The organism is Sphingobium sp. AS12 (assembly GCF_019097845.1).
Lineage (GTDB): Bacteria > Pseudomonadota > Alphaproteobacteria > Sphingomonadales > Sphingomonadaceae > Sphingobium.
On the sequence record NZ_JAHRGM010000093.1, the window covers coordinates 113,355 to 160,997 of the forward strand.

The 47,643-nt window shown below is 63.6% G+C and carries 42 protein-coding genes and 2 pseudogenes (1 of these 44 cut by a window edge); 7 read left to right on the forward strand and 37 right to left on the reverse strand.

What is annotated here, in order from left to right; translation table 11 throughout:
• The 6 genes from KRZ98_RS23655 to KRZ98_RS23680 form a co-directional block, all read right to left on the reverse strand.
• Positions 1-278 carry the start of a M20 aminoacylase family protein gene (locus KRZ98_RS23655; RefSeq protein ID WP_217675603.1) on the reverse strand. 868 nt of this gene lie to the left of the window's left edge, so 278 of the gene's 1,146 nt are visible here — the first part of the coding sequence; the start codon lies at positions 276-278; the stop codon falls past the left edge of the window.
• A gap of 90 nt (positions 279-368) precedes the next feature.
• A complete protein-coding gene (locus KRZ98_RS23660; RefSeq protein ID WP_037490126.1) occupies positions 369-863 on the reverse strand; it encodes an Lrp/AsnC family transcriptional regulator in 495 nt (164 codons plus the stop codon).
• A 20-nt stretch (positions 864-883) separates the two neighbouring features.
• On the reverse strand, positions 884-2,269 hold the full coding sequence (locus KRZ98_RS23665) for an aminotransferase class III-fold pyridoxal phosphate-dependent enzyme (protein ID WP_254798822.1): 1,386 nt from the start codon (positions 2,267-2,269) through the stop codon (positions 884-886).
• A gap of 141 nt (positions 2,270-2,410) precedes the next feature.
• Positions 2,411-3,481 (reverse strand): tartrate dehydrogenase, encoded by a 1,071-nt coding sequence (locus KRZ98_RS23670; protein WP_217675606.1) that lies wholly within the window; start codon positions 3,479-3,481, stop codon positions 2,411-2,413.
• A gap of 94 nt (positions 3,482-3,575) precedes the next feature.
• On the reverse strand, positions 3,576-5,039 hold the full coding sequence (locus KRZ98_RS23675) for an NAD-dependent succinate-semialdehyde dehydrogenase (RefSeq protein WP_217675607.1): 1,464 nt from the start codon (positions 5,037-5,039) through the stop codon (positions 3,576-3,578).
• Positions 5,036-5,893, reverse strand: coding sequence for a GNAT family N-acetyltransferase (locus tag KRZ98_RS23680; RefSeq protein ID WP_217675608.1), 858 nt, complete (start codon positions 5,891-5,893; stop codon positions 5,036-5,038). Before KRZ98_RS23680 ends, KRZ98_RS23675 begins: the two co-directional genes overlap by 4 nt.
• 188 nt (positions 5,894-6,081) lie before the next feature.
• Here KRZ98_RS23680 and KRZ98_RS23685 point away from each other — a divergent pair, with 188 nt between their 5' ends.
• Positions 6,082-7,572, forward strand: a complete 1,491-nt coding sequence (locus KRZ98_RS23685; protein WP_217675609.1) for an aldehyde dehydrogenase — start codon at positions 6,082-6,084, stop codon at positions 7,570-7,572.
• Here the strand turns inward: KRZ98_RS23685 and KRZ98_RS23690 are convergent, their stop codons facing one another.
• From KRZ98_RS23690 to KRZ98_RS23810, 25 genes are all read right to left on the reverse strand, one after another.
• On the reverse strand, positions 7,573-10,224 hold the full coding sequence (locus tag KRZ98_RS23690) for a carboxypeptidase regulatory-like domain-containing protein (RefSeq protein ID WP_217675610.1): 2,652 nt from the start codon (positions 10,222-10,224) through the stop codon (positions 7,573-7,575).
• 24 nt (positions 10,225-10,248) lie between these two features.
• Positions 10,249-11,067 carry a DUF916 domain-containing protein gene (locus tag KRZ98_RS23695; RefSeq protein ID WP_254798823.1) on the reverse strand — a complete coding sequence of 273 codons (819 nt, stop codon included), beginning with the start codon at positions 11,065-11,067 and terminating at the stop codon, positions 10,249-10,251.
• Positions 11,068-11,164: 97 nt separating this feature from the next.
• On the reverse strand, positions 11,165-11,632 hold the full coding sequence (locus tag KRZ98_RS23700; protein WP_217675611.1) for a DUF4402 domain-containing protein: 468 nt from the start codon (positions 11,630-11,632) through the stop codon (positions 11,165-11,167).
• A gap of 73 nt (positions 11,633-11,705) precedes the next feature.
• The gene (locus KRZ98_RS23705; RefSeq protein WP_006956594.1) at positions 11,706-12,212 is read right to left on the reverse strand and encodes a DUF4402 domain-containing protein; all 507 of its coding nucleotides are present in this window, start codon (positions 12,210-12,212) and stop codon (positions 11,706-11,708) included.
• A 135-nt stretch (positions 12,213-12,347) separates the two neighbouring features.
• Positions 12,348-12,776 (reverse strand): DUF4402 domain-containing protein, encoded by a 429-nt coding sequence (locus KRZ98_RS23710; RefSeq protein WP_254798824.1) that lies wholly within the window; start codon positions 12,774-12,776, stop codon positions 12,348-12,350.
• A gap of 139 nt (positions 12,777-12,915) precedes the next feature.
• The gene (locus KRZ98_RS24730) at positions 12,916-13,566 is read right to left on the reverse strand and encodes a response regulator (RefSeq protein ID WP_217675613.1); all 651 of its coding nucleotides are present in this window, start codon (positions 13,564-13,566) and stop codon (positions 12,916-12,918) included.
• A 144-nt stretch (positions 13,567-13,710) separates the two neighbouring features.
• A complete protein-coding gene (locus KRZ98_RS23720; protein WP_217675614.1) occupies positions 13,711-17,268 on the reverse strand; it encodes a CHASE domain-containing protein in 3,558 nt (1,185 codons plus the stop codon).
• A gap of 82 nt (positions 17,269-17,350) precedes the next feature.
• The gene (locus KRZ98_RS23725; RefSeq protein ID WP_217675615.1) at positions 17,351-18,487 is read right to left on the reverse strand and encodes an FAD-binding oxidoreductase; all 1,137 of its coding nucleotides are present in this window, start codon (positions 18,485-18,487) and stop codon (positions 17,351-17,353) included.
• On the reverse strand, positions 18,484-19,857 hold the full coding sequence (locus KRZ98_RS23730; protein WP_217675616.1) for an NAD(P)/FAD-dependent oxidoreductase: 1,374 nt from the start codon (positions 19,855-19,857) through the stop codon (positions 18,484-18,486). Before KRZ98_RS23730 ends, KRZ98_RS23725 begins: the two co-directional genes overlap by 4 nt.
• Positions 19,839-20,144, reverse strand: a complete 306-nt coding sequence (locus KRZ98_RS23735) for a (2Fe-2S)-binding protein (protein ID WP_217675617.1) — start codon at positions 20,142-20,144, stop codon at positions 19,839-19,841. The genes KRZ98_RS23730 and KRZ98_RS23735 overlap by 19 nt, the downstream gene beginning before the upstream one ends.
• Positions 20,141-21,949, reverse strand: coding sequence for an ABC transporter ATP-binding protein (locus KRZ98_RS23740; RefSeq protein ID WP_217675618.1), 1,809 nt, complete (start codon positions 21,947-21,949; stop codon positions 20,141-20,143). Before KRZ98_RS23740 ends, KRZ98_RS23735 begins: the two co-directional genes overlap by 4 nt.
• Complete coding sequence (locus tag KRZ98_RS23745; protein ID WP_217675619.1) at positions 21,946-22,779, reverse strand: ABC transporter permease; 834 nt, start codon at positions 22,777-22,779, stop codon at positions 21,946-21,948. The genes KRZ98_RS23740 and KRZ98_RS23745 overlap by 4 nt, the downstream gene beginning before the upstream one ends.
• Entirely contained in the window at positions 22,776-23,756 is a 981-nt protein-coding gene (locus tag KRZ98_RS23750; RefSeq protein WP_217675620.1) for an ABC transporter permease, read from the reverse strand. Before KRZ98_RS23750 ends, KRZ98_RS23745 begins: the two co-directional genes overlap by 4 nt.
• Complete coding sequence (locus KRZ98_RS23755) at positions 23,756-25,300, reverse strand: ABC transporter substrate-binding protein (protein ID WP_217675622.1); 1,545 nt, start codon at positions 25,298-25,300, stop codon at positions 23,756-23,758. Before KRZ98_RS23755 ends, KRZ98_RS23750 begins: the two co-directional genes overlap by 1 nt.
• The gene (locus KRZ98_RS23760; protein ID WP_217675623.1) at positions 25,297-26,583 is read right to left on the reverse strand and encodes an FAD-binding oxidoreductase; all 1,287 of its coding nucleotides are present in this window, start codon (positions 26,581-26,583) and stop codon (positions 25,297-25,299) included. Before KRZ98_RS23760 ends, KRZ98_RS23755 begins: the two co-directional genes overlap by 4 nt.
• Positions 26,584-26,590: 7 nt before the next feature.
• Positions 26,591-27,259, reverse strand: a complete 669-nt coding sequence (locus KRZ98_RS23765; RefSeq protein WP_217675624.1) for a haloacid dehalogenase type II — start codon at positions 27,257-27,259, stop codon at positions 26,591-26,593.
• A gap of 159 nt (positions 27,260-27,418) precedes the next feature.
• Positions 27,419-28,345, reverse strand: a complete 927-nt coding sequence (locus KRZ98_RS23770) for a glyoxylate/hydroxypyruvate reductase A (RefSeq protein ID WP_217675625.1) — start codon at positions 28,343-28,345, stop codon at positions 27,419-27,421.
• The gene (locus tag KRZ98_RS23775) at positions 28,342-29,388 is read right to left on the reverse strand and encodes a PepSY domain-containing protein (RefSeq protein ID WP_217675626.1); all 1,047 of its coding nucleotides are present in this window, start codon (positions 29,386-29,388) and stop codon (positions 28,342-28,344) included. The genes KRZ98_RS23770 and KRZ98_RS23775 overlap by 4 nt, the downstream gene beginning before the upstream one ends.
• Positions 29,389-29,486: 98 nt before the next feature.
• Positions 29,487-31,622, reverse strand: coding sequence for a TonB-dependent siderophore receptor (locus KRZ98_RS23780; RefSeq protein WP_217675627.1), 2,136 nt, complete (start codon positions 31,620-31,622; stop codon positions 29,487-29,489).
• A gap of 326 nt (positions 31,623-31,948) precedes the next feature.
• On the reverse strand, positions 31,949-33,163 hold the full coding sequence (locus KRZ98_RS23785) for a DUF1624 domain-containing protein (protein ID WP_081628173.1): 1,215 nt from the start codon (positions 33,161-33,163) through the stop codon (positions 31,949-31,951).
• A 23-nt stretch (positions 33,164-33,186) separates the two neighbouring features.
• A complete protein-coding gene (locus KRZ98_RS23790) occupies positions 33,187-33,786 on the reverse strand; it encodes a hypothetical protein (RefSeq protein ID WP_006968118.1) in 600 nt (199 codons plus the stop codon).
• Position 33,787: 1 nt separating this feature from the next.
• Positions 33,788-34,516, reverse strand: a complete 729-nt coding sequence (locus KRZ98_RS23795; RefSeq protein WP_006968117.1) for a HupE/UreJ family protein — start codon at positions 34,514-34,516, stop codon at positions 33,788-33,790.
• Positions 34,517-34,527: 11 nt separating this feature from the next.
• Entirely contained in the window at positions 34,528-34,908 is a 381-nt protein-coding gene (locus KRZ98_RS23800; protein WP_217675628.1) for a hypothetical protein, read from the reverse strand.
• Between the two features lie 26 nt (positions 34,909-34,934).
• Positions 34,935-35,660 (reverse strand): DUF4198 domain-containing protein, encoded by a 726-nt coding sequence (locus KRZ98_RS23805; protein WP_254798825.1) that lies wholly within the window; start codon positions 35,658-35,660, stop codon positions 34,935-34,937.
• A 185-nt stretch (positions 35,661-35,845) separates the two neighbouring features.
• The gene (locus tag KRZ98_RS23810) at positions 35,846-37,264 is read right to left on the reverse strand and encodes an aldehyde dehydrogenase family protein (RefSeq protein WP_006968111.1); all 1,419 of its coding nucleotides are present in this window, start codon (positions 37,262-37,264) and stop codon (positions 35,846-35,848) included.
• A gap of 124 nt (positions 37,265-37,388) precedes the next feature.
• Here KRZ98_RS23810 and KRZ98_RS23815 point away from each other — a divergent pair, with 124 nt between their 5' ends.
• Together KRZ98_RS23815 and KRZ98_RS23820 are read left to right on the forward strand one after the other, a co-directional pair.
• Positions 37,389-37,832 carry a MarR family winged helix-turn-helix transcriptional regulator gene (locus KRZ98_RS23815; protein ID WP_217675630.1) on the forward strand — a complete coding sequence of 148 codons (444 nt, stop codon included), beginning with the start codon at positions 37,389-37,391 and terminating at the stop codon, positions 37,830-37,832.
• 115 nt (positions 37,833-37,947) lie between these two features.
• Positions 37,948-40,086: pseudogene (locus KRZ98_RS23820) on the forward strand (acetate--CoA ligase family protein).
• 82 nt (positions 40,087-40,168) lie between these two features.
• Here the strand turns inward: KRZ98_RS23820 and KRZ98_RS23825 are convergent.
• Genes KRZ98_RS23825 through KRZ98_RS23835 form a run of 3 tightly spaced genes read right to left on the reverse strand, consistent with a single transcriptional unit; the run spans position 40,169 to position 41,819 of the window.
• Positions 40,169-40,669, reverse strand: coding sequence for a DUF3237 domain-containing protein (locus KRZ98_RS23825; protein WP_217675631.1), 501 nt, complete (start codon positions 40,667-40,669; stop codon positions 40,169-40,171).
• Positions 40,669-41,418 carry an SDR family oxidoreductase gene (locus tag KRZ98_RS23830; RefSeq protein WP_217675632.1) on the reverse strand — a complete coding sequence of 250 codons (750 nt, stop codon included), beginning with the start codon at positions 41,416-41,418 and terminating at the stop codon, positions 40,669-40,671. Before KRZ98_RS23830 ends, KRZ98_RS23825 begins: the two co-directional genes overlap by 1 nt.
• Before the next feature lie 11 nt (positions 41,419-41,429).
• The gene (locus tag KRZ98_RS23835) at positions 41,430-41,819 is read right to left on the reverse strand and encodes a nuclear transport factor 2 family protein (protein WP_217675633.1); all 390 of its coding nucleotides are present in this window, start codon (positions 41,817-41,819) and stop codon (positions 41,430-41,432) included.
• Between the two features lie 124 nt (positions 41,820-41,943).
• On the opposite strand from KRZ98_RS23835, the gene KRZ98_RS23840 reads away from it, so the two are divergent.
• Entirely contained in the window at positions 41,944-42,342 is a 399-nt protein-coding gene (locus tag KRZ98_RS23840; RefSeq protein ID WP_217675634.1) for a nuclear transport factor 2 family protein, read from the forward strand.
• Positions 42,343-42,461: 119 nt separating this feature from the next.
• Positions 42,462-43,043, forward strand: coding sequence for a MarR family winged helix-turn-helix transcriptional regulator (locus tag KRZ98_RS23845; protein ID WP_217675635.1), 582 nt, complete (start codon positions 42,462-42,464; stop codon positions 43,041-43,043).
• Between the two features lie 84 nt (positions 43,044-43,127).
• On the opposite strand, the gene KRZ98_RS23850 is transcribed toward KRZ98_RS23845, so the two are convergent.
• Positions 43,128-44,333, reverse strand: coding sequence for a multidrug effflux MFS transporter (locus KRZ98_RS23850; RefSeq protein ID WP_217675636.1), 1,206 nt, complete (start codon positions 44,331-44,333; stop codon positions 43,128-43,130).
• A 140-nt stretch (positions 44,334-44,473) separates the two neighbouring features.
• Between KRZ98_RS23850 and KRZ98_RS23855 the strand changes: the two genes are divergently transcribed.
• Positions 44,474-45,361, forward strand: coding sequence for an MFS transporter (locus tag KRZ98_RS23855; protein WP_254798826.1), 888 nt, complete (start codon positions 44,474-44,476; stop codon positions 45,359-45,361).
• Between the two features lie 241 nt (positions 45,362-45,602).
• Here the strand turns inward: KRZ98_RS23855 and KRZ98_RS23860 are convergent, their stop codons facing one another.
• The gene (locus tag KRZ98_RS23860) at positions 45,603-45,971 is read right to left on the reverse strand and encodes a single-stranded DNA-binding protein (RefSeq protein WP_217675637.1); all 369 of its coding nucleotides are present in this window, start codon (positions 45,969-45,971) and stop codon (positions 45,603-45,605) included.
• 357 nt (positions 45,972-46,328) lie between these two features.
• Between KRZ98_RS23860 and KRZ98_RS23865 the strand changes: the two genes are divergently transcribed.
• Positions 46,329-47,537: a type IIL restriction-modification enzyme MmeI gene (locus tag KRZ98_RS23865; protein WP_254798827.1), complete on the forward strand. Its 1,209-nt coding sequence runs from the start codon at positions 46,329-46,331 to the stop codon at positions 47,535-47,537.
• Here KRZ98_RS23865 and KRZ98_RS23870 read toward each other — a convergent pair.
• A pseudogene (locus tag KRZ98_RS23870) lies at positions 47,534-47,643 on the reverse strand (IS5/IS1182 family transposase); the annotation flags it as partial. The gene KRZ98_RS23865 and the pseudogene KRZ98_RS23870 sit on opposite strands and share 4 nt — an antisense overlap.

Genomic DNA, 47,643 nt, shown 5'->3' on the forward strand with positions numbered 1-47,643 from the left:
CCCGGCGTCTTGCTGGCCCAGGGCAGGTTGGTCTGCTCCTCGATCGGCAGGGCGTCCATGTCCGCGCGCAGCCCGATGCTGCGCCCCGACGCGCCGTTGCGCAACACGCCCACCACGCCCGTCCGCCCGATCCCCTCATGCACTTCCAGCCCCAGCGCGTGCAGCTGCTCGGCAATCCGCCCGGCGGTGCGATGCTCGCAAAAGCCCAGTTCCGGGTGCGCATGAATGTCGCGGCGGAACGCGATCAGCGGGTCAATCAGATCAGCAATATCGGTCATAAAATATCGTGTTCCCGCGCAGGCGGGAACCCGGTCCCGCCGTTTCGACTTGGTTCCCGCCTGCGCGGGAACCCACCTCGCCCCCAAATCCTAACGCTGCTCACCGAACAGATGCTGGATCGGATAATGATGTTTGATGAAGGGCGATTTGATCACGACATAGCTGAAATATTTTTCGATGCCGTAATCGCTTTCCAGCATCCCCTCGATGATCGACTGATAATGGCCGACGCCGCGCGTCACGAATTTCAGCAGATAGTCGTATCCGCCGCTGACCAGATGACATTCGACGATTTCGTCCAGCTTGCGGATGCGCGTCTCGAACCGGGAAAAGTCGCCCGACCGATGCTCGCTCAGCGTGACTTCGGTAAAGACGGTCAGAAATTCGCCCAGCTTGTGCAGGTTGATATGCGCGCCATAGCCGGTGATATAGCCCGCCTTCTCCAGCCGTTTCACGCGGGTGAGGCAGGGGCTGGGGGAAAGGCCGACCGCATCGGCCAGTTCGACATTGGTGATCCGGCCCGACTGCTGAAGCTGCGTCAGGATTTTCAGGTCGATCCTGTCCAGTCTGGGTCCGCCCAACATGTCCTTGCTCCCCCTTATATTTATCCCAGCGCCGCGCGAATATCGGCCTGTTCGAGCAAGCCGTCGAGTGTTTTTCGTATGCGCGCGAATATCTCGTCCATCTCCGCGTCCGATGCACAGAGCGCCGGGGCCAGGCCGATGATGTTGTCGGCAAAGGCGCGGAAAATGACGCCATTGGCATAGCCATCGGCAAACAGCCGGTCGGCGATTTTGAGCGCCGGGTCGAACCGCGCCTTGGTCCCCTTGTCCGCCACCAGTTCGATAGCCCCCAGCAACCCTCGCCCGCGCGTGTCGCCGACCATCGGATGGTCGGCAATGCCCGCCAGGCCCGCGTCGAACCGCGCGGCCACTTTCTGACCGTTCGCCAATATTCCGCCATCGGTATAGAGGCGCAACACTTCCAGCCCCACCGCCGCGCTCACCGGATGGCCCGAATAGGTCGCGCCATGGCCGATCACCACGTCGGCCGCCGCGCCATCGGCAATGCCCTGATACACTTTGTCCGACATCAGCACCGCGCCCATCGGCACATAACCGGCGGTCAGCCCCTTGGCGACGGTCATCAGGTCGGGCGTCACGCCCTCCGCTTCGCAGGCGAACATCGGCCCGGTACGGCCAAAGGCGGTGATGACCTCATCAGCGACCAGCAATATGTCCAGCTCATCGCACGCCTGCCGCATGGCCTTGAGCCAACCCACCGGCGGCACGATCACCCCGCCCGATCCCTGGATCGGCTCGCAGAAGAAGGCAGCGACATTGTCCGCGCCGAGGTCCGCGACCTTGTCCTTCAACTGCTGCACCGACCGGGCGATGATGGCGGCATCATCGCCTTCCAGATCGCTGCGATAGGGGTAGGGCGACGCGATATGATGCTGCCAGCGCAGCGGCAGGTCGAAATTGCGGTGGAAATTGGCAAGTGCGGTCAGTCCGGCGCCGCTGCTGCTCGATCCATGATAGCCCCGCTCCAGCGCGATGCACTGCTTTTTGGTCGGCTTACCGATCGCGTTGAAATAATGGGTGATATAGCGGATCGCGCTGTCCACCGCGTCCGACCCGCCCAGCGTGAAATAGACATGGTCCAGCCCCTCTGGCGACAGGGCGACCAGCCGCTCCGCCAGCCGCGCGGCAGGCTCGCAACCGAAATGGAAATAGCCCGTCGCATAGGGCAGGCGGCGCATCTGTTCCGCCGCCGCCTCGACAATGCTATCCTGCCCGTAACCCACATTGACGCACCACAGCCCGGCAAAGGCATCGAGCACCTCGCGCCCGTCCATGTCGGTCAGCCACATGCCCTTGCCGCTTTGCAGCATCGTTGCGCCGCGCGCTTCATGGGCGCGGAAGGATGTGACCGAATGGATCAAATGATCGCGGTCGATGTCTAGCAAGGATCGGTTGGATTGGTGCATCGTCGGGGTGCTCGCCATGGTGGTTATGGGATGCAGCCTATCCTTGTGCCGCAGCGGGAAAGTCTTAATCTGACCGGTTGCGGGCCTGTGTCTGGCCGTATTGGCGAAACGGCGCGGCATATTATGCTGCGCCGCTTGAGGTCAGGTCAAGGCGTCAGCAATCGCCTTGCCGCATTGCTCGGTGTTGGCTTTGCCTTTGAGGTCGCCGGTGCGCAGGCCGGGTTCCGCGAGCACGGTTTCGACCGCGCGCATGATCGCGGCAGCGGCGTCCGCCTCGCCCAGATGCTCCAGCATCATCGCCGCCGACCAGATTTGGCCGACCGGATTGGCGATGCCTTTGCCTGCAATGTCGGGCGCAGAGCCGTGGACCGGCTCGAACAGCGAAGGGTGGGTGCCGTCCGGGTTGATATTGCCCGATGGCGCCACGCCGATGGTCCCGGTGCAGGCCGGGCCAAGGTCCGACAAGATATCGCCGAACAGGTTGGACGCGACCACCACGTCGAACCGGTCGGGGTTCAGCACGAATTGTGCGGTCAAAATGTCGATATGATATTTGTCATGGGTGACGGTCGGGTAATTCTTGGCCATCTCCTCCACCCGCTCATCCCACCAGGGCATGGTGATGGCGATGCCGTTGGACTTGGTGGCGGAGGTGACATGCTTGCGTGTCCGCGTCGCGGCCAGATCGAACGCATAGCGCAACACCCGGTCAGTGCCGTGCCGGGTCATCACCGTTTCCTGGATCACGATCTCGCGATCGGTGCCGGGGAACATCTTGCCGCCGACCGAGCTATATTCGCCTTCTGTGTTCTCGCGCACGACCCAGAAATCGATATCGCCCGGCTCACGGCCCACGAGCGGGCAGGGGACGCCGGGCATCAGCCGGACGGGGCGCAGATTGACATATTGGTCATATTCGCGCCGGAACTGGAGCAGCGATCCCCACAGCGAGATATGATCCGGCACCGTATTGGGCCAGCCGACCGCGCCAAAGAAGATCGCATCGGGCTTGCCGATCTGGTCCTTCCAGTCGTCCGGCATCATCTGGCCATGTTTGGCATAGTAATCGCAGCAGGCGAAATCCTGCCACTTTTGCGCGATGGTGAAACCATAAAGGCTTGCCGCCCGCTCCAGCACGCGAATGCCTTCGGGCATGACTTCCTTGCCAATGCCGTCGCCGGGAATGACGGAGATATTGTAGTTGCGGGCCATAAATAACTCCCGTTTGGGCTGAGCCTGTCGAAGCCCTGTTCTGTCTTGAAGTGAAGTACGACCCGTCGACAGGCTCAGGGCGAACGGATGTGGGCTAAAGTTTCAGCCCGCCGATATGAAACGCCTTGGTCTCCAGATATTCCTCGATCCCCGCATGCGCGCCTTCGCGGCCCAGGCCCGACATCTTGACCCCGCCGAACGGCGCGACCTCCATGGCGATCGATCCGCTGTTGAGCGCGACCATGCCCGCCTCCAGCCGCTCCGCCACGCGGAAGGCGCGGTGCAGATTTTCGGTGTAGAAATAGCTGGCCAGGCCATAGCTGGTCGCATTGGCCAGCTCGATCGCCTCATCCTCATGGGTAAAGCGGAACAAGGGCGCGACCGGGCCGAACGTCTCTTCCTCCGCCAGCCGCATGTCCCGCGTCGCGCCTGTCAGCACCACCGGACGCGCAAAACGCTCCCCCGTTGCCCCTTCGGGTGCCTGCGCAAACAGGGTCGCGCCATGCGACAGCGCATCCTCGACATGCGCCTTCACCTTGTCGGCGGCGGAGACGTTGATCAGCGGCCCGATCGTGCTGCCCGGCATATCCCCCGGCGCGACGTTCAGCGCCGACACGGCCCTGGCCAGCTTTTCGGCAAACTGGTCGTACACGCCATCCTGCACCAATATCCGGTTGGCGCAGACGCAAGTTTGCCCGGCATTGCGGAACTTGCTGACCATCGTGCTGGCGACGGCCAGGTCGATGTCGGCGTCATCGAACACGATCAGCGGCGCATTGCCGCCCAGCTCCAAGCCCACGCGCTTGATCGTGTCGGCGCACTGCCGCATCAGTAAAGCGCCCACGCGGGTCGATCCGGTAAAGGACAGTTTGCGCACGACGGGGCTGGCGGTCAACGCCCCGCCGATCGCGGTGGGCAGGCCAGTGACGACGTTGAACACGCCCGCGGGGAAACCCGCTTCCTCGGCCAGCTTCGCCATGGCCAGCGCGCTATATGGCGTCAGTTCCGAAGGCTTGACCACCACCGGGCATCCCGCTGCCAGCGCAGGCGCGCATTTGCGCGTGATCATCGCAGCCGGGAAATTCCACGGCGTGATCGCGGCGGACACCCCGATCGGCTCCTTCATCACCAATATGCGGCGATTGGCTTCGGGGGCGGGAATCATGCCACCCTCGACGCGGCGGGCTTCCTCGGCAAACCATTTGATGAAGCTGGCGGCATAGCGGATTTCGCCCTCGGCCTCGGCGGTCGGCTTGCCCTGCTCGGCGGTCATGATCCGGCCCAGATCGACAAGATTGGCCAGCACCAGCGCGTGCCACCGTTCCAGCATGCCGGCGCGATCGCCTGCGGTCCGTGCCTTCCATGCCGGGAAAGCGGCCTCTGCCGCATCAATCGCCGCCTGGGTATCGGCCGCGCTGCAATCGGGCACCGTGCCGATGATCGCACCGGTCGCGGGATTGTCGACCGGCAGGCTCGCGCCGGATGCCGCGCCGACCCACGCGCCGCCAATATAGGCGCGCTCGACGAAAAGGGCGGGGTTGGAAAGGGAAAGGGTCATCCGAGCGCCTGTGTCGTGAGGGAAAAGATTTTGATCGAAGGGTCCGTTTGCGGCAACGGGCCACGCACCATGCGCATCACCCGGCCAACGCAGGGCAGGCCCAATTCGTCCAGCCAACTGCACAGGGCGCTTTCCTCCGGCACGTCGAGCCGACAGAAAATGCCGTTGTTCGACCCCAGCCAGTGCGAAATCAGTGCCTTCGCGCCCCCGGTATCGGGTGCCACGGTCGGCCCGACGACATAGCCGCGCCCGAACCGGCGAAACAGGGCAAAGCCCACCGGCTCATTGCTGCGCGTCAGCACCACGCCCTGCGCGCCGGGCACCAGCGCGTCGAGCAGCGCGTCGCGGTTCATGCCGCTCGCCCGCCGCGCCAGCGCATGAAGCGTCGGCATGTCCTTTGCGCCGAGTGGCCGCACCCGCTCGTCGGGGATGAGTTTGGCGACCGGCACGGCAAAGGCCGCGCCCTGATGCTGAAAGACCGGGCCGATGCTCTCAAACCCCAGCTTGCGATAGAGCGGCGCGCCTTCATCGGTGGCGTTGAGCAGGATCGTGCGATCACCCAGGTCCGCCATCACCTTTTCCATCAACCGGCGGCCCAGCCCCATGCCCTGCGCGGCGGGCGATACGATCACCATCCCCAGCGTCGCGGCATCCGTGCCGTACAGCCATGCCATGGCCGTGCCGATCACGTCGCCATCGCGCTCCGCCACATAGCCAAAACCAAGGCTGAGCAGCATGTCCCAATCCTCGATCCGGTGCGGCCATTTCTGTTCACTGGAAAGCGCGTGGGCAGCGGGCAGGTCATCCACGGTCATCGCCCGCAGGTCCACCATCGCCTCTATGCCTGTCGCCATGCGTCTTGCTCCTCGGCGGAAAAGGGTCGTCCGCCTGCCCTGATTAGGAATCACTTGGGGGCAACCTTAATCGGCGCCCTCAAGCATTGGCTGCTGCCTTCGCCCTGATTTTGGAAGATTATCGCGCAGACTTTCCCGCGCAACTGCAACACATGCCGCGCGCGATCCATATTCTGTTATCAGCCTGCATGAAGGAGAGCCGCGCAGTGGATGTTTTCAACCCCGATCTGATCGCCTTGCCACAGGGCAGCAATTTTATCGGCGGGCGGCGCGTTATCGGGCGTGGGCAGGCGATCCCCGTGCGGCGGCCATCGGACGGGCGGGTCTATGCCGATCTCGACAGTGTGGACGACGCGCAATTGGGTGAAGCCGTCGAGGACGCCCAGCGCGCCTATAAGAACAGCGGCTGGGCGCAGATCGATCCGCGCGGGCGGATGCGGGTGTTGCGCCGCTGGGCCGACCTCATTGAGGCGGACATGGAGACGCTTGCGCCGCTCGAAGCGCTCGGCTCCACCCGGATGATCCACGAAATCCGCGCCTGGGACGTCAGCTACACCGCTGAAACCGTCCGCTTCTTCGCTGAATGGGCGGACAAGATCGGCGGCGAAGTCGCGGCGACCACTCCGGACAAGCTGGGCCTTACCATCCACGAACCCTATGGCGTCGTCGCGGCGATTGCGCCCTGGAACCTGCCACTGGTGATGGCCGCCTGGAAAATCGCGCCTGCCATTGCGGCGGGCAACAGCATCGTGTTGAAGCCGTCGGAAATGACGCCGTTCAGCATCGTGCGTCTCGCCGAACTGGCGATCGAGGCCGGGCTGCCCGCGGGCATCTTCAACATCGTCCAGGGCGACGGGCGCAGCGTCGGCGATCCGCTGGTGCGGCGTCCTGAAGTCGCGAAAGTCACCTTCACCGGATCGACGGCTACGGGCGCAGCGATCATGACCGCCTGCGCCCAGACCGGGCCAAAGCCGGTGACGCTGGAACTGGGCGGCAAAAGCCCGCAGATCATCTTCGCCGACGCAGGGCTGGACAAGGCATCGGCCATCGTTGCCCGCGCGATCACGCTCAACGCCGGGCAAGTCTGCGTCGCGGGATCGCGCCTGCTGGTGCAGGAGGGTGTCGCCGATCAGGTGATCGACCGCATCATGACGGCCTTCGCCGCGCACAAGGCGGGACCGACCTGGGCCAGCGACAGCACGCTAGGCCCGATCATTTCCGAAGGCCAGCTCGACCGGATCGACGGCATCGTCCAGCGCGCTGTGGCCGATGGGGCAGAGGTGCTGACCGGCGGCAGCCGCGCCACCGCACCACAGGATGGCAGCTTTTTTCTGCCCACTTTGCTGCAAAATGCTGCGCAGCATAGCGAAGCGGTACAGGGCGAAATTTTCGGCCCCGTGCTGACCGTCCAGACCTTCGCCGACGAAATGGAGGCCTATGCGCTGGCCAATGACAGCGCCTATGGGCTGGCGGCGGGCGTCCACACCAGCGACCTGACCCGCGCCCTGCGCGCCACCCGTGCGCTGGAGGCCGGCACCGTCTGGGTCAACCGCTATGGCCGCAGCAATGATTTCATCCTGCCCACCGGCGGCTTCAAGCAATCGGGCATAGGCAAGGATCTGGGCCGTGAAGCCTATGTTGCCAATCTCAAGACCAAGGTGGCGCTGATCGAATTCTGATCAGCGCGCGGCCATCTGCGCCGCCGTACGCACGTCGATCACGCCCAGCCGCGCGATGCTGCGCGCCTGCCCCAGTTCGACGATCTGCTCGACATGGGCGTGGCGGCCCTGCGCCACTTTCAAACGGTAACGGCCATAACGGACCCGCTCGAAACTGAACATGCCGTCAAATTCGGTGCGGGCGCGATAGGCGGTTGCGCCGTCCATCGTCTGCAATTCCATCATCTCCCCCGCCAGCGCCCGCCCGTCCATCGCCAGCATCCCCTCTACCGCGGCGGAGGGCGACACGCCCAATTCCACCACTTCGCGCAACCCCGCGCGTGGGGTGACGAGGATGCCGGGATTGCTTGCTATGTCGAACGGATCGGACAGCGACGCTTCGTCCAGCGCAATCTTGACCGGAGTAGCGGGGCTTAGCCCGTCCAGTTCCGTGCCCTCGGCCGCCTCGTCGCGCAGGCGCGCTGGCAGCGGCATGTCGTTCACCAGCACGCCGACCGGATCAGGGAAGGGCGGCTCGCCCGCATCACGCCGCCCGTTGCCGTCCAGATCGTGAAAGGCCCGCACCAGCAGCGCGCCGCCGCGCGCCTGTGACGCTGAACGCACGCGCCCGAACCGCCCATCGCCACCCGGCCCGACGCTGAATGTCAGCCCCAGCCCGACGGCAAAGGCGCGGCGGCTGTCGCCTGACAGGTTCAGCGTCAACGCCGCCGGGCCGAAATCGCGCGCATAGGCCGCGTCGATCGCGAGCCTATCGTCACCTGCGGCATAATTGGCGGAAATCTGCACCATGTCGGCGGCACCCAGCGCCCGGTTCGCGGTCAGTTGCACCCCCATCAGCGCCGGATCGGGCGCCAGTCGCCAATGCACTTCGCCGCGCAAGCGTATCTTGCCTGCCCGCCCGCTCACCAGCAGTCCCGCCGTCGCACTGTCGCGCGCCGTTCCGGCGGTCGCCCTGAACCGGCTCCACCCGCCGACCAGGCTGGCTGACACGCTGCGCGTCGCTACGGACAGGCGACCATTTGCCTCCATCCCTTGTCCGCTGCGCTGCCGGGTCGATCGCAGGTCGAAATGAACCGGCAGGATCAGCCCCGCGGCATGAACCGGCCGGTCGATCGCAACCCCGATGGAGGATCGTAGCGCCGGATCGATCCGGTCGGACAGCAAGCCGCGATTGCGCACCGCCTCCACGGCAACGCTCGTCTTGAAGATATCGCCCACGACCGACGTGCGCATCGCCGCACCGCCGCCCTTGCGTCCGGCCCAGGATAGTTCCCCCAGCATTCCTGCCAGCCCGCCGCGCAGATTGAGATGCGCAAAATCCGCGCTGCCGCTTGAGGACGGCGCACGCATGACCGCCGCACCGACCGACGCCCCCCGGCCCAGCCCATGGTCCACCGCCATGGTGCCGCGCCATCCCGATGCCGGGGTCGGGCGGCTTGCCCCGAAGCGTAGCAGGTCGTGATTGCCCTGCACCAATGTCGTGGACCACCATGTTTCGCCCGGTCCCGGCGATTGCGCGGCGATATTATAGACCCGCCGCTCACGCCGCACTTGCCCCTGCGGGCCATATCGCACCACTTCCAGCACATTGACGCCATGGCGCAACGCAATGTCGCGAAAGGCATAGCGCCCCGCCGCATCGCCAGGTGTCACGCGCAGCAATTCGCCGTTGCGATAGAGTTCCGCGTCCCACCCCAGCGGCAACAGCCCGGTCAACGCCACCTTGTCAAATTCGCCGATAGCATCCAGCGGCCGGTTGGTCAGCGCCACGCCGCGCCCGCTGGCGGACCCGGCGACCAGCGGCACGGCAAAACTGTCGACATCCCCGATGGCCGCCTGCGTCGCGCCGACCGGACCCAGCAATTGCCCATCGGGATCGGCCCGGTACAGCCGCAACCGCAGGCTGTCGGGCATCCCGTGCGCGTCGGATGCCAGCCGCGCTTCGACCGACGCATAGGCCAGTTCGCCCGTCGCCAGCATTTCATAGCGCGTTGCCCGCGTCTGCGCGCTCTTCGCGTCGCGCTGCCACCCGGCTGACAGCGACGCATCCAGCGCGGGCATACGCCACAGTCGATAGTGAAAGGCGCGCCGTTCCAGCCCCGCGGTCTGCGGCTGCGCCCTGGTCGCCAGCCGTTCCGCCGCCGCCGTCCGGCGCAGCGCCGCTTCGATGGGCAGGGGGGTGGGCGATGTGATTGTCAGGATCGCATTGGTCGTGTCGGCCTCGAAGCTGACACCCAGCCAGCGGCCCAGCGCGGGCGTTGCTACACACCATCCCGACCGGCTGTCATAAATGTCGCCCGAACCCAGCCGCATATATTCCGTGCCGAACCGCGCCTCGCCCTTGTCGCGATCGATGGCGATGTGCCGCGCCTCATCGAATGCCCAGCCTTCCGCCCGGCGCTTGTCCTCGCTCGGCACCACCGCGATCTTCAGCGCGTCGATGACATCGCCCAGATCCAGGCATATCGACTCCTCGACCGCAAAGGCGCGGATGCCGTTGCCAACCGACAGCGATCCGACCCGCGCGTCAAACAACAGCGCGTCGTCGGAGGACAGCGTGGCGGCCGTCGCCATCGCCGGACCCGCGCAGAGCAGCAGCAGGACCAGCAGGCATGACAGCAGGATACGCCACAGCCGGGGCTGCGCGTTCATCGGACTTCGCCCGGTGGTCTGGCGTCAGGGCCGCGCCACGGGCGCTTCGCTCACCGCCCCGCCCGACGCCGGGTCCGTTTCCACGAACCGCACCTTGAGCGGCCCTGTCGCCCGCGCCAGCGCCGCCCTGTCGACCGGCAGCATGATGTGCCGCTGCGCTACTTCGGGATAGGCGGCGACGCCCTTGATCGTCGCGATCGGCGTCTTGCCGTCGCTTTGCATCAGGTCCAGCGTGCCATAGACGGATCGCTCACCTGCGCGCATCAGGTCGACATCCAGTTGCGCCTGCCCCTCCTGCACGCTCAGCCGGGCGTTGCTCAGGCTCGCGCTGCCCTTGGGTTCACCCACGCGCACGATCACCGGAATGGTCACGCCGTAAATGGGCGTCAGGCTGATCGACATGCCGTCCGTGGCGGGTTGCGGCGCGGCGGCATCGGCGACGTCCGGCACGGCGCGGAACAGCAGGTGCGCGCGATATTCGCCGCCCGGCATGGTCGGCGGCACGCGCACGCCAATTCGCACCGTCTGCGATTGCTGCGGCGCCAGCGTGATCTTGCGCGGGGCATAGGTGATCAGGTCCAGCGCGGCGGCATCCCGTTGCGACGCGGTCGCTTCATCGACCGATTCAATCGTCCCTTGCGCCGTCATCTTTCGCAGCACCAGCGATATGCGGTAGGTCGTCGCCCTGTCGCCGGTATTGTTCACCACCACTTCGCCGCCGCTATTGGGCGCCATGATCAGGCGGGTGGGCGCGACCAGCAGGTCGCCGGCGGCTGCCTGCGCGATCGTCGGCGCAAGCGCATGGCTGGCGGCCATCGCCACCATCATCATAATGCGTTTCATATAATACCCCATGTCAGCGGCATCGTGTCCAGCGGGCCGCAAGGGTCAGGGATGACGAAAATTGGTTAGCAACTCGCTAACCATGTGGTGGCGACGATCAGAAATATTCGACCATCACCTCATAGCTGCCGATGTACGCCCCTTCGGGCTGCGCCGCCGACAGGGTGAGTGTACCGCCGACGCTAAACTGATTTTTGCGTTTGCCGGGGTTCAGCACCATCGTTGATTGCGACGCCTTGGGGATCGCCAGCATGGCGTCGCCGCGCGCGGTGGTCAGCTGCGCGGGGGTCAGCAGGATGCCGACCATATAATCTTTCGGCCCGGTGACATAGAATAGCCCGGTCCGTTCGCCGCCCAGACATTGCAGCCCGACGGAGCAGCGCGTGACGCCCGATGGCGTCAGCGTGATCGTGCCGCCCGATGATGTGGCCGCGATTATCCCGAAACTGATGTCGGTCGCGGCCTCGACAATCGGCGCAGATTTGCGCGTGTCGGCCAGCGCGAGCTGACCGGGCAGGGGGAACAGGCTTACGGCAATCGCCGCCATGGCGGGCATTGCACGCATCACCCTGTCCTCCCCTCCGGCATCGGCGCGGCAAGGGTACGGCGCTAATGCGCCGCCCCGGCCGACCATGATTTTACTGATAGGAAACCGAAACCGAATATTGGCCCGAATAGGAACCAGCAACCTGATTGGCGCCGACGTTCAGCGTGCCCGCCACCTTGAAGCTGCCCGCGCCAGTGCCCGACAGGGTCATCGCCGACGTCGTCGTGGCCAAAGCCACGGCCATGCTGTTGGAACCGCCATCTGTCAGGGTGATCGACGGATTGTCGATCGCGACGCTGACGGTTTCGTTCGCCGTGCCGGTGACCGCAAAAGCGCCCGCCGTCGTCGTGCCAAAGCAGGACAGGCCGCTACCGCACACGCGGCTATTATCTTCGGCAATGGCGACGGTGGCAGCAGCCGCCGACGGCACGATCTTGCCAAAGTCCAGGTCCGACGATTTGGTCACGGTGATAGCGCTCAGGATCTTGACCGTCGCATCGCCGGTGGCGGATGCGGCATGGGCCGGTTCGATCGAAAGTGCGGCGCCAGCAAACAGCATGGCAGTCAGGCCCAAGGCCTGAACGGATTTCTTGGTCATATGATATACCCCTTGGATTGCGTCGGCATTCCAGCTCCGACAGGGATATGGATAGGGAATGTCCGTCTATCTAAGGCTAATGGGCATGGTAAAGCCGCCATTAACCATGTGAACGGGCAAGAATTTCCCTATAAACTACTGATATTCAAAGCTAATATTATATTGCCCGGCATAGATGCCCGGCGGTGTTCCCGCTGCCACGATCATCTGCCCGCCCACGGCATAGGCTGTGCCGGCCGGGCTGGCCATCACCACCGGCCCGGACGGCAACAAAGTCACCATCACATGCGCGGCATCCGGTCCCGTCATCGCGACCACCGGGTCGATCGACACCGCCAGGGGCATTTCAGCGCCGGTCAGCCGGAACAGCGCAGGCTTGCCCTCGCCTAGACACAGCGTAACGCCGTTACATTCGGTCCCGCCATCGGGCCGCACTGTTACCATGCCATCGCGCGCCGCAGGAAGAATACGCCCGAAATCGAGCGATTCTTCCTGGGTCGCCGATAACGACCGGATGATCGTCACCGCCGCGCCGCCAGAGGCGGCATTCGCTGTATGAACCATGGCAAGGCTGGAACAAGCCATGGCTCCGGCGAACAGGATGACCCGCATCAAGGGGTATGAAATGATGCTGCCATCCCGCATTGCGCCGTTGTGCCCGCGAATTGGTATAAATACGTAAGCATAAATGCTTACCGCAACGTTAAGCCTGTTGCAGCGCTGGCGAGACGCCATTGTCCGGGTTCAGCGTCACAAAGCCAGACGCATAGGCCAGCCGCATCACATCGGTGAAATTGTCCGCGCCCAGCTTCAGCATCAGTTTGGCGCGATGGGCTTCGGCAGTGCGCACGCTGATCCCCATTTGCTCGGCCGCGTCCTTGTTGGTCATGCCGCTGACCAGCAACCGCAACAGTTCGCTTTCCCGTTCGGAAAGGCCCGCGATGCGCTGCTGCGCGTCGGCGCTGGCGCTCTGGTCGTTCAGTACGGCTTTCAGCTGGTCCAGCCCGGCCTTGACTGCGGCATAGAGCGCTTGGGGCTGGCACGGCTTTTCCAGATAGTCGACCGCCCCCATCTTGATCGCCTGCACCGCCTGGCGAATCTCGCCCTTGCCCGACATCATGATGGTGGGAAACAGGCTGCGCTTCGTTTCCAGCTTTGCGATCGTCTCGAACCCGTCCAGGCCGGGCATATAGACGTCCATCAGCAACAGCCCGCCAGCGACCGGCATGGCGTCGAGGAACTGCGTGCCGGACTCGAACAGTTCGACATCGATTCCCGGCACGATTTCCAGCATGTCGCGTAACGCAACGCATGTTAGTTCATCGTCATCGACGACATAAACCTTATGTATCACGCCGACCCCAGCCTGTTAAACATTTGTTATATACTTGCGCTAGCGGAACTGCATGACGCCATCAAGCATTCTGGGGTGCAAAACCGGCACAGGATCGCCCCACAGGGGGACAGAATCCTTCCTGTCAGTAATGGTAGCGTTAAATCACCGGTCCATCCGCGCTGTGATCGTCGCGAATCGACTGGCGGCCTCGCGAATCTGTTGCGGCCATTGCCTGTCGGACCAACCATCCAGCGCCTCATAAAGCTCTCGCAGCGCGCTGGTCGTCGTCGCACTCTCGAACAGGCCCGCCGTTCCTGCCAGCTGGTGCATCGCGGTGCGCAGATCAGCCTTCGCCTCGCTGGTCAGGCCATCGGGTGCGGCGGCGTTGGCGAACTGTGCAGCGATATTGTCCAGCCGTTCGCGATACATGTGCGCCAGCCGGGGCGCCGACGACGGGGATGGAGAGGATCCATCCGCCACCCGATGGTCGTTACCGGCGCGCAGCCACGGCTCCAGCACCGCCTGCAATTCGCCTAGCCGCACGGGTTTCGCCACATGCCCCTGCATCCCGGCGTCCAAACAGGCGGCGATGTCGTCGGCATAGGCATTGGCGCTGATCGCGATGATCGGCAGCTGATCGGCGCTGTGTCCCCGCCTTCGCAACTTGCGCGCCGCCGTCAACCCATCCATGTGCGGCATACGCAGGTCCATCAAAACCAGCGCATAGGGCAATCCGCGTGCATGGGCGTCGTCCACCTTGGTGATCGCTTCGACACCATTGGTCGCGATTGTGACATCATGGCCCAGCCGTTCCAGCATTTCCGACACCAGCAGCTGATTGATGTCATGATCTTCGACCAGCAGGATGCGGCGCGCGACCACGCCCTTGACCCGATCTGGCTGGGCAGGGGGTGCCGCCGCCACCGCCTCATCTTGCGCTGCCACCAGCGGTATCTGAAGCGCGACGATGGTGCCTTCACCCAAATCGCTGCGCAGCAGAATATGTCCGCCCATCAGCCGCGCCAGCTGGTCGCATATCGCCAGGCCAAGGCCCGATCCGCCATGGCGTTGCGCGGACCCGCCATGCGCCTGCACAAATTCCTGAAAGATCGCGGTCTGCCGGTCGCGGGCGATGCCGATGCCGGTATCCTCCACCGCTATCCGCAGCATGGCACCAGGCAGCCTGACCGCCCGAATGGTGATATGCCCCTCATGGGTAAATTTGATCGCATTGGCCAACAGGTTGACGATGATCTGGCGCAGTCGCAACCGGTCGCACAATATCATCTGCGGCAATGCCGGATCGACGATGACGGACACGGGCAACGCCTTGCGCTCTGCCAGCGCATGTAGCGCGGCGACACTCGCCTGCAATTTTTTCCGCAGGTTCACCGGTTCGGGTTCCAGCGCCATCTGGCCCGCCTCGATCCGCGAAAAATCCAATATGTCGTTCAGCAACTCCATCATCGATTGGCTGGATTCCAGGATCAACTCCAGCTTGGTGCGCTGTGCATGACGTGGTTCATCCTGCAACAGCAATTCGGTAAAGCCGATCACACCGTTCATGGGCGTGCGGATTTCATGGCTCATATTCGCCAGGAACACTGCCTTGGCATTGGCGGCCTGTTCGGCGCGCACCAGCGCATTCTCATTTTCCTGTTCCAGCTCTTTGCGTCGGCTAATGTCGGTGCCAACCCCGATCAGGCCGATCAGCTGGCCCTGCGCATCCATTTCCGGGCCGCAGATCAGATCGACCCAGCAGATGCCGCCATCGCTGTGGCAAAAGCGTAACTCCACCCGCCACGTCAGCCCTTGCGAAACGGCGGATCGCCATTGCGCGCGTATCTTCTCGCGATCATCAGGATGGATCGCCCCCATCCACCCCACGCCCATCACCGCGCCGCGCGACAGGCCGGTGGTTTTCAACCAGGCATCATTGGCAAAATTGCAGAAACCCAGATCATCGGTGCGGAAAATTCCCGCGGGCGACAGGCTGGCGAGCGCGGAAAAATGCCGTTCGCTTTCCTCCAGTGCGCCGACCGCGCGCTGGAGCCCCGCTTCGCGCTCCATCAACTCGCTGGTCTTGATCGCCACCTGCCGCAGCGCATAGGTCTCACGCCGGATGTAGGACAGCGCCAATATGCCGAATATCCAGCTGATCGCCAGTCCACACACCAGCACCAGCCACCCCTCGCTGGTCGATACGCTCCCCTCGAACTGGGGCGTGCTGGTCCAGCGCACCGTCCATCGCTGTTCCATCAGCAACAGGGTCCGGGTTACGCTATAATGGGGTTTGTGATCGTCCTTGGCCGCGCTGGCATAGATGGTGTCATCCATGTCCGCCACAGGACCATCGAAAATATGGATGTCGATCGAACGCCCCTGGCTTTGCGTCAATCCTTCCATCAGGCGGCTGGCGATGAATGGCGCATAGATCCACGCGATCAGCGCCCTGCGCCGCTGATCCACGGTGGCATGGGGCAGGTCGGCGCGATAGAGCGGTCGCAACAGCAGGAAGCCGGGGCGTTGCTGCTTGTCCTGCACCAATATGATGCGCCGGGTGATCGTTGCCTTGCCGGTGTCGCGCGCGTGCAGCGCAGCGGATCGCCGTCGGGCATCGGCCAATATGTCCAGCCCCATGGCCGCGCGGTTGGCCGCGACCGGCTCGATCTGGGCAATGACGCCGCGCAAGGCGGCCCCGCTGTCGGGATGGATGCGATAGCCGGGGAACGCCTGTTGCTGCTTTTGCAGGAAGTCCGGCAACTGCGCAGCGTCCAGAGGACGGATATAGCCCATGCCGTTCAGGCCGGGCAGGAATGTACCCATGTCCAGCGCGGTAACATAGGCGCGCCAGTCCTCCGGAGTAATGTCGTCTGACGCAGCAAACAGCGCTGCTGCGCCATCCAGGCTGCGGGCATAGGCTTCCAGCCGGTACTGCAACGCCCGCTCATTCTCCCGCGCCAGCACGGCGAAGCTGGCCTGGTTGCGGTCATGGACAAATTCGGATGTGACTTTCCACGCAGTCAATGTGCCGCCGATCATGACCATCATGACGGCGCTCATCGTGGCAGTATAATGCGCAATCGGCTCCCCGCGCCACAATATCCGCCATCCCTTCCAGGGACTGAGCATGATGACCGGGGTTACGATCAGCACGCCCAGCAGGTCGCCGGCCCACCAGGTCGTCCAGCTTTTGGCAATCGCCGCGGCCGGGATCGTGTGGTTCAGGTAGAGCGTGGCGACGCCAATGCTTGGCGCGACCAGACAGGCCAGAGGACAGATCAGCGCTGCCATCACCGCAACATCGCTCGCCGATGTCAGCCGGATCGGCGTCCCGAACCGGACGCGCACGATGTTGCCGGCGATCAGCGCCTGCAATGTCGATCCGATCGCGATGCATAGTGCGTTGGACAGGATCAGCGGCAGGCCCGCCGTCTCCATCCGCATCATGCCGATGGCGGCATTGACGACGAACGAACCGACCGCAACGCCCGGCCAAAGCGCACGCCCGAAAATCAGGATGGCGGCCACCGCAATGCCCGACGCTGGCCAGATCAAAGTCGCATAGCCGGGCGGGATCGCCATTTTCAGGCCCAGCCATCCGGTGACGCAATAGACCAGCGCCAGCCCAGCATTCAGCATCACGGCGCGCGGCGCAAATCGGCCCCCGCGCACCGTCCGGTCACCTCCGGTCAACGCCCGGCTGCCTTGTTGCTCCATCTTGCCCCCGGCACAGGCAGGGCGGCGTGGTTCCGGCCCGTCTGGATTCCCGCTTATAGGGGGTCGCGCGCAATCGGCAATGTCAGGACGGCGTGGCGAACCGTTCGATGCGATAGGGCTGGATCGGAATGTCGGTCGCGCCCTTGGCGATGATTTCCGCCATCGTCTCGCCGACGCCCGGCCCGATCTGGAATCCAGACCCCGAAAAGCCGAACGCATAATATAGCCCGCTGGTCGTCGCGCTTGGTCCCATCACCGGCTGGCTGTCGGGCATATAGCCTTCGATACCGGACCACACCCGGATGATGTTCAGCTTCCCCAGCTGTGGGGCGAGGCGCCGGATATGCTTCAACTGGCTGAGCGTATTTTGCGGCTCGACATAGGCGCGATACTGGTCGGGGAAGGATGGTCCCCGCGTACTGCCCCCCAGCACGATATTGCCGCGCGCGACCTGCCGGAAATAGACGGTTTCCTCTTCCAGCGGGGTCATCACGCCAACGGCGGGCAGGATGCTGTAGGGAACCGGCTCGGTCACGCTCATGTTCGGGCCTTTGGGCACGATGGGAACCGGCTCGCCGAACTGCGACGACAAAGCATTACCCCACGCCCCCGCCGTTATCAGCAGGATGGGCGCGCGAAACGTCCGCCCGTCCGCTGCGGTGACGATGAAATCCTCGCCGACCTTCTGTGCGTCGACGATCTTCGTATTTTCATGGATCACCGCGCCCAGCCGCGCCGCAGCCCGCGCAAAGGCAGGTGCCGCCAGCCGTGGATTGGCGTGACCATCTGTCGCCGAATAGGAACCGGCCAGCACGTCCGGCCCGAAGAAGGGGAATTGGTCGCGCAGCGCATTGCCGCTCAGCAATTCCAGCTCCAGCCCTTCCGCGCGCGCGTTGGCGGCATATTCCTCCATCGACCCCACCAGTTCGGGCCGCTCACGATAGCAGACGCGGATATGACCGGACTGGAGATATTCGACATCCGCCCCCAGCAATTCGCGCGATTGCCGCCAGATGGCGATAGCGCGATTGGCCAGCGGCAACTGGTGGATGGGCCGCCCCTGCCGCCGCACATTGCCGAAATTGGTCCCGCTCGCCTGCCGGCCGATCAGGTCGGTTTCCAGCAGGGTGACAGACAGGCCATGGCCGCGCAGGAACAGGGCCGCCGATGATCCCATCAGCCCGCCGCCCACGATGATGACGTCGCTGGCCCCGCTCATTGATCGTCTCCAATCGCGATGGTCAGCGGCTTGACCGGAGCCTGGGCGCGCAACCGCCCGACCTGTTCGACCGGAATATCGGCTTCCGCTGCAATCAGCTCGGCCGCTGCCAGCCCGCAATAGCGCCCCTGGCACCGCCCCATGCCGACCCGGCTGAACGCCTTGGCCCGGTTCGCTTCCTGCGCGCCCGTCTCGCGCATCACAGCCCGCAAGTCGCCCGCCGTCACCCCCTCGCATCGGCACAGCAGTGCGTCGTCCGGCAATTGCGATGCTTGTTCCGAAGGCCAGGGAAATGCCTTGGCCAGACCGCGCGCAAATTTCGCATAAGTGCCGACATCGCCGCGCAACGACGCCATCTCGCCCTTGTCCACCGGCAGGCCCAGATCGGCCAGTGCCGCCAGCGCGCCCAGTCGCCCGCTCGCCTCCGCCGACCGCGCGCCCAATATCTTCGCGCCATCGCCCGCCAGATAGATGCCCGCCACGCTCGACCGCCCGTCGCCGTCCCGCTCCGGCAGCCATTGCCGCGTCACAGGATCGAAAACGAAGGCGCAGCGCGCCAGATCGGCCAGTTGGGTTTCCGGCCGCAAATGATGCCCCATCGCCACCGCGTCGCAGGCGACCTGCTGCTCGACTCCCGCCCCGGTGCGAAACCGGATGCCGCTCACGCCTTCGGCTGCATTACCGTTTATTTCCATAGGCTTGATGCCATTATACACCGCCACGCCCGCGCGCTTCAGCTTCATCGTCAGCGCCACGCCATTCCACAGCACGGACGGCACCGCCAGCAGATCGGGCAGCGCCTTGATCCGCGCGCTATAGGGCGCTGTATCCAGCACCGCGACGACGTGGGCGCCCGCCTCGACATATTGGCTGGCGACCAGATAAAGCAGCGGTCCCGATCCCATGAACACGACCTTGTGCCCGATCGACACGGCCTGGCTTTTCAAAGCCACCTGCGCCCCGCCCAGACTGTAGCTGCCTGCAAACTGCCAGCCCTTGACCGGCATCAGCCGATCGGTCGCCCCGGTGCAGAGCAATAGCGCATCATAGGGCAGCGCGTCCTGATATGTCTGGCTCGCTGTCCAGACTTGCCCGCCCGCAATATTCCACACCAATGTTTCGGGCCGATAATCGATCTTGCCTTTCAGCCCGTCGAACGTCTCGTGCAGCGCCTGCGCCCGCCCGGCCTCGCTGCCGTAGAGCTTGGCATAGGGCCGGGTGAAGTTGTCGGGCTGGCGGCGATAAATCTGCCCGCCATCGCGCCGCCCTTCGTCCAGAACGATCGGACGAATCCCCGCCTGCACGCAGGCTTCCGCCGCGCGTGTCCCCGCTGGCCCGGCCCCGACGATAATTATGCGTGGTTCGACCATGACGCCCCCGGCTGGCTGGTGACTATTTGCTGGCCCGATGCCGCCAGCGTCGAACAGGCGCGCAGCCGATCACCGCTTTCCGTCCACACCCAGCAGTCCTGACACGCCCCCATCAGGCAGAAACCGGCCCGCTTTTCCGGCCCGAACTCGGACTGGCGCAACATGCTGCCGCTGCTCAACAGGGCAACCATCAGCGTGTCGCCCTCCAGCGCGTCGACGGGTTTGCCATCGACATGCACGGTAATGATGGGGCGGTCGGTTTCGCCCAGACGAACGAAGCGGCTCATGAGGGGATCAAACTTTCATCTCCATGATGGCACAATATCTGGCTGCCCTTGGCCAGTGGGCGGCGGGGCGGGGGCGTGGTGTTACAGAGGCCATCCACCCGCGCGGCGCAGCGCGGCAGGAAACGGCAGAGGTCAGGATGATCGCCCGTCCCCCCGATCGGCGGCGGCGCGGCCCCGGCATGGCTTTCCTCCAGCCAGCCCGCGCGCATTTCCGGCACCGATCCGATCAGCAGGTCGGTATAGGGATGGAAGGGCGCAACCCCGAATGCGGCGCGCGGTCCCGTCTCCACCATCGTGCCCGAATAGAGGACGAGGATATCGTCGCAAATCGCCCGCACCGTCGAAATATCATGGCTGATGAACATCGTCGCGATGCCCAGCTCCCGGCGCAATTCCGCCATCAGCTCCAATATCGCCGCGCCCACTACCGTATCGAGCGCCGACGTCACCTCATCGCACAGGATCAGCTGCGGATCGGCCGCCAGCGCCCGCGCCAGATTGATCCGCTGCTTCTGCCCGCCCGACAAACCGCCGATCGGCCGGTCGATCAGCGTGGCGGGCAGGCGGATGAGGTCCAGCAGTTCCAGCACCCGCATCCGCGCGGCATTGCCTTTCAGGTCATGGTAGAAGGCCAGCGGCCGCGCCAATATCCGCCCGACGCTATGCGCGGGATTAAGCGCCGTGTCGGCATTCTGGAACACCAGTTGCACCCGGCGGAACTGATCCCGACTGCGTCCCTGCAATCCCGGCGGCAACACCTCGCCATCCAGCAGCACCTGACCGCTGGCTGGCGGTAGCAGCCCGGCGATAACCCGCGCGATGGTCGACTTGCCCGACCCGCTTTCGCCGATCACGCCCAAAGTCGCACCGCGCTCGATCGTCAGATTGATGTCGCGCAGCACCGGAATGCGCGGGCGACCATCCTTGCCGATCTTGCCATAGCCCGCCGTCAGCCCCCGTATTTCCAGCAGCGGCGCAGCGGGCAGGGCGATTTTTTCGGGCGCAGGGCGGATCGCGGGATGCGCCGCCGCCATCAGCGTCCTGGTATAATCATCGGCCGGCGCGTGGAGGATCTGCGCTGCTGCTCCTGCCTCGCGGATGCGCCCCTGGCTCAGCACGACGATCTGGTCGGCCATCTGCGCGACCACGGCCAGGTCATGCGACACATAGATGGCGGTCGCCCCCCGCTCCAGCACCACCGCCTTGAACGCGCGCAGCACCTCGATCTGGGTGGTCACGTCCAGCGCCGTGGTCGGCTCGTCCAATATCACCAGTTCAGGATCGGTGATCAGCGCCATCGCCGCCATCAGCCGCTGCAACTGCCCACCGGACAATTGATGCGGGTATCGCACGCCGATCGTGTCGGGGAAGGGCAGGGCGAGCGCGCGGAACAGCTCGACCGCCTTGGCCTCCGCCTGCGCGCGGGGCATCAGGTCGTGGATCAGCGCGGGTTCGATCACCTGATCCATGATCGTGCGCGACGGGTTGAACGCCGAGGCTGCCGATTGCGCGATATAGGCGATGCGATTGCCGCGCAGTTGCGCCAGCGCGCTGCGGTCCAGCTTGGTCAGTTCCGCATCGCCCACGCGGATCGACCCGCCGGAAATCGTCGCGCCGGGCCGGGCATGGCCCAGCAATGTCAGGGCGATCGTCGTCTTGCCCGACCCGCTCTCGCCGATCAGCGCCAGCACTTCGCCGCGCCGCAACGCGAAGTCGATGTCGCTGACGATCGGGAACATCTCCCCCGCCGCATTGCGCGCGGTGACGGTCAGGCCTTTTACCTCGACGTGAGGAGCCTCGCTCATCGGCCTTTCCCCTTGCCCGAAAAGCCGATCGCGTCGATCAACAGGTTAACCCCCACGGTCAGCGTCGCAATCGCGACCGCCGGCGCTAAAATCGCCAGTGCCCCTTCGCCCAGCCCCGAAATATTCTCGCGCACCAGCGACCCCAGATCGGCGTCGGGCGGCTGCACGCCCAGGCCCAGGAAGGACAGACCGGACAGCAACAGCACGATGAACACGAAGCGCAGCCCGAAATCGGCAAGCAGCGGGTGGATCATATTGGGCAATATTTCGGCGATGGCGATGTGGAAGCGTCCTTCGCCCCGCGCGCGCGCCACCTGCACATAATCCATCTGCGCCAGATTGACTGCCAGCGCCCGCGCGATCCGGTAATTGCCCGGCACATAGGTGAAGGCCGCGATCAGCAGCAGCAGCCCCAGCGACGACCCGAACGCCGCGACCAGCACCAGCGAGAAAATCTTGGACGGGATCGAAATCAGCATGTCCATGAAGCGCGACAGCGGCTCATCAACCTTGGTGCCGCCCACCGCCGCCGTCAGCGCCAATGCAGTGCCGGTGCTGCTGGCCAGCAAAGCCGCCGCCGCCGCCAGCCCGACGGTATAGCGCGCGCCCGACAGCAACCGGCTCAGCACATCGCGGCCCAGATAATCGCTGCCCAGCCAGTGTTTCGCCGACTGTCCGTCGAACACGTCATAGGCGACGAACGCGCCAACCGGATAGGGGGCGAACATCGGCCCGAACAAGGCGACAGCCAACCAGAAAATGACGAGCGCCAGGCCGACCTTGCCTGATAGCGGAAGGGCTTTGGCCCGTTGGAAAGCAGAAGCGATCATTGCGCACGCAACCTGGGGTTGGCCAGGATCGCGGTGACATCCGCGATCAGCATCAGGATCAGATAGGCGGCGCAGAAGATCATCGCGCACGCCTGCAACAGCGGCATGTCGCGGCTGGTAACGGCGTTGACCATCAGGCTCGCCAGCCCCGGATAGTTGAAGATGGTCTCCACGATCACCGCCCCGCCCAGCAGGTAGGAGAGGCTCAGGGCCATCGCGTTGACGATCGGCGCGATCGCATTGGGCATGATGTGCCGCATCACAATCCGCACCGGCGCGACGCCTTTCAGCACCGCCATTTCGACATAGGGCCGGTCCATCTGGTCGATCACCGCCGCGCGCGTCATCCGCGCCATTTGCGCGATGACGATGATGCTCAGCGTCAGGATCGGCATCGCAACCCCGCGCAGATATTCGCCCCACGTCATGTCATCCGCCACCAGGGCGATGGAGGGCAGCCAGCGCAGCTTTACCGAGAAAATCAGCACCGCAACCGTCGCCACCAGAAATTCCGGCACCGCGACCATCGACAGGGTGACGATGTTGAGCGCCCGGTCGATCCGTCCGCCCCGGTTCATCGCCGACCCAATGCCGATGGCCAGCGCGACCGGCACCGCGACCAATGCGCTCAGCGCGGCCAGCAGCAGGCTGTTGGGCAGTCGTTCGGCAATCACCTCCGCCACTGGCATGTTGGCGACCATTGACTGGCCCGGATCGCCGCTCACCATGCCCGTCAGCCAGCTGGCGTAACGGATATGGGCGGGGCGATCGAGGCCCATTTCATGGCGTAGCGCGGCGACCTGTTCGGCCGTGGCGCTCTGCCCCAGCGCTTCCTGCGCCGCATCGCCGGGCAGCAGTTGCGCGATCACGAAAATCGTCAGCGATACCAGCAGCAGCGTCAGTAGCGACGACGCGAACCGTTTGCCGATCAATGTCAGCGCGGCGCTCATGCCGCTTGCGGAGGATGCGCCCGCCATCAGCCTTCCCACCACACATGTTCGGCAAATTGATAGCCCATCAACCCACCCAGAGACACAGGATATAACCCCTTCAACCGCCGGTCATAACCGTCGATCAGGCTGATAAAGACAGGGATGCCGACACCGCAATGGCTGCGCACCAGTCCTTGCATTTCGCCATAAAGCTGCTTGCGTCGCGCCTGATCGGCCTCGCCCCGCGCCTCCAGCAACAGCCGGTCGAACCGCGGATTGTTCCACCCGCTCTCGTTCCAGGCTGCGTCCGATTTGTAGAACAGGCTGAACAGCAGGTCGGCGGTCGGGCGCGGGTTGGTATTGCCGAAGCCCAGCGGATGCTTCATCCAGTGGGTCGACCAGTAACCATCGCCCGGCACCCGGTTGACCGCCAGCTTCAACCCCACGCGCGACCCATATTCCTGCAGTATCGACGCCATGTCGACCGATCCGTCCGCCGCTGGCGACGCATAGACCGGCAGCCGCACACCCGACAGGCCCGCCCGCTGCAAATGCCAGCGCGCCTTGTCCAGATCGAGTGTGGTCTGCGGCAGATCGGCGCGATAATAGGGGTGGAAGGGCGGGATCGGATGATCGTTGGCGATGGTCGCATAGCCGCGATAGAGCGCCCGCTTGATCAATGGCCGGTCGAGCAGATATTTCATCGCCGCGACAAAATGCGGGTTACCGGTCGGCAATTGCCGCTGCTGCATGATCAGGTTGGTGTACAGGCCCGACTGGGTTTCCAGCAGGCCATGGCCACGCGACGCCATGACCCGCTTGGTCGAACGTGGATTGACCGCAATCACCAGATGCACGTCGCCCGACAACAGCGCATTGACCCGGCTGACCTCATCGGGAATGCCGATCAGTTCAATCTCTTCCAGATAGGGCTTGCCCGGTTTCCAGAAATTGGGATTGCGCCGTCCCAGCGTCCGCACGCCGGGCCGGAACTGCGCGCACATATAGGGACCAGTCCCGTTGGCAGTGCGAAAATCGCGTGTTCCCGCGCGCAGGATCAGGAAATGGGATTGCGCCAAAATGGTCGGCAAATCCGCATTGGGTCCGGTCAGGCGGATCGTCAACTCATGCCGCCCCGTCGCCTTCACCAGCGCGAACTGCTCGGCAATCTGCGCCATCTTCGACCCGGTGGCCGCATCCTTGTGCCGCAGCAGCGACCAGACGACATCGGCGGCGGTCAGCTCCGCGCCATTGTGGAATGTCACGCCCTTGCGCAACCGCACATGCCAGTTGATCTGGTCCGCGCTTTCCATCCGCTCGGCCAGCGCGGGGCGGGGGACAAGGTTGCGATCGAGCTGGGTCAGGCCGCTATAGAACATATAATGGCGCACATAGTCGGTCGACAGCGCGCCCTTCGCCGGGTCCAGCGTGTCGGCGGTCGAGCTGGACAGGCTGGCGACGCGGATGCGCCCGCCCACGCGCGGCCTGGATGCCGCCAGCGCGCCATCGGGCAGCAGCAGCCCGGCGCCAAGGCCAAGCCCCGCACCGATCAAGTCCCGGCGGGAAAAGGGCGAAAGCATGTCGCTCAATGGATTACATCCTGCCATTTATACCATAGCCCCACCAGCGGCAGGAACCATGGTTTGCCAAAATGCCCCGGCACGCTCGGCCAGTCCAGATTGGCCCAGGGATTGGCCTCCGGCTCGCCGCTCATCACGCGCGCCATCTGCTGTCCCATATGCGTCGCCATCTGCACGCCATGGCCGCTATAGCCCATCGAATAATAGAGGCCGTCGGTCTCGCCCGCGCGCGGCAGCCGGTCGGCGGTCAGGTCGACCATCCCGCCCCAGACATGATCGACGCCCACGCCCTTCAACGCCGGGAAAATCTCGCCCAGCACGTCCTCAAGGATGCGTCCGCTCTTCATGTCGGACCGGGGATCGCTGATCGCAAAGCGCGCGCGTCCGCCGAAGATCAGGCGGTTGTCGGGGGTCAGCCGGAAATAATTGCCGATATTCTTGCTGGTTACATAATTGCGCCGTCCCGGCAGCAGTCGCTCGATCAGCGCGTCGTCCAGCCGCTCGGTCGCGATCACGAAACTGCCGACCGACACGATCCGGCGGCGGAAAAAGCCGAATGGCGCAGCGGCAGGCGCCCCGCCGGTCGCAACCAGCACCTGCTTCGCGGCGACGGACCCGCGCGCCGATGTAACCCGCCATCCGCTGGCCAGCCGATCCAGTCCTATGACCTCGGCCCCTTCAAAAATCCGCGCACCGGCCCGCCCCGCCGCTTCCGCCAGCCCGACGCCGAAGCGGGCGGGATGGATCTGCGCACTCGTCGTCTGGATCAGCGCGCCATGAAAGGCGTCGGACCCCACTTCGTCGCGGATGCGCTCCGGCGGCACCAGCCGGACATTTTCGTCCACTTCCGCCGCCAGCAGGTCATGCGCCCGCGCCAGCTTGTCATAATGTTGGGGCTTGGCTGCCAGCTTCACCCGGCCGCAGCGGGTGAAATTGCAATCAATGCCTTCCTCGCGCGCCAGCCGCTCGACCGTATCGACCGCGTCGCAATGCGCCCGATACCAGGCCTTCGCCACATCCTTGCCGAACTTGGCCGACAGCGCGCCATAATCATGCGCGGTGCCATTATTGCACTGGCCGCCATTGCGCCCCGACGCCTCACCCACGACCTGCCCGGCCTCCAGCAGCACGACGCTCGCGCCGCGCCGCGCCAGCGCCAGCGCCGCCGACAGGCCGGTAAAGCCGCCGCCGATAATGGCGACATCGGCCGATCCGTCGACCCCGCCCTCCGCCCCGCCGGCAAAGGCCGGGGCGCTGGCGAGCCAGTAGGAGAGGGGGGAGGCGGCGCTCATCGGATGATCAGAGACCCACGACCGCCGGCAGGCAACCGATATGCGGGATTTCCACGTCGCGATAGAAGGGGTTGGACGGCTCATGCCCCCGGCCCACAAATACGCGGCAGCCAAAATGCAGGTCGGTCGCCGTGTTCTGGTCATAACGGAAGCTGGACGATACGTGCATCATATCCTCCGGGTTCGCGCCCAGCTGATCGAACATATATTCAAACGCCTGCATCCGCGGCTTGTAGGCCTGCGCCATCTGCGCGGTATAGACTGCGTGGAAGGGCGCGCCGAGCATCCCCACATTATGGTGGATCTGGTCGTTCATTGCGTTGGAGAGGATGACGAGCGGGATCTTGTCGCCAATCTGGCTGAGGCCACCGGCTACATCGTCATGCGGACCCCAGGTCGGCACGGCGGCGTAAACGGCGTCAGCGTCTGCCTCATTATAAGCGACGCCCCATTTCTGGCACGTCCGGCGCAGCGAGTTGCGGATGATTTCCTGATAGGGTTCCCAGGCGCCCATCACCTGGTCGAAACGATAAGCACCCCAATCCTTGCAAAAGGCGGGCAGTTTGTCCGCGTCGATGCGATCGGCCATGAAGGCGGTCGCCATCTCGGTCATGCGGAAACGGGTGAGCGTGCCATAGCAGTCGAAACTGATATATTTGGGCCGGAAATTGGGCATCGGCGGATCGTCCTTTGCGGGTTCTTAAAGCTGGGCCTCGCGGCCATGTGACTGGCACATTACGACATGGGCGCGCCGGAACATGAAGCCCATTTCTTTGATGGCGGGCGCATATATGGGGCTTTTATCGCTGCCCATTCGGCATAGATTGCCGCGCCCTCAATAGCCACGGTCGCGCGCGACTTCGCCCTCCATCGGCGCGCCCGATTGGTGGCGGCGGATATTGGCGATCAGCGCGCGCGCGGCACTGTCGGCGCGGGTCATGCTGGCGACATGGGGGGTCATGATGATGCGCGGATGCGCCCAGAAAGCATGACCTTGCGGCAGCGGTTCCGGGTCGAACACGTCCAGCACCGCGCCCGACAGATGCCGCTCGTCCAGCAAGGACAGCAGATCCTGCTCCACCAGATGCCCGCCCCGCCCGACATTGATCAGGCCCGCCCCGCGCGGCAGCTGCGCCAGCGTCTCCCGGCACAAAATGCCGCGCGTCTCGTCCGTCAGCGGCAGCAGGCAAATCACTATGTCGCAGCCCGACAGGAAGGCAGGCAAAGCCGCCGCGCCCGCAAAACAATTGACGCCCTCGACGCTATGGGCCGACCGGCTCCATCCCGACAGCGGAAAACCGAATGGCCGGAGCGCCCCCAGCACCGCCTGCCCCAGATTACCCAGCCCCATCACGCCGACGCGGCGCTGGCTGGCGGGCGTCAGCTTGATCGGCGCCCAGCGCCCTTCGCGCTGCGCTATGCCATGGTCGATCAGGTTGCGATGCAGCGCCAGTACCGCCATCGTCGCATATTCGACCATGCCCTGCGCAATCCCCGGTTCGATCATCCGCACCACGCGGACATGGGGCGGCAGGCGCGACATATCGAACTGGTCGATCCCCGCGCCGATCGAAAACAGCACTTCCAGCGCGGGCAATGTCGCGATCAGCTCCACCGATGGATTCCACGCGGCGAGGTAGCGGATGGCGGCGGGATCATGCGCGTCCGCCGGATCGGCAAAGCCGATATCCGCCGCCTCGGCCTCAAAAATATCGCGCCAGATGCGCCCGCGTTCGGGATCGGATGTATAAAGCAGGGTCATGCCATGGACTTTCGGATGGGTGCGGGACGGCGGCCGGCCTTGGCCTGCCACCAGATGAGAGGACCGGAAACGCACAGCGCGGCCAATGCCAGCGCGACGATCAGCAGCACGGCCCGACCGGCTGCGCCAAAAGCGTCGCCCGCATGGAGCGGCAACACGCTCATCCACAAAGCGGGGTTGGTCTGCGCGCGGGTCGCGCTGACGATATGCGGCTGCGCCAGCGTCACGATGACGCGATGGATCGCGCGCGCATTGCGTTCGGGCGCATGAAAGTTGACGATCAGCCGGTCGCCGTCGATCCGCAGGTCGCGCAGCGCGGCATCGGGAAAGGCTGTCTGCGCCAACGCAACGCTGCGGTCGATCGTTGCGGCCGAAGCGGCGGAGGGCGCACTGGCTGCGCCGCTGCCCAGCCATTCGGGTACCACCAGCAACAGGCCCGTCGTCGCCATGAACAGCAGGATGGTGCTCAGCACGACGCCCGCGGTGCGATGACATTGGCGCAGCACCAGCCGGGGCGACAATGTCCAGCGCACCGCAAGCGCCTTGCCCATCTTGCCGCGCTTGGGCCACCAATAGGCCAGGCCGCTTGCCACCATCGCCAGCAAGGCGATGCCGTTCAGGATCACCACCGCCATGCCAACCTTGCCCGCCATCAACCGAAAGTGGATTTGCAGCGCCGCCTCGACCGGAAAGGCCAGGACGCTACCGGATCGCAAAATCGCACCGCCCGCCGGATCGACCGACGCATAGCGCACCGCGCCGTCATGATCGCCCAATTGTGCGAACCAGCTTGCCCCGTCGGCATCGGGCGCAAACAGGCGCGTCACCCGATAGCCAGCCATCGCCCGGTTCGCCTGCGTCACCGCTATGCCAACCGAAACCTCCGGTCCCGTCCCGCCGCTGGTCATCGCCACCGGATCGATCAGCCGCGCCAGCGGTCCGCGATAGACCAGCATCGCTCCGCTCAGCGCCTGCACCAGCAGGAACGCCGCCATGGACAGGCCGATTATCCGGTGCAGGCGCAACATCAGCGCGCGGTTCATGGGGCATCCCTCAAAAACGAAAAGGGCCGCCAACGACAGGAGGAGGGATGTCGTTGGCGGCCCGAAAAGAGAGGCGCGAACGCCTCCCCGGCACCTGTTTAGAAGTTGAACGTACCGCGCACCGTGAAGGAACGGGGCATGCCCGGCTGCACCCACAAGGCTGCATAGGAGCTGGCATAATATTTCTTGTCGAACAGATTATCGACATTGGCTGACAGCTTGAACTGGTCGTTGATCGTGACCGATCCCATCAGCTTGGCGATGGTGTAGCTAGGCAGGAAGAATTTGGTCGCCGTCTCGCCCAGACGCTTGCCCACATGGTTCACGCCACCACCCAGCATGGCTTCATGATCGCCGATGGAGAAATTCTTGAACAGCAGGATATTGCCCTGATGTTTGGGAATATTGATCAGCGGATCGCCCTTCAGGATCGGCGCACCGAAATTGGGGTCGAACACATTGCTGGCCCAGCCCGCATCGGTATAGGCATAGGTCAGGAACAGCTCGAACCCGGCAGGCAGCTTGGCATTCACGTCGAATTCCACGCCCTTGCTGTCAGCCCCGCCCACCGGCTTGGAAAAGCCTGCATTGACCGGATCGGTCGACAGCACGTTGGTCTTTTCCATCTTGTAGAGCGACAACGTGCTGGTGATCTTGCCGTCGGTGGTCACGAACTTCGCGCCCACTTCATAGCTTTTGCTGATTTCGGGCGCGAAGGGCTGGCCGTCGAAGCCCAGGCCGCTGTTCGGACGGAAGCCCTTGCCATAGCTGGCATAGAGCGAAACGGTGCTGGTCGGCTCGAACACCAGACCGGCCATCGGGCTGAACTTGGTGTAGGATTTCGCAATGACAGAATTTTTGAAACTCTGACTGAAATCGTCATAGCGGCCACCAAAGCGGACCTTGAATTGCGGCGTGATCTCGATCTGATCCTGAATATATACGCCCCAGGCCTTCTGCACTTCGATCGAATTCTGGATCACCGCCGTCGGTATTGGTGCCACGATATTATAGTTGGGGTTGAAAATGTCGATCGAATAGGACTGGTCCGCCGCGACCGGGCGATAGCGGGTCTGGAACAGGTCAATCTCGAACTTGTCCCAATCCGCGCCGACGCGGATATTGTGGACGATCGACCCGGTTTCTGCCTTGCCGCTGATTTCGCCACGGAAAACCATATGGGTGGTGCTGTAATCGCGATAACGACGCTGGCGGGTGAGGGTGCGTCCGTCATTGTCGATCCGCTGGCGGCCCAGCACCAGCTCAGGATCGCTCGAATAACCCTCGAACGTGGTGTCCTTGTAACCCGCGCCCAGCATCACGACCCAGTCGTCGCTCAGGTCATGCTGCAACTGCGCCTGATGGCCCAGCACTTCGACCTCGATCGGCCCGTCGCCGGGGTTGCCCAGAAAACGGGTGTTGGGAATGACGCCCAGCGTATAGCCGCTGATGGTGCCATTGGCCGCAACGGTTGGTATAGCGAGAACGCCGCGATCGAACGGTACTTCCTGGTTCACATATTCCAGTTCGTAAGTGAAGATCGTCTTGTCCGACAGCTTCGCCAGGAAGGACGGGTTCAGCACATATTTGCGCGTCTCCACCGTGTCGCGGAAGCTTTCGGCATTTTCGACCGCACCGGTCAGGCGGATGGCGACCGTGTCGGAGATGGGCAGATTATAGTCGCCCTCGACGCGATAGGTGTTCCATTTTCCGCCCGCGACCGAAAAGCTGCCGCCTTCCTTGAACGTCGGCTTCTTGCTGACGATGTTGACCGTGCCGCCCGGCTCGCCGCGTCCGAACAGCGCGCTGTTGGGACCCTTGAGCACTTCGATCCGCTCGACATTGGATGCATCGCGCGGGCCACCATAACCACGGCCACCGTTAAAGCCGTTGACCAGGAAGCCGCTCGGAAAATTCTCGTCCCCGGCAAAGCCGCGGATCGCGAAACTGTCCCACAGGCCACCGAAATTATTCTGCTTGGAAATGCCGCTGGCCAGTTCCAGCGCGGTGTCGAGCCGGGTGATGTTCAGGTCGTTGAGCAGCTTGCCTTCCAGAAACTGGACCGCCTGCGGGATTTCCTTGACCGGCGTGTCGCCAAAATATTGGCGCTTCAGACCGGTGACGATGATGTCGCTGGATTCGGCGGCGGGAGCCTGCGCGATCGCGGCAGACGGCAGCGCGATGGCGGCGGTGCTGGCGATCAGTGCCAGACGGAGTGTGGATGATGTGCGCATGATGAAATCCCCTTAAAAAATCGCTGTTCCGAACGTCCTGCGAAGCGGGGACCGGCGGGTCCTTTTTATGTCCGACGCGGACTATTGGTCCTGTCATCGGGTGCCGGGCCACTGGGTGTTTGTGCCACCTCTTCTTAAGATCGAGGCTAGGACGAGTACTAGAAATATTCCGTCAAACTTGGCTCACAGGACGGCGCAAAATTGTGAATCGGTGGTCGTTACGGCATGAAAATGCTGCGCCCCATTTTCGCACCAAAGCTAGTAAAATCCCCGGAAATGGCCGCCTCCCTGAAGGAGGCGGCCGGCGACCCGGAAGGCTCGTGCCTTCAGAGATATTTTAGCCACCATATGTCCTTGCGCCGCTGTTTCAGCTGCGCGAACCAGCGGGTGGGGAAGTAGAGCGGCAGGATCAACAGCGCGACCCAGATCCACACGGTGGACAGATTGTCGACGCCAAACACCGTCCCTTTGGTCGGCCCGTAGAGGACGAGCGCAACATTGTAGATCAGCTTCAGCATATAGAGATGCAGGATATAGTAGAACATCGGCGCCCCGCCGAGCAGCGCCAGATGCGGCATCAGCTTGCTGCTCTCATAACGCTCGAACAAGGCGAGCAGCAGGCAGCCTGTGCCCACGGTCGGCATCAGGAACAGCAGGGATGGCGGATATTTGGTCAGCGCCAGAAAGCTCATCACCGTGCGCAGCGGCGTTTCCGCCACGAACCATGGCTTGTCGCCGTAAAAATTGAGATAGCGGATCGCGACGAAACCCAGGACCAGTCCCAGCCCCAGCGTGACGAGGCGGCGGATGCGCCGCTGCGGATCGCTCCCCTTGGCAAACCAAGGCCCGCAGGCATAGCCCAGCAGGATTACGCCGATCCACGGCAATATGGGGTAGGTCGTCTTGATCACGGTCCCGCCAAATTCGATCACTGACCGCTGGTGCAGGATTGCCCAGGCGACATAGCCCGGCTCGTCCGCGGTCAGTTTTATGGGATCGAGCAGATTGTGCAGGCACACGATCGCCAGCCCCACCGCAAACTGCGCCTTGCGCGGCAGATGCAACAACGCCGCCAGCGCGACCATCGAAATGCCGATCGCCCAGATCACCTGAAACCAGACTGCGGTTGGCGGAAAGGCAGGAGCCTGTGTCGGCCAGGCAAGCCCGACGACGGTGATCTCCAGAAAAATCAGGAACAACCCGCGTTTCAGCAGAAATTCCGAAACCTGCCCCTTGCTGTGCGACTGGCCGTAGAGCCAGGCCGACAGCCCGGTCAGCGCCACGAAGGTCGGCGCGCAGAAGGTGGACAGCAGCCGGGTGAAGAACAGCCCCGGATCGGTCGTGTTGGCGTCGACCGGATCGGTCACTTGCAGATACAGGAAAAATGTTTCCCGCACATGATCGACCAGCATGAACAGCATGACCAGGCCGCGCAGCGCATCGATCGCGATCAATCGTGTGCGTGCCTTCGCTGCGGCAATCGGCGACGCTGCGCCGCTACTGTAGGCGGTGGGGGGCGCGTGGCCCGCAATGCTGCTCATACTCTGTCCCTCTATCCTCTGCTTCACGCGCCCTTGGGCTGGAAGAGATCCTTGTAGAAACCGGTGGTTTTTACCGTCACGGTCACGGGCGTGTCGCCCTTGTTGCGCCAGTACCAGCCATGGGTGCCAGCGAAGGGTGCGGTGAAATTGCCCTGCGCGCTGGTCTGCTCACGCTCTTCCCAGTAGCTGGTGAATTCGCCCTCGGCCGCATTCGGCTTCTCGCCATGCATGTCGACCTTCACCGGACCGCCAGTGGTGGTCCAGTTGAACACGAAACTGTCGCCTGCCTGCATATGCGCCTTCACCTCCTGCCCGCTATGCGGCTCCAGGGTGATGGTCATTTCGTCCTGCCGCAACGTGCCGGTGCGCGCGATGCTGGCTCCGGTCGGCAGCGCCTGCGCGGTCGCGACGGGCGCTGCCGCTGCTTCTGGCGCATCGGGCTTTGCCGCAACCATGCCCGTCAGCCCCAGCGCGCCGCCGGCCCCGGTGGGATCAATCCCATATTCGGCGGGCAGAACGAACAAGGTCAGGATCGCCACGGCGGCGATTGCTGCGCCGCCGGTGGCCTTGGCTAGCGTCGCGGGCGACGGGGTGATGCGGGTGGGAAGCGTGGAAGTGGTCATGTCATGCCCCTTGCGTGAAATAGCCAGCCAGCTGGAAGCCGACCAGGACGAAGCCTGCCGTCATCAGCGCGGCATTGGCGAAGATGGCGGAGCGCTGGAAATTGCCGCTCATGCGCCACAGGTTCATCAGCAGCAGGATGATCGCCAGCGCCATGAACTGGCCCAGCTCGACCCCGACGTTGAAGCTGATGAGATTATATATCATTCCGTCTTTGGCCAGTGTCAACTCCTGCAATTTCGTCGCCAGACCAAAGCCGTGGAAGAAACCGAAGATCAGCACCGCCGCCTTGGGATTGGGCGATATGCCAAACCAACTGCGGAACCCGTCCAGATTGTCGACCGCCTTATAGACCACCGACAGGCCGATGATCGCGTCGATCAGATAGGGGTTGGCGCGAATGTCGAGCATCACGCCCAGCAGCAACGTCGTGCTGTGGCCAATGGCGAACAGTGTCACATAGGCGCCGACATCCTTCATCCGGTAGAGGAAGAAGATGACGCCCGCCAGAAACAGCAGATGGTCATATCCGGTGACCATATGTTTGGCCCCCAGATACATATACGGGATGATGTTGACGCCCGAAGCGCCTTCGATGAAGGCTTTGTCATTCTCGTCGACGCCATGGGCCAGCGCCGCTTGACTGAGCAGCGCGAAAATCAGCGCCACCAGCAGCAGCGCGATCCGCCGCGCGCCTGGAGAGAAGGTCGGGGGGTGGATCGCGCTGCGCATCGTCCGGCTCCTTATTTCGCCTTGAAGGTGGCGAAGATCTTGGCGCCGCTCTTGTCGACCAGCGCGACGACCAGCTTGGCCCCCTTCACCGTCTTGAAGCCCGGCGCGGACAATTTGTTGCCGCCTGCGGGCTTCAAGGCCGCCTCGGTCTTGGCACCGGCGGCGGTCTGGGTCAGCTTGGCGGTGAAGCCTGCTGCGGTCAGTGGCTCATCCTCTTCGCTCAGATAGACATCGACGCCCTTGGGACTGGCGACCAGTTCCATCATCGTCTCGCCCGACATCTGGACCAGCCCGCCATGCTGCGGCTTCATGCTGCCATGGGCGTGCAGCATCGCGGGCGCTGCCATCAGGGCGAGGGCGGCGATGCCGGTGCGGAAAAATGCGCTATTCATGGGATCAAACTCCTTGGCAATTCAGTTCATTCGGGCAGATGCGGCAGGACGAAAGACAGCGACGCGCGATGTTCGACATGGTCGACCTTCGCCTTGTCATCCGCCGGGCCGACATAGATGCCCATCAGGACATTCAGCCCCTGATTGCGCAGGGTAATCGTTGCGGTGCCGTCCGCGCCGGTCTTGACCGCCACCTCGTCGGGATCATTGACATAATCGGTCATGATGGTTGCGCCCGCGATCGGCTTGCCCTGATAGAGGGCGCGAACCTTCATCGGCTGCCCCATCTTCTGCGGAATGGCGATGTCCACGGGTACGATCTGGAGCGTATGTCCCGCTATCATCGGCAGCGGCTTGGTCGGCATCTGCGTCAAATGGACGGCATATTTCCAATTATGCTCGGCCAGCGCGGCCGTGGGCACGTCATCACGGCCCTTATTATGCCATTCGCCATCGGGCGTCCGGCTCCACAGGCCATAATCCATCGCCGCCGCGACGATCGCGACCGGCTCGTCGCTATCGACTACAGGGATTGCGCCTGCCGCGCGCAGCGACGTCGTCACCGGCGCGCCATCGGCATCATAGCCAGCGACGGACTTGATCATCGGCAGTCGCTTGACCGCATCCAGATCATCCGCGCCAACGCCATAGACCAGCGCAGTCTGGCGCGCGCGCTGGGCGAACCAGATGCCATGAGCGCTGGCTGGGACGGTGAAGGCGATCAGGGTGGCGCGAGTAACGGCAGCAGTCATTAAATGAGCGAAACGCATAGGGAAGTTCCTCGACTAAGGGGGCCAATTCCTGGGTCGAGGCTATGATCACTGCACGAACGAAAATTCCGAATACGTCATATAGGCGACGCGAAAATGTCAAAAAGAGAGGGCCGGAGGAGCGATCTGCTTCTCCGGCCCTTTTGTCGCCCCTTCAGCGTAAAATGTCAGGCGTCGGCAAATTCCACCGCGTTGACGATATGCGCCTGGGTATATTCCAGCAGCCCCGCTTCGCCCAGCTCTGCGCCCAGCCCGGACTGTTTCACACCCCGGAACGGGATATTGGCGTCGATCGCCAGATGCTGGTTGACCCACACGGTGCCGCTGTCGATCTTCATCGCGACCGCCGTGGCGCGGGCAATATCCTTGCCCCACACGGTGCCACCCAGCCCATAATCACTGTCATTGGCGCGGGCGATGACATCATCGATATCGTCATATTTCAGCACCGGCAGCACCGGGCCGAACTGCTCTTCACGCACCAGCGGCGCATCATCGTCCAGATCGCGCACGATCGTGGGCGCAATGAAATAGCCCGCCCGGTCGAGCGGCGCGCCACCGGTCATCACCGTGCCGCGCGTGCGCGCATCCTCGATCAGGGCATTGACCTTGTCGAACTGCATCTTGTTCTGCACCGGGCCGATCGTCGTTCCCTGCTTGGCCCCGTCATCGACGATCGCCTCATTGGCCAGCTTGGCCAGCTCATCGCAAAATTCGTCATACATCGGGGTGGGCACATAGGCGCGCTTGATGGCGACGCAAATCTGCCCGGCATTGGTCATTGCCCCCTGATAGACCTTCTTCGCCGCCTGCTTGGCATCGACATCGTCCATCACGATCGCTGCGTCATTGCCGCCCAGCTCCAGCGTCACCCGCTTCACCGTGCCGGCTGACGATGCCATCACCTTCTTGCCGGTCGCGGTCGATCCGGTGAAGGCGACCTTGGCAATGTCGGGATGGCCCGTGATCAACGCGCCCAGCTCATTCTGGTCACACAGGATGTTGAACACGCCCGGCGGCAGGATCGCCTGCGCCAGTTCGCCGAACAGCAAAGTGGTCAGCGGCGTCGTCGGCGCGGGCTTGGCGATCATCGTGTTGCCGGTGACCAGTGCCGGACCCAGCTTGTTCATCAGCAGGATCAGCGGGAAATTCCATGGCGTGATCGACGCCACCACGCCCAGCGGGGTGCGATGCTCGATGACGCGATTGCCGCCTTCATCCTTCAATATCTTGGGTTCGATCCGCATCGCGGCAAAACCGCGCAGTGTGAACACGCTGCCCATAATCTCATAGGCGGCCTGATCCAGCGGCTTGCCCTGCTCAGCGGTCAGCAGGCTGGCAAATTCTCCGATGCGCGCCTCCAGCGCGTCCGCGAGCTTGTTGACCAGCGCGGCCCGTTCATCGGCCGACAGCGCCGACCAAGCAGGCAGCGCACGCTTGGCGGCCGCCACGGCGCGCTCCAGCAGCGCCTCGTCGGCCTTGGGCGCGGATGCAAAGGCGGCGCCCGTCGCCGGGTTCACCACATCGAACGTGCTGACGCCCGGTACAAGTTCGCCGTCGATCAAAAGGCGGTATTCATGATCCATTGTCGCTCTCCTTGACTGCTGGTCCTGATTCGGAACGGCTTTGGCTATCGCTTTGTGCGACGCGAGCCTGTAGCATGTATTTGTGCGCCTGTGATACAATTTTGGCAAGGAGATAAAGGCAGCGATGAAACAGGGGGCGGATCTTCGCGGGCTGATCGGTTATCAGGTCCAGCGTGCACATCTGGTGATCGACACGGACGCGCGCGCCGCGATGGCGGCGCATGACCTGTCGCCCGCCAAGCTGACGGCGCTCATCCTGATCCGAGACAATCCGGGCTGCGACCAGACCGCCCTTGGCCGGGCGCTCAGCATCAATCGGTCCAGCGCCATGAAGTTGGTCAACATTCTGGCAGACCGCGGCCTGGTCGAACGGCGGCCCGGCCGCGACTTGCGCACTAACGCCCTGTGGCTGACACCCGATGGCGAAGCGCAGGTGCCGGTCATGGTGGATGCGCTGCGTACATCGGACGCCCGAATGACGGCGCGACTGAGTGCGGATGAAGTCCGCACGTTGAATGGCCTGCTCCGCAAACTCGGCCCGGCGACGCGCGCCACCAGCGCGGACTAAGGGCAGGCATGCGTAAAAGCGGTTGCGTAAATTGTATCACAGGCGCACAATGTCCGCATGATAGAGCGGCTGATTCGACCCGCTCCCATGACCTGTTTTCTGGGGAGAGATACGCTTGACCGACATGATCGACCTCGACCGGCCTGCATCGCCAACGGCCGCGCGGTCGCTCGACCGGTTACTGCGGCCCCGTTCCGTCGCGATCGTCGGCGCGTCGGACAAGCCCGGCGCGCTGGGCGCATCGGTGCTGGCCAATCTCGTGCGGCAGGGTTTTGCCGGGGCCATCCATCTGGTCAATCCCAGGCGCGCCGACATTGGCGGCCGCCCCTGCGTCGCCTCGGTCGATGACCTGCCCGAAGGCGTCGATGTTGCCGTCCTCGCCATCCCTCGCGTGGGCGTACTGGATACGATGCGCGGTCTGGCCCGTCGCAAGGTCGGCGCCGCGGTGATCTTTTCGGCTGGCTTTGCCGAAGATGGCCCGCAGGGTCTGGCCGACCAGTAGGAAATCGCCCGCATCGCCCGCGACGCCGGGATGGTGGTCGAAGGACCCAACTGCCTGGGCCTCGTCAATTTCCGCGACAATGTTTCGCTGACCTTCATCGAAATGCCGGAGGCAAAGGCGCAGGGCGACCGGCGCGTCGGCATCGTCTCGCAATCGGGCGCCATGGCTGCGGTGCTGGCAACGACGATGATCCATCGCGACGTGCCCTTGAGCTGCTACATCTCCACCGGCAATGAAGCGGCCAGCGGGATCGAGGATTATCTCACCCATCTGGTCGATGAACCCGAAACCGCCGTCATCGCCATGATTGCCGAGCATGTCCGCGATCCCGCCCGCTTCCTTGCCGCCGCCCGCGCCGCCCGCGCGGCAGGCAAACAGGTCGTGCTGCTCCACCCCGGCCGCAGCGCGGCGGGCGCGGCCAGCGCGGCGACCCATACCGGCGCGATGGCTGGCGATCACGCGGTCATGGCTGTCCATGTCGAACGGGCGGGCGTCATCCTGGTCGACTCGCTCGAAGAACTTGGCGACGTCGCGGAAATGCTGACCCGCAATGCAACGATCGGCGCGGGCGGTACCGGCGTCATCGCCGAATCCGGCGCGTTCAAGGCGATGATGCTCGACCTGTCCGAAGCCGTGGCACTCGACCTGCCGACCCTGACCGACGCCGACAGCCCGGCACTGCGCGCAGCGCTGCCCGATTTCGTCCCGGTCACCAACCCGCTTGATGTCACCGCGCAGGGGCTGGTCGATCCCGGCCTCTATGGCCGTACCCTCGCCGCATTGGTCGATGATCCGCGTATCGCCACGATCCTGCTGACCCTGATCCAGACCGACACCGGCACTTCCCACATCAAATTCGCCGCCGTGCTGGAGGCCCTCGCCAGCCTGCGCCCCGATAAGCCGATCATCGTCGGCGGCGTCGATGAAGGCGGCGCGGTGTTCGCCGACGACCTTGCCGCCCTGCGTCAGGCAGGCGTCACCTATCTGCCCACCGCCGAACGCGCCGTGCGGGCGCTGGCGCGGATCAGCGCGGCTGCCGCGCGTGATTTCACGACGGCCCCGCTGGACGCCGTCCCGGTCGCCGACCTCGCGCAGGTCGGTCATTCAATCCCCGAATATCGGTCCAAGGCGATCATGGCCGACCATGGCATCGCCTTCCCTCGCTTCGCTATGGCGCACAGCGTGGACGAAGCCATCGCCGCTGCCGAGACGCTGGGCTATCCCGTTGTTCTGAAAGCTCAATCACCCGACCTGCCGCACAAGAGCGACGCGGGCGGCGTCATCATCAACCTCAAGAACCGCGAAGAACTGGCAGAGGGCTGGGACCGTCTTGCCGCCAATATCGCCGCCTCGCGCCCCGGCCTCGTGCTGGACGGCGTGCTGGTGGAAGGAATGGCGGACAAGGGTGTCGAACTCATTGTCGGCGCGCGCAACGATCCGCACTGGGGTGCGACCATATTGGTCGGCTTCGGCGGCGTCGCTGCAGAACTGCTGCACGACGTCTGCCTGCTCCCCGCCGACCTGCCGCGCGACGCCATCATCGCGCGCATCCGCACGCTGCGTATGGCCCCGCTGCTCGACGGCTTTCGTGGCGCGCCGGTCATGGACATCGGCGCGGTCGCCGACGTGGTCCAGCGCCTCGGTCGCATGGTCGCCGCCACCCCCGCCATCCGCGAGGTCGATCTCAATCCGGTGATCGTCTATTCAGAAGGAAAGGGCGCACTGGCGCTCGACGCTCTCATTTCCCTGTAAAAAGCTGCGTGTTCCCGCGCAGGCGGGAACCCAGTCCTGACCTCTGAACTGGATTCCCGCCTGCGCGGGAGCACAGCGCGGATTATGTCAGTGCATAATAGCGCAGCACATTGCCGTCCGCCCGCCGCTCGCCTACGCCGATGAACACATGTTTGGTCAGCCAGTCATGCTTGCCCACCGGACATTCAAAGGTCGGATTGCCGCGCAGATAATAGTCCTGCTGTTCCACTGGCTGTCCTTCGCCAAAGGCCCAGTCGCGCAGTTTCGCCATCGTGTCGGGCTTGCGACCCCAAAGGAAGCCGCGATTGTTGAGCAGGATCAGCGTGCCATCCTCCTCTTCCAGCATATAGCGCGCGTCCAACACCGCGACATCGTCGGGCCGGAAATAGGCATAGTCGCCGCCCGATCCCGGCACCGCCTTGCCCTTTAACCTTGGCCCCTCGAACGTGCCGCCATCGACATAGACAGCGCTGCGACTGCCCCCCATGGGCGTGTTTACGATGGTCTGCATGCGCGGAAATTGCAGCCGTACCTCCATCACAAATTCCAGTCGCGGATTATCCAGCGTCGAAAACCTATCCATTATCCAAGCTCCAATGTGCCGCCATCTACAAACAAGTTTGCCGCCGTGATAAAACTCGCCTCGTCCGACGCCAGGAACAGCACCGCGCGCGCGACCTCCTCCGCCCGGCCCATCCGTTTCATCGGTACGGCATTGATCATGACCTCACGCATCGCTTCGACATCGGCCTCGCTCATCCCCGGATTGCGATGCAGCAGCGGCGTCTCGATCGGGCCGGGGCTGACCATGTTGACCCGGATACCTTCACCCACCAACTCGCCAGCAATCACCTTCATCGCGGCATATAGTCCGCCCTTGGCTGCCGCATAGGCCGTGTTGCCCGGCACGAAGGCATGGCCACCGATCGAGCCGGTCGCGACGATCGACCCGCCCCGGCTCATCAGTTTCAGCGCCTTCTGGATTGCGAATATACACCCGTGCAGATTGACGCCATGGACATGGCCCCAGTCATCCGGCTTCAGATCGCGGAAGGACGCGAAACCGCCGACGCCTGCATTGACGAACAAAGTGTCGATCCGCCCGTCCTGCGCGGCAATGTCGGCTATCACCGCGTCCATCGCATCCAGATCGGCAATGTCCGCGCGATAGCCTTTTGCGCCAGGAATCGCCGCCACCGCCGCGTCGATCGTCGCCTGATCGCGGCCCGTCAACCGCACGATCGCGCCTTCAGCGGCAAAGGCCTGCGCACTGGCAAGGCCAATCCCGCTATTGCCGCCGACGACCAATATTATCTTATCGCTGAACCGCATGTCTCGCTCCGTCAAAAGGGGGAATTGGGATTGGGGCTGTCGGTCGGCACGTCCTGCACCACGTCCCAATGTTCAGCGATCCGCCCGTTTTCGACACGGAAAATGTCGATCACCGCAAAGCCCGGATCGTCCGGCCACCGCCGGACATGATAATGGACAATGACATGATCATCCTCGACAAAGCAGCGCTTGATGTCATGCACCGCGTCCGGGGTCTGCCCACGCACCTGCCGCAAAAATGCTTTGAGCGGCTCCGTCCCGGTGTCGACCCACTGGTTATACTGGATATAATCGGGGGCCAGATAGCGGTCCACCGCGTCGGCATCCATGGGTTTGAGGACATGGTCGAACATCGCCATGACCAGTTTTAGATTGCGCTCTTCTTGCTCGGTGCGGGCCATATCATCCTCATTCCGTCTTTTTCGCTGGCGTTCGATCGCGCCTTGCCGTTACGATAACGATCGTTATTAATAAGGGCAAGCGGGCAGGGAAAAATTTGCTGCCTGCAAGATGGGAGAGGCCAATATGAACCGCGCCGATTACGAGCGTTATGCGCACGCCTTCAACAATCGCGACTATGACGCAGTGTTCGATTTCTATGCGCCGGGCGCGACGATCCAGTTCTTCGGGGTCGACCTTGGCACGCGCGATGCGTTCAAACGCTTCTACAGCTTCCTTCATGCCCATGTCGTCGAGACGCTGACGATCGAGCGCTTCGCCGCCAGCGATGAACTGGTCGCGCTGGAAGGGATCATCCGGGTCGAGGCGACCAGCGATCTGACCGCTGAGGCATTGCGCGAACAGGGGCTGGACCAGTTCGCCCCGATCAAGAAAGGCGAGGCGCAGGAGATGCGCCAATATATCCATTATCATGTCGCGAACGGCCGCTTCACCAGCGTCGGCTGCGCGATCATTCCCGAATGAGGGTTTGTCTCGAAATGCGCGAAAGAGCGCATTTCGGTTGCGGATGCGCCAGAGGCGCATTTCAAGACAGACTCTGAGCGCGTCTTTCCCCATGCCCGGCTTGACTTGAGGCCCGCCAAATGTCCTATCGGAAAGCCATGTCGAACAGCCCTGCGCCCAAAAGCCCGATCGCACCGCGCAAGTCGCTTCGGTCCCGTGCTGACGAAGTCAGCCAGTCCGATACGCTGCACCGCATCCTGCGGCTGGCCAATAAATTGATGGCGCCCTTCTCCACCTATCTGGAGCATCGCTACAAGATCAGCCTCAATGAATTTCGACTGCTGATGCTGATCGGCCGCTTCCCCAATTCCGCCAGCCACGAACTGGCGGAAATGACGGGGGTGAACCCGATGAGCGTCTCCCGCGCCGTTGCCGCCCTGCAAAAACATGGCCGCATCACGGTGGAACGCGACGCCAGCAACAAGCGGCGCAAAACGCTGGTTCTGACCGATGAGGGCCAGCGCCTCTATCGGTTGATGCGCCCCCAGACCGACAAGGTCGCCGACTATCTGGTGTCGGGGCTGGAAGCGGCGCAGGTCGATACGCTCAACCATTTCCTCGACACGCTGGTCGACACGCTCGAAGCCAGAGACGAAGCCGGCAACAGCCGCTTCCTCGAATCTACCCGCCCGGACGACGCGGACGAGACGATGACACCATAATCCGTTCGTTTCGCTCGAAGTCGGGAAATCTGCGCGCGATGTTTCCCGACTTCGCTCGAAACGAACGGCGAACGGGTTTGTCAATTAGCGTCGTTGCCCCAGCACCATCAGTGCCGCAACGATGATAACAAACGCCCCCCCCAGCACGCTCACCAGCGGCAGCACCGTAAAGGATGGCAACAGCGACACGACGCCGCTTGCCAGCGCGGTAATCGCCAGTTGCAGCGTGCCCAGCAACCCCGCCGCCGCACCCGCACCGCCCGCCGCCGCATCCAGCGCTGAAATCGCCGCAGGGGTCAGGATCAGGCCCGCAATCGCGAACAAGAGCATGGAATAGATCTGGAACAGCGGCAACGGCATATTCTGTCGCGTCGCCACCAGCGCTATCATGGCCGTCGCAGCAATTGCGACGCTCGCGACGCTCAGCACCAGCCGCCGCGCCCCCAACCGCTGCATCAGTCCCGGCGCAAACTGGGTCGCGACCATCGACGTCACGGCATTGAGCGCCAGCAACAGGCTATATTCGTGCGCGCTCAGGGCAAAGCCGATGCTGAACACAAAGGGCGCTGCGGTCACGAAGGCGAAGGGAATGGTCGTTGCCAGCCCCGCCACCAGCGTCCAGCCGACAAAGGCCGGGGTTGCGAGCAACTGCCCATAGGATTGCAGCATCGACTGGCGCACCACCCGCCGCTCCGGCGGCAGCGTTTCGGGCAGGAATAGCAGCACCGCCGCTATCGCCACCAGGCCACCGCCCGCCAACAACCCGAACAGCCCGCGCCATGACGTGAGCTGCAACAAATAGCTCCCCGCCAGCGGCGCCAACACCGGCGAAATGCCGATCACCAGAAAAGTGAAGGCCATCAGTTGCGCCGCGCGATGGCCGCTATGCCGGTCGCGGATCATCGCCCGCACGCTCGACGTTCCCGCACAAGCACCCATTCCCTGCAAAAACCGAAAGGCGACTAGCTGCTCCAGACTGGTCGCCAGTGCGCACGCCGTTGACGCGGCGATAAACAGCGCCAGCCCACCGATTAGTGGCCACCGCCGCCCGAACCGGTCACCCAGCGTGCCCAGCGGGATCTGCGCCAGCGCCAGTCCCAGGAAAAAGGCGGACAGGGTGCGCTGCACCGCGCCGCTGTCCGCCGCCATCGCCTGCGCCATACCGGGCATGGCGGGCAGATAGAGGTCGATCGCAAATGGACCAAGCGACGACAGAAAGCCAAAGCCGATCCCCAGCAACAGGCTTGGCTGCGTGGCGTCCCGGCCCGGCACCCGGCTCGCATCGGTCATAAATTATGGCACCCTCTTCCCAATTGATAACGATCGTTACATTTATCATGGGACTGGCGCAAGCAGGGAGGATCGCCTAATTGTGTCATCAGCATACAATAACGCAATTGCGCCGACCCGACGCACAGAAGAGGACATATATGGCCATCGCTACCCTGCCAGCGGATGACCCGCGCAGCATCATGGCCGACAGTCCGATGCGCCTGCCACAGATTGTCGCGGTCGCTGTCTGCTTTCTCCTGAACGCGCTTGATGGCTTTGACGTGCTGGCCGTCACCTTCGCAGCGCCGGGCATTGCGAAGGATTGGGCGATCGGGCCGGGCGCGATCGGTATCATCGTGTCGACCGGCCTGGTCGGCATGGTCGTCGGATCGCTGACACTTGGCCAACTGGCCGACCGGATCGGCCGCCGCCGCCAGATACTATTCTGCCTTGGCATAATGACGGTCGGCATGTTCGCCTCCGCCTTTGCCACCGGCGTGGTGTCGCTCGGCCTGCTGCGCGCGCTCACCGGGCTGGGGCTGGGGGCGATGCTGGCGGCGATCAACGCCATGTCGGCGGAGTTTGCCAACCGCCGCCGCCGCGATCTGGCGGTCAGCATCATGGCGGCGGGCTATCCGGTCGGCGGCATCATCGGCGGCTGGGGCGCGGCGCAACTGCTGCGGACACAGGGGTGGGAAGCAATCTTCCTGTTCGGCGGCGTGGCTACGCTCGCCATGGTGCCGCTGGTGCTGGCCTGCCTGCCTGAATCGATCGGCTGGCTGGCGACGCGCGGCGGACCGGACGCGCTGGCGCGTATCAACGCGATATTGCGCCGCCTGGGTCAGCCTCAGGCCGCGCAACTGGTGGCGCTCAATGAACCCAAAGCCTCGATGCGCGCCCTGTTCGCCGATCGCTACCGTGTCACCACCATCGCGCTCATCATCATGTACGGTCTGCATGTCAATTCGATAATCTCAAGCACAAATCGGCATCGGTTGGTCAGTGCATTTTCGGGTCAAGAATCGGGACTTTCCCGCGAGTTTTGATGCCTTTGCGGCGACTGAGGATTGATGGGCGCCGCCCATGTCCCGGTAGAGATGTTCCGTATATATTCCGGATTGGGGACCAAATAGCCATCACCGGCAATCAAGCTGCGCGAGGGTCGGAAGCCATGCCCGTTCGCAGACCATCCTGACCCCGGCATTGCCATTGTGAAGACACAGGAATGCCCCGGCGGGAGTTCCACCGGGGCATTGGAATCGCTGCCGTCGCTGAGGGTATGCGGCGCTATTTGGCGCGCCGCTTCTTGGGTTCTTCCTGGCTGGCTTCCTTCGCCTTGGCGAGGAAATCAACCTGTTCGGCGATGATCTCGCAGCCGTAGCGATCGATGCCGTTCTGGTCGGTCCACTTGGTGTAGTGGATGCGGCCCGTGACCATGATCATTGCGCCCTTGGCGACGTGGTCCGCGACGCATTTCCCGATGCCGTTGAAGCAGGTTATCCGGTGCCATTCGGTCTCGGTCTGCCGGTTGCCTTCGCTATCCTTGAAGCTGTTGGTGGTGGCGAGTGAGACGTTGGTGATCGAGGCTCCCGATTGCGTGGTGCGAACTTCGGGATTGTTCCCAACGAAGCCGACGAGGGTGACGGTGTTTTTCATGGAATTTGACCTTTCGAAGCTGTTCAAACCGTCCAAGGGACCATCCCTTCGACTGAGCCCCGATGAGGCCGGGCACGGACAGGTCTGCACCGATCGCAGAGAGGGAAACCCCGCTCGAAGGGGTGGTGCGGGCAGGCGCCCGAAGGGTGACAACACGGCCCTGAAGACGCGCGGGTTGCATGGCCTGGCCGGGTTCGGACAGGGGCGTGGATCAAGTCATGGAAGGGGATGCTTTCTTGGACATCCGAACGTAGCGCCAAGGTCAGCCCATGAATTACCCGCCATTCGGTCCATGTTCGGCAGGCAATCCTACCTCGCGGCTTGTGAAATCCCCGGCATCCGGCCTACTGTCGCGCCATGAATGCTGTAGAGATCGAACAAGCTGTAACCGACCTGGCCGCCCTGCCATTCGACCGGGCGGAATTCCCGTTCGCGTTCCTGGAGGCGTTCGGGAACAAGGCCACCACGATCAAGAAGCTGCGCAGTGGTTCGTCCAACGCATCGGACGTGCCCGGCGGTATCCTTCAGCGCAGCAATATCCATATCGCGACATGCGATCCGGGCGCGGTCGAGCATACCCTGAAGACGCTTCGCGAAAGCCCGAAGACCGCTGCGGCCAAGGCCAAGTTCATCCTCGCCACCGATGGCGAGGATTTGCAGGCGGAAGACTTGGTCAACGGCGAATCCGTTGCCTGCACCTATGCCGACTTCCCCAATCATTTCGGCGCGTTCCTGGCACTGGCGGGCATCACCACCGTCAAGCAGATCCGCGAAAACAGCTTTGACATCCGCGCCACCAGCAAGCTCAACAAGCTCTATGTCGAGCTGCTGAAGGAAAACCCGGACTGGGCCACCGCAGAGCGCCGGCCGGACATGAACCATTTCATGGCCCGGCTGATCTTTTGCTTCTTCGCCGAAGACACCGACATCTTCCGTAGCGAAGGGCTGTTCACCTCCACGGTCGACCAGATGAGCGACCGGGAAAGCAGCAACACGCACACTATTATCTCAAACATCTTTCGCGCGATGGATACGTCCACGCGGCACGAAGGAAAGCCGGACGATCACTATCGCAAGGCAGCGAATATTCCGCCACATGCCGATGTCTTTCCCTATGTGAACGGCGCGCTGTTTTCAGGCAGCGTGGAAGTGCCGCGCTTCACCCGCATGGCGCGCAGCTATCTGCTGCATATCGGCGGGCTGAACTGGAAACAGATAAACCCCGACATCTTCGGCAGCATGATCCAGGCCGTGGCGGACGACGAAGAGCGCGGCGCTCTCGGCATGCATTACACCAGCGTTCCGAACATCCTGAAAGTGCTGAACCCGCTGTTCCTGAACGACCTGCGGGCGCAGTTGGAGGAGGCAGGCGACAGCGGCCGCAAACTCCTCAACCTGCGTAACCGGATGGCGAAAATCCGGGTGTTCGATCCCGCCTGCGGATCGGGCAATTTTCTCGTCATCGCCTACAAACAGATGCGCGCAATCGAGGCCGAGATTAACGAACGGCGGGGCGAAAAGGAACGCGACAGCGACATCCCGCTTACTAAGGCCTGTGGACATTAGCGCATAGCGATTTTCAAGGCCGCGAGATTGATCATAGCGCGGTAGCTCTCGTCAGTTTTTTCGTACCGGGTAGCGATCCGGCGGAATGTTTTGAGGCTGCAGAAAA

Excerpts from the sequence above, each read along its gene's own strand:
- KRZ98_RS23660 (WP_037490126.1), bottom strand. The coding sequence starts at position 863 with ATGTTGGGCGGACCCAGACTGGACAGGATCGACCTGAAAATCCTGACG.
- KRZ98_RS23665 (WP_254798822.1), bottom strand. The coding sequence starts at position 2,269 with ATGCACCAATCCAACCGATCCTTGCTAGACATCGACCGCGATCATTTG.
- KRZ98_RS23670 (WP_217675606.1), bottom strand. The coding sequence starts at position 3,481 with ATGGCCCGCAACTACAATATCTCCGTCATTCCCGGCGACGGCATTGGC.
- KRZ98_RS23675 (WP_217675607.1), bottom strand. The coding sequence starts at position 5,039 with ATGACCCTTTCCCTTTCCAACCCCGCCCTTTTCGTCGAGCGCGCCTAT.
- KRZ98_RS23680 (WP_217675608.1), bottom strand. The coding sequence starts at position 5,893 with ATGGCGACAGGCATAGAGGCGATGGTGGACCTGCGGGCGATGACCGTG.
- KRZ98_RS23685 (WP_217675609.1), top strand. The coding sequence starts at position 6,082 with ATGAAGGAGAGCCGCGCAGTGGATGTTTTCAACCCCGATCTGATCGCC.
- KRZ98_RS23690 (WP_217675610.1), bottom strand. The coding sequence starts at position 10,224 with ATGAACGCGCAGCCCCGGCTGTGGCGTATCCTGCTGTCATGCCTGCTG.
- KRZ98_RS23695 (WP_254798823.1), bottom strand. The coding sequence starts at position 11,067 with ATGAAACGCATTATGATGATGGTGGCGATGGCCGCCAGCCATGCGCTT.
- KRZ98_RS23700 (WP_217675611.1), bottom strand. The coding sequence starts at position 11,632 with ATGCGTGCAATGCCCGCCATGGCGGCGATTGCCGTAAGCCTGTTCCCC.
- KRZ98_RS23705 (WP_006956594.1), bottom strand. The coding sequence starts at position 12,212 with ATGACCAAGAAATCCGTTCAGGCCTTGGGCCTGACTGCCATGCTGTTT.
- KRZ98_RS23710 (WP_254798824.1), bottom strand. The coding sequence starts at position 12,776 with ATGGTTCATACAGCGAATGCCGCCTCTGGCGGCGCGGCGGTGACGATC.
- KRZ98_RS23720 (WP_217675614.1), bottom strand. The coding sequence starts at position 17,268 with ATGGAGCAACAAGGCAGCCGGGCGTTGACCGGAGGTGACCGGACGGTG.
- KRZ98_RS23725 (WP_217675615.1), bottom strand. The coding sequence starts at position 18,487 with ATGAGCGGGGCCAGCGACGTCATCATCGTGGGCGGCGGGCTGATGGGA.
- KRZ98_RS23730 (WP_217675616.1), bottom strand. The coding sequence starts at position 19,857 with ATGGTCGAACCACGCATAATTATCGTCGGGGCCGGGCCAGCGGGGACA.
- KRZ98_RS23735 (WP_217675617.1), bottom strand. The coding sequence starts at position 20,144 with ATGAGCCGCTTCGTTCGTCTGGGCGAAACCGACCGCCCCATCATTACC.
- KRZ98_RS23740 (WP_217675618.1), bottom strand. The coding sequence starts at position 21,949 with ATGAGCGAGGCTCCTCACGTCGAGGTAAAAGGCCTGACCGTCACCGCG.
- KRZ98_RS23745 (WP_217675619.1), bottom strand. The coding sequence starts at position 22,779 with ATGATCGCTTCTGCTTTCCAACGGGCCAAAGCCCTTCCGCTATCAGGC.
- KRZ98_RS23750 (WP_217675620.1), bottom strand. The coding sequence starts at position 23,756 with ATGGCGGGCGCATCCTCCGCAAGCGGCATGAGCGCCGCGCTGACATTG.
- KRZ98_RS23760 (WP_217675623.1), bottom strand. The coding sequence starts at position 26,583 with ATGAGCGCCGCCTCCCCCCTCTCCTACTGGCTCGCCAGCGCCCCGGCC.
- KRZ98_RS23765 (WP_217675624.1), bottom strand. The coding sequence starts at position 27,259 with ATGCCCAATTTCCGGCCCAAATATATCAGTTTCGACTGCTATGGCACG.
- KRZ98_RS23770 (WP_217675625.1), bottom strand. The coding sequence starts at position 28,345 with ATGACCCTGCTTTATACATCCGATCCCGAACGCGGGCGCATCTGGCGC.
- KRZ98_RS23775 (WP_217675626.1), bottom strand. The coding sequence starts at position 29,388 with ATGAACCGCGCGCTGATGTTGCGCCTGCACCGGATAATCGGCCTGTCC.
- KRZ98_RS23780 (WP_217675627.1), bottom strand. The coding sequence starts at position 31,622 with ATGCGCACATCATCCACACTCCGTCTGGCACTGATCGCCAGCACCGCC.
- KRZ98_RS23785 (WP_081628173.1), bottom strand. The coding sequence starts at position 33,163 with ATGAGCAGCATTGCGGGCCACGCGCCCCCCACCGCCTACAGTAGCGGC.
- KRZ98_RS23790 (WP_006968118.1), bottom strand. The coding sequence starts at position 33,786 with ATGACCACTTCCACGCTTCCCACCCGCATCACCCCGTCGCCCGCGACG.
- KRZ98_RS23795 (WP_006968117.1), bottom strand. The coding sequence starts at position 34,516 with ATGCGCAGCGCGATCCACCCCCCGACCTTCTCTCCAGGCGCGCGGCGG.
- KRZ98_RS23800 (WP_217675628.1), bottom strand. The coding sequence starts at position 34,908 with ATGAATAGCGCATTTTTCCGCACCGGCATCGCCGCCCTCGCCCTGATG.
- KRZ98_RS23805 (WP_254798825.1), bottom strand. The coding sequence starts at position 35,660 with ATGACTGCTGCCGTTACTCGCGCCACCCTGATCGCCTTCACCGTCCCA.
- KRZ98_RS23810 (WP_006968111.1), bottom strand. The coding sequence starts at position 37,264 with ATGGATCATGAATACCGCCTTTTGATCGACGGCGAACTTGTACCGGGC.
- KRZ98_RS23815 (WP_217675630.1), top strand. The coding sequence starts at position 37,389 with ATGAAACAGGGGGCGGATCTTCGCGGGCTGATCGGTTATCAGGTCCAG.
- KRZ98_RS23825 (WP_217675631.1), bottom strand. The coding sequence starts at position 40,669 with ATGGATAGGTTTTCGACGCTGGATAATCCGCGACTGGAATTTGTGATG.
- KRZ98_RS23830 (WP_217675632.1), bottom strand. The coding sequence starts at position 41,418 with ATGCGGTTCAGCGATAAGATAATATTGGTCGTCGGCGGCAATAGCGGG.
- KRZ98_RS23835 (WP_217675633.1), bottom strand. The coding sequence starts at position 41,819 with ATGGCCCGCACCGAGCAAGAAGAGCGCAATCTAAAACTGGTCATGGCG.
- KRZ98_RS23840 (WP_217675634.1), top strand. The coding sequence starts at position 41,944 with ATGAACCGCGCCGATTACGAGCGTTATGCGCACGCCTTCAACAATCGC.
- KRZ98_RS23845 (WP_217675635.1), top strand. The coding sequence starts at position 42,462 with ATGTCCTATCGGAAAGCCATGTCGAACAGCCCTGCGCCCAAAAGCCCG.
- KRZ98_RS23850 (WP_217675636.1), bottom strand. The coding sequence starts at position 44,333 with ATGACCGATGCGAGCCGGGTGCCGGGCCGGGACGCCACGCAGCCAAGC.
- KRZ98_RS23855 (WP_254798826.1), top strand. The coding sequence starts at position 44,474 with ATGGCCATCGCTACCCTGCCAGCGGATGACCCGCGCAGCATCATGGCC.
- KRZ98_RS23860 (WP_217675637.1), bottom strand. The coding sequence starts at position 45,971 with ATGAAAAACACCGTCACCCTCGTCGGCTTCGTTGGGAACAATCCCGAA.
- KRZ98_RS23865 (WP_254798827.1), top strand. The coding sequence starts at position 46,329 with ATGAATGCTGTAGAGATCGAACAAGCTGTAACCGACCTGGCCGCCCTG.